The organism is Muriventricola aceti, assembly GCF_025567565.1.
Classification (GTDB): Bacteria; Bacillota; Clostridia; order Oscillospirales; family Oscillospiraceae; genus Lawsonibacter; species Lawsonibacter aceti.
The window spans coordinates 69406-127076 of the sequence record NZ_JAOQKF010000009.1; the positions used below are offsets into that span (position 1 = coordinate 69406).

The following is a 57671-nucleotide window of genomic DNA, read 5'->3' on the forward strand; positions in this document are numbered from 1 at the left end:
GCTAGTTTCTACAAAGAACACAACATTGAGCCACCTTTTAGTTTAATGTCACGAAAACCCGGTATTGGTAGAGGCTACTATGACAGCAATTTAGACAGTTTGTATGACTACGATTATATAAACGTGTCTACCAGACAAGGAGGTGTAAAGTTCAGGCCGCCCCGTTATTTCAACCGTCTGTTAGAGACAGACAATCCCGAATTATCAGAGAAGCTCCGTGAAGCCCGTAAGAACCTAGCGAAAGAGATATCCCGTTGTAAGCTCTCTCAGACCGACAAGCGTTATATGAACATGTTGGATACTGAGGAGGAAGTAAAACAAGAGGCTGTAAAGACTTTAAGGAGGTCTAAGTTATGAGAAAGAAACAGCCCAGAGCGAAGGACAAGAAATATTTTCGTAGAACCGCATCCCAAGCCAAAGCTATCAACATTGACCCCAAAATCTATCGAGGAGGAATTAGACTATGATGTTCAACATTTATGCCGTCCGTGACGTGAAGGTAGGTTTCCAGTCTATCACCATCCAGCCTAATGACCCCGTAGCCGCTCGCTCCTTTGAGAGCACTGTTATCAATTCCGATTCGGTCCTGTTTACCCATGCCGAGGACTTCTCTTTGTACCGTCTAGGCACTTGGGACAGTGATACTGGCCATATCATCCCCGAGGAAATGCCTGTCCTGATTCTGGAAGCTAGGTCCTGTTTGCAAGGAGGTAAGAAGCATGTTTAGTTATTCCGTCTGCATGGCCAGTCTTGGCCGTATCCATACCTTTGGCCCTTATCGTACAATGCGTAAGGCCCATGAAGTATTCGATATTGTCACTAAGGTTGCTCCGTCTGATGCCACTGTCAATATTATCTGCGAGGAGGATAAAAATGCCTAAGTTTGCCAATCAGTTTGAGCCACACGCCCGGATTCACACCAATCCGGGCACTCCTGAAAAAGTCCTCTATGGTCCTGTGTTCGATGAGAATGGTACTCTAGATCTAGAGCCTAAAGGCAAGGAGAATCTGTATGACTATATCCAGTCCCACAAGGATTCTTGTGATATCAAGCTCATTGTAGACCGCTGTGCCCGTGGAGATTTATCTGCCCTTTCTAAAGCCCAGGGTATGTACGGCGACTTCACCACCCTGCCCCGGACCTACGCAGAAGCCCTTCAAGCCCTTGCAGATGCCGAACATTTCTTTATGCGCCTCCCAGTCGAGACCCGTGCAAAGTTCGACCACGACCCCCATAAATTCATAGTCAGCATGGATAAACCCGGCTTCCTTGAGAAGCTTGGAGTACCAGTCCCCAATAGCGGAGCTGAACAACAGCCCCCGACGCTAACGACCAGCGCCGCTACTGCACCCGCTGGCGAAGTTTCAACCGATTAGGTTGTAAACAATCATCCACTTTAAAAACTAAATAAAAAATCTAATTCTAAATAGGAGCTATAATATGAATAGGAATACTAACAGTCATTTTGCGTTAAATCCTACTAGAATAGATATGTCAAGAAGTACGTTTGACAGAAACAGTTCTGTAAAAACAAGCTTCAACGTTGGTGACATTGTCCCATTCTATGTAGATGAGGTGTTGCCCGGTGACACATTTGATATCGATACCTCTAAAGTTATTCGCATGCCTTCCTTACTTACTCCAATTATGGATAATCTGTATCTTGATACCTATTATTTCTTTGTTCCCAATCGAATTGTTTGGCAACATTGGAAAGAGCTTATGGGAGAGAATAACGAAAGTGCTTGGATACCCACCACAGAGTACGAAGTCCCGCAGATTACGGCTCCTTCTGGTGGTTGGAGTATCGGTACTATTGCTGATTATATGGGTGTACCTACTGGTGTTAGTGGTCTCTCTGTCAACGCTCTTCCTTTTAGAGCATACGCTTTGATTTGTAATGAGTGGTTCAGAGATGAAAACCTCTGTGACCCGTTGAATATCCCCTTGACCGACGCAACCGTCGCTGGTGTGAACACTGGCACATTTGTGACAGATGTCGCAAAAGGCGGCCTCCCCTACAAGGCCGCTAAGTACCGGGACTACTTCACAAGCTGTCTCCCAGCCCCTCAGAAATCTGAGGATGTGACCATCCCTGTTTCCGGTGGTGCTAATTATCCTGTTGTTCCTATGGCTGATTTAATTGCACCTGTTACCGCTACTGCTCATGGTTTACAGTGGTACGGCAATCCTACTGCCGGTAATTCGTCTGTTCCGGTTAGTAATCCTAAAAAATTTTTGCATACTGCCGTATCTTCTTCTAGTGAGATTAGCGGAGATAATATGGGTATTTATCAAGATGTTCCTTCTGGTACTAGAGAGGTTTTTCCCGCTAACCTTTATGCCATTAATAGTGGTGATGTTTCTTCCGCTACCATTAACCAGCTCCGTCTAGCTTTTCAAGTCCAGAAGCTCTATGAACGTGACGCAAGAGGCGGTACACGCTATATTGAGGTTTTGAAGTCTCACTTTGGTGTGACCTCCCCGGATGCCCGTTTGCAACGCCCGGAATATCTTGGTGGCAACCGTATTCCCATTGTCATCAGTGAGATTAACCAGACTAGCGGCACTTCCGCTAATAGCACCCCGCAAGGTAACCCTTCCGGCCAGTCCCGGACTACCGATGTTCACAGTGATTTCAAGAAGTCCTTTGTAGAGCATGGCTTTATCATTGGCGTTATGGTTGCCCGTTATGACCATACCTACCAGCAGGGTCTAGAGCGTTTCTGGTCCCGTAAAGGCCGCCTTGATTATTACTGGCCTGTATTCGCCAATATTGGCGAACAGGCGGTGTTAAATAAGGAGATCTATGCACAGGGCAATGGTACTGATGATGAGGTATTTGGCTATCAGGAAGCATGGGCTGACTATCGTTATAAGCCCAATCGTGTAACAGGTGAGATGCGTTCTCAAGCTCCCCAGTCTCTTGACGTTTGGCACCTTGGCGACGATTACAGCAAGCTTCCTTCTCTGTCTGATTCTTGGATTCAGGAAGATTCCGCTGTTGTCAACCGTGTTATTGCGGTCAGTGAGGAGAACAGTAATCAGCTTTGGGCAGATATTTTTATCAAGAATAAGTGTACCCGTGCTATGCCCATGTACAGCATTCCCGGTCTGATTGACCATCATTAAGGAGGTTGCATTATGGCCGTATCGTATGGTAAGAATGGTGCCGGTTGGAGCCCTTTCCCCGGTGGTCCTGTCTATGATAGTGGTGCTAGTAGTGCGGTTACGGCGAATAGAGGGGCCAGTAGTGGCCCCTCTTCTGCCAGTGGCGCTATTAACGGTATCGCTAACAATATATCTAAGATTTCAGGCATCACCAGTGCTAACAATGCTTGGAGTGCTCAACAGGCCGAGGAGTTGAGGAAATGGCAAGAAGCCCAAACAGACAAGGCTATGAAATACAATTCGCAGGAAGCGGAGAAAAACAGGTCGTGGCAGGAATACATGTCCAGCACGGCCCATCAGAGGGAAATAGCCGATTTGAAAGCTGCTGGTTTGAATCCGGTATTAAGTGCGATGGGTGGCAACGGCGCGAGTGTTACCAGTGGTGCGACTGCGTCTACCTCCGCACCAAGTGGGGCGATGGGAAGCACGGACACTTCCGGGAGCTCTGCTCTTGTCAATTTGCTAGGCGCAATGCTTACAAGTACCACCGAACTCTCGAAGATGTCAACATCGGCCTTGACAAATCTAGCGGTTGCTGATAAGTATAATAGTGTAAACAAGTATCTTGGTGAGCTTAGTTCTGCCACTCAGTTGAAAGGCTATCAGATAAGCGCACAGACGGCCCTTAGTACCGCTAATATCTCCGCCGCCGCCCAAAGGTATGTTAGCGATAATAATCTGAAAGGCAGTCTTGCAAATGCCGCCGCAACTAAGATTGCCGCCACTATCCATGCAGAGGCTAGTAAGTATGCCGCCGATAAAGGCTATCTTTCTAGTGAGAATGTCGCTAATATCAATGCTTCTGTTAATAAGCAGTTGAAAGAGATGGGAATTAAGTCTGACTTTAGTATGGCTTATTATTTTCCGGATAATCCTTTTCAGTTTAGTGGTAGTGCTTTGGATAAGACTATTGGTAATGTTTTTAGTAAAGATTTGACAATTGGTTTAGATGATATTTTCAGTGAGTTAGGTATGTCTCGCAATTCCGCCCGTGGGGGCGGTTTCAGTAAGTAAGCGTCAGCACTCGTGCCCATTCCTCTCGATATAATGGGCACGAGTGACAGCAAAGGAGGTAAATACATGAAGTGGACAGAGAGATTGGCGAAGTTAATTTTCTTCGTAATTGTGCTTCAAATAGCTTTGTTGTTGCTGAATATGTGTGTTGGAGGGTTTCGTTAAATGCCATGTTATCAACCCCTCTGGGCTATCCCAGATATCAACCCCCGCACAGGTAAGCCCTACCTGACAAAGAACGGTAAGACCAAGTATCATATCTTCGGCTCCGAGAAACCGCTCCTTGACGACCCCCACTTGATTACAATTCCCTGTGGGAAGTGTATTGGATGCCGACTGGAGTATTCACGTCAGTGGGCAAATCGTTGTTTGCTTGAGATGAAAGAGCATGATTCAGCTTACTTTGTGACCCTGACTTATAATGACTGGCATGTTCCTATTTCCCACTATATCGACCAAACGACAGGGGAGTTTTGCGATGTTCAAACTCTGCGGAAGCGTGATTACCAGTTATTCATGAAAAGGTTGCGATTTGCCTTCCCAGACCAGCAAATTCGCTTCTATGCGGCCGGAGAATATGGTCCAAAAACGTATAGACCTCATTACCATGCTATCCTGTTTGGCCTAAAATTGGACGATTTAGAGCCTTATGGAATGTCCGACCAGAACTATCCTTACTATTGGTCAAAAAGTTTGCAAAAAGTATGGGACGAAGGAGAAAACTTGCAAAACCTTTACGAAAAGGTTGAGAAAAAGCCTTTACAAGTCTACCAAAATGTGTTACAATATATACAAGGATGCAAGGAAAGTATAACGCCCCTTGCAAAGCAAAAAAGGTGAGGAAAACCCACTAAGAGTAAATAAAAAAGGGCGCTTTTTCAAAGAAAAAGTGCCCTTGGTAGACATCTGGTAGACACCCAGAAAATGGAAAAGCGGGAAAGCCACGTTTCCCAGCGCTTTCCCGCTTTTTTTGGTAGACATTTGGTAGACCAATGAGAAAAAAGTGTGCGTCGGCGGCAAAAGAGCATTTTAGGCCTTTTCGGTCAGGTATCACAGTTGTCCCCACAATCAGCCTACGATTTCGATCAAAAAGGTGCTATCTTTTTTGGAGCGCATATGTTAAGATGATATACGGATAATTTTGACGATTTGGAAAAGGAGCAGAAGACGACATGATCACTGTCACCGATTTAAGCCTGAATTACAGCGGCACCCCGCTGTTTTCTCACGTGGACTTGCAATTCCTCCGGGGCAACTGTTATGGCATCATCGGGGCCAACGGCGCTGGCAAATCTACCTTTCTCAAGATTCTGTCCGGTGAACTGGACTCCACATCCGGAGAAGTAAATATCCTGCCCAATATCCGTATGTCTGTCCTCAAGCAGGACCAGAATGCTTATGACGCCTACAACGTAATGGACACCGTAATCATGGGCAACCAGCGACTGTACGACATCGGCAAGGAGAAGGAGGCCCTCTACGCCAAAGAGGAGATGACCGACGAGGACGGTATGCTGGCCTGCCAGTTGGAGGAGGAGTACGCCGAGCTGGGGGGCTGGGAGGCGGAATCAGACGCCAGCCGCATCCTCCAGGGGCTGGGTATCGGTACGGAGCTGCACTACAACGACATGGCCACTCTGGACCCCCGGCTGAAGGTGAAGGTGCTGCTGGCCCAGGCCCTGTTTGGTAATCCCGATCTGCTGATGATGGACGAGCCCACCAACAACCTGGACATTGACGCGGTCAACTGGTTGGAAGACTTCCTGCTGGACTTTGAAGGCACGGTTATTGTGGTATCCCATGACCGCCATTTCCTGAACACTGTATGTACCCACATCGTGGACATCGACTATAACAAGATTAAGATGTATGTGGGCAACTACGACTTCTGGTATGAGTCCTCCCAGCTGGTGCAGCAGCTGATTAAGAATCAAAACAAGCGCAACGAGGAGAAGATCAAGGAGCTGCAGGACTTCATCTCCCGCTTCTCCGCCAACAAGTCCAAAAGCAAGCAGGCCACCGCACGACGGAAGCTGCTGGATAAGCTGACGGTGGAGGAGATGCCTGCCTCTTCCCGCCGTTATCCCTGGGTGGCCTTCTCTCCCGACCGAGAGGTGGGCAAGGACATCCTCTTTGTCACCGACGTATCCAAGACCATTGACGGGGTAAAGGTGCTGGACAAGGTGTCCTTCATCGTAGGCCACGGGGACAAGATCGCCTTTGTGGGCGACAACGAGAACGCCCACACCGCCCTGTTCAAGATCCTGGCCGGAGAAATGGAGCCAGACGAGGGCACTGTGAAGTGGGGACAGACCGCCACTTTCTCCTACTTCCCCAAGGATAACACCCCCTACTTCCAGGACAACGACGACAACCTGGTCCAGTGGCTACGCCAGTTCTCCCCCGATCCCCAGGAGCAGTACCTCCGGGGCTTCCTGGGCCGGATGCTCTTCTCCGGGGACGAGGTATACAAGCCGGTGAAGGTCCTCTCCGGCGGTGAGAAGGTGCGCTGTATGCTGTCCCGGATGATGCTCTCTGGGGCCAACGTCCTCCTGCTGGACCAGCCCACCAACCACCTGGACCTGGAGTCCATCGCCGCCCTGAACAAGGGACTGGAGGCCGTGAAATGCAACGTGCTCGTAGCCTCCCACGACCACCAGCTCATCCAAACGGTATGTAACCGAGTCTTTGACTTCACTGCCGATGGAAAGCTCATCGACCGGAAGACCACCTATGACGAGTATCTGGAGAGCCAGAAGGCCGAGTAAGATTTTTCGCAACAGCCAGAGAGAAGAACCGCTCATGGGAGTCCATGAGCGGCTCTTTTTTACAGGGACAACGTCAGAATCTCTCTCACCTGGTTCAAGTCCTGGATGTGGTAGTGGACCGTGAGTCCCTGGGGCAGAGGGCGGTCCTCTGGGTCGTACCAGCAGCACAGAATACCGGCGTTATTGCCCCCCTGAATATCGCTGGTCAGAGAATCCCCCACGATCAGGACCTCCTCTGGGGCGATGGGGCCGACATGGTTAAATACCGCCCGGAAAAAATCTGGGCTGGGCTTTTCGGCCCCTACCTGCTCAGAGATGAACACCCCGTCAAACAGCCGGATGAGCCCTGACTTGTCCAGCTTCCGCTGCTGGGCGACGGCAGTGCCATTGGTAACGGCATACTGCCTGACCTGGCCCTTCAGGTCCCTGACCAGCTCATAGCCGTGATCCCGAAAGACCACGGTTTCTCCCAGCTGAATCTGATAGGCGTGGTTAAACCCCTCGATATCGGAGAACTCGATGCCCTCTGACTGGAAAAACTCCTGGAAGCGGCCGGACAGTACCTGGGGCTTGGTCAACTCTCCCCGCTCCAGGGCATTCCAATATTTCTGGTTGATAGACGAGTATCGGGCCAGCATATCGTCAGGGCATTCCCCCAGGCCGAAGCGGATAAAGCAGGCCCGGATCGCCGCCTTCTCTGCCAAGCCGAAATCCAGCAGTGTGCCGTCGATATCCCATAAAATGACTTGGATCATCCTGAGATCCCCCTCCATTTGGATATATGGTATGGATACCATGATATCGGTCCCGCAAAAAAAGTCAAGAAAATTCTTGCCTATGGCATACTCAAAAAGGATGCGTCTCTTTTTCGTAAAGAAATGTTAAACCTGTGTTAAATCTGTTGACGGTTGACACGGGGGATTTTATAATAAATACTGCCAAAAATTGAAAGACTAAGAGGAAATCGTCATGATGCAGCCAGCCGACTGGTACCAGATCAGCGGAGGAAGAGGATATGAGGCATGACCTGCTCCTGAACATTCAGGCGCGGGCTGTGTCTTTTTTCTTGCCGGGAAGGGCTGCGAGAGAAAGGGAAGAAAGAGATGGGCATTTCAGAAATATTGGGGCTGCTGGGCGGCCTGGCATTGTTTTTGCATGGGATGCAGATGATGAGTTCCGGCCTGGAGGCTGCCGCCGGCGCACGGATGAAGAGTATTCTGGAGCGGCTTACCGCCAACCGCTTTTTGGGCGTGCTGGTGGGTGCGGCCATCACCGCTGTCATCCAGTCCTCCTCCGCTACCACAGTGATGGTGGTAGGCTTTGTAAACGCCGGGATGATGACTCTGGGCCAGGCGGTCTGGATCATCATGGGCGCCAACATTGGTACCACGGTTACCGGCCTGCTCATTGCCCTGGATGTGGGTGAGCTGGCCCCTATGTTTGCCTTTGTGGGCGTGGTGCTGATGGTCTTTGTCAAGGAGCCGAAGCTCCAGCACATCGGCCAGATCCTGGCCGGGTTGGGCGTGTTGTTTATCGGAATGGGCATGATGAGCTCCTCCATGTCTCCATTGCGGGATTCCGAACCCTTTATCCGTATCATGTCCACCTTCTCTAATCCTCTGTTGGGAATCCTGGCCGGTGCGGCCTTTACTGCCGTCATCCAGTCCTCCTCCGCCTCGGTGGGTATCCTCCAGGCTCTGGCCAGCAGCGGCGTGATCAGCTATGCCAGCTCAGTTTTTGTCCTGTTCGGTCAGAACATCGGCACCTGTATCACCGCCGTGCTGGCAGCCATCGGTACCAACCGGAATGCCAAGCGGGCTACTCTTATCCACTTGATGTTCAACCTGATTGGCACCGCGATCTTTACCACTCTGTTTGTTCTCTTTCCTATCGCTGCCGTGGTAGAAGGCACCTTAGTTCTTCCGGGTGAGGTGGGCAGGACCTTGTCCCATCTGATCCCCACTGACCCCATGGCTCAGATCGCCATGACCCATACTGTCTTTAACATCACGACTACCCTGGTCCTGCTTCCTCTGGGCAATTATCTGGCCAAGCTGGCTATCCGCATCCTACCCGACCAGGCTGTGGAGACCGAAGGCCAGGAGAGCATGACCCTGGCCTATCTCACCCCCATCCAAGCCGGAGGCAAAGAGGGCGGCCTGGGTGTATCTGCCATTGTCATCGATCAACTGCGCAACGAGCTCAACCGGATGCTGTCCATGGCACGGGACAACGTGGCGGACAGCTTCCGGGCCGTACTGGCCCGGGATCAGGAGCAGCTGGTCCAGGTGGAGCAGCGGGAGGAGTATATCGACTTTTTGAACCGGGAGATCTCCCGCTATGTGTCTCACCTGATTTCTATTGAAACCAACGAGCAAGGCTCCGCTGTGGTCAGCAGCTTCTTCACCATCTCTGGCAACATCGAGCGTATTGGCGACCACGCGGACAATCTGGCTGGCTATACCCGGATGCTGGTGGGCAAAAATATCTCCTTCTCCGAAACAGCCCAGAGTGAGATCAGTGCTATGCGTGACATCTCTCTGGAGGCCATCTCCGCCCTGCTCCACTACCAGGCCGGTCAGCCCCAGTGGCTGTCCGAGGTGGCCCAGATGGAGCAGAAGATCGATGATATGACCGACAGCTTCCGCCGCGGTCAGCTGCAGCGAATGAAGGAGGGCACCTGCAACCAGGAGGCATGCATCCTCTACTCCGAGCTGCTCACCGACTTTGAACGCATTGGCGACCATGTGCTCAACATCGCAGAGGAGCTGACCAAGGCCCAGACCGGCCTGTAATTACGGACCCCTTCCACTTTTTCTTGACGAATGACCGGGAGAACGGTATGATTGGGAGAGAAAAGTGAGGAGGGGTTTTTTATGACCTATCAAGAGATACTGGAGGCAGCCCGCACCTGCAGCGGCCCATACTGTAAAGCCTGCCCCGTATGCAATGGCCGGGCCTGTAAGAATACCATGCCGGGCCCCGGAGCAAAGGGCAGCGGCACTGTGGCCATCCGAAACTACGAGGCATGGCAGGACATCTGTCTGAATATGGATACCATCACAGTCAACCAGCCGGTAGACACTAGCTATACCTTTTTCGGCCAGAGGTATGAGCTGCCTGTCTTTGCCGGCCCAGTGGGCGCGGTCAAGCTCCACTATGGGGACAAGCTCACCGACTTGGCCTACAACGACATCCTGGTCCCCGGCTGTGCCCAGGCGGGGATCGCCGCCTTTACCGGAGATGGGGCAGACCCGGAGGTCTTTGCCGGGGCCGCCAAGGCCATTGGACAGAACGGCGGGAAAGGGATCCCCACTGTCAAGCCCTGGGACCGGGATACCATTTTTGCCAAGCTGGATGACGCCAAGGCCTCCGGCGCCAAAGTATTTGCCATGGACATCGACGCTGCGGGACTGCCCTTCCTGAAGGGGTTGACCCCGCCGGCGGGCTCCAAGACGGTGGCAGAGCTTCGAGAGATCATCGACTATGCGGGCGTGCCCTTTCTCATCAAGGGTGTCATGACCGTCAAGGGAGCCAGAAAAGCCCTGGAGGCGGGCGCCGCTGGTATTGTGGTGTCCAACCATGGAGGACGTGTGCTGGATGGAGTTCCCGCCACCGCGGCCGTCCTGCCTGCCATTGCGGATGCGGTAAAAGGCCAGATGACAGTCCTGGTGGACGGCGGCATCCGCACTGGCGTGGATGTGTGCAAGGCGCTGGCCCTGGGGGCTGACGCGGTCATTCTGGCCCGGCCCTATGTCACCGCGGTCTACGGCGGTGGGATTGAGGGCGTCAAGGCGCTGACGCGGAAGCTGAAGGGAGAGCTGGAGGACACCATGGCCATGTGCGGTGTCCACTCCCTGGCTGAGATCAGCCGGGATATTATCTTTTAAAAACAGTGTGGGAGCCGCCCGATGGGCGGCTCTTTTTTCAAATATTTTTACCGCCGTGCAGCAAAATGCCCTGTTAAAACGTCTAAATTTACGAAAGGAGGTGGCCCTATGCCCCATATATCCAACCGGCCGGTGGATTGGGAAGCCCTAGTCACAGACAACGAAAACCGCCTGTATCGGGCAGCGCTGGCCATTCTGGGTGATTCTCAGGAGGCGGAGGACGCGGTGCAGGATGCCTTTCTGGTATTTTTGGAAAAAGCCCCGGCGGACCTGGATCGTCCGGACGCCTGGCTGATGCGGGTGCTGGTCAACGGCTGTAAGAGCCGCCTTAGACTCGCTTGGCGGCGGGTGGGCCCCCTGCCGGACACGCTGCCCGCCCCCGCCCTGGAGGAGAGGGCAGAGCTGGAGGAGCTGTTTTCTCTCCCCCCGGAGGACCGAACGGTCATCCATCTTTTCTACTATGCGGGATACTCCACTCGGGAGATTGCCCATATGACCGGACAGCGGCCGGGCACAGTCCGCTCCCGTCTGACCAGAGCCAGACAAAGGCTGAAGAAGCTGCTGGAGTCAGAAGAGGACTGCAAGGGCGGACAACGAAAAGGAGAATTTAAATGAAATATTACAAATCGTATCTTGAACGGCAGGAAATTTCCCAGGAAACCCATAAACGACTCCTGGCCCTGGGGGAAAATAGTCTGTCAACAGGCCGGGCAGTCACCAGTCGGACAAGGTGGGGACACAGGTGGGGGGCGTTGGCGGCCTGCTGTGCCTTGGCCCTGGGACTGGGCGTGTGGCATTTGGCCCAACCAGCCCCGCCAGGGGGACAGACGGCTGCCGACGCCATCTATCCAGGGATCAAAGACACCTACGGCCCTGGGGAGGAACCCCCGTCTGGGTTCACTGTGGCAGAGGGGCCTGACGGAGAAAAAATGATGCTGCCATGTATTCCCTATGTGAACTACCAGAGGGTGGACGGAGAATTGGCGGCGGACGCCGCCCCGGCCCGGTATCTGATAGAGGGTTCTTTCTCCCAGGAACTGACAAAAGAGCAGATCCAAAGGACCTTTTGGGGGCCAGAGGGCAAGCCGGAGGTAGAAAACCCAAAAAACGATTCAGGAAATCTGCCCTGGATGCTGTTTTGGCAGGGCTACACACTCACTGGCTCGGCCCTGTACGACAGGAGCGGGAGCCTGCTGTGGCTGAATATTTGGGGGGAAAATGAGGAGGCGGACAGTTCTTTTACCTTGACCTTGCGGCCGGGGGAGCTGCCCTTCCAGTGCGGTCTTTACTCCGATGTAGAGAGTACCGATGTGATGGGGACCCCAGTCACCGGCTGGAGCCGAGAAGAAGGCGGCCTTTATACCTGCTGCAGCGAGTTCATGGCCGGAGAGGTGGGCGTCCGGTTTGAAAATTCAGGTGGAATTTTTGGTTCGGAATATGGAGAGAGTGCCTCGCTGGTCCAGGGAGGCGCACAGATGTTCAATGCCCTGCTGGTGCGGCAGGCCCTGTCCCAGGACGGCGGCCTGTACCTGGACCACCTGCTGAAGGCGGAGGAGGTGCCGGAGTGGCGGGCGGCGGAATTTTCCTCCCTGGAGGATGCCCGGCAGGAGGTGGATTTCGTCTCCTATCTTCCTGCGGAAGATCTCTCCGGCTATGACGAGTTCTACAGCAGGATGACCTACCAGGAGGGCAGCGAGCACACACTGTACCTGCGTTGGAGCTGGGGATATGACGATGTGACTATCCGGGTGGAGCTGCCCGAGGGAGATGCGGAGTGGGGAAATCTGGTGGATACGGCCCGGCCAGAAACCTACGATGTGCGCCTGTACTCCATCCCCTGGGCGGACAGTGTGCCGGAAGAATACTACGACACCTTCCATTCCCCAGTGTTCCGGGCAGTGGACATGAGCCGGGAGATAGTAGAAGCCAGGGCCTATACCCTGGCTGACCAGGGGGATTCCGACGGCCCCCGTGTGAGCTTTTCCGTCCTCCATGATGACGGAGCCCTGGTGACCTACTCCTGCAAGGGGCTTTCCATAGACCAGGTATGGGCGCTGGTGGAGGAAACATTGGTGTGAACTCCGGGTCGATTCAGTAGGCGGATGCCTGCCTGTATGCCCCGACCGCGCTCTGTCAAAGTTTTGGGGCGGGGCTGGAAAAATTTAATTTTTTATGAATACACCTCTTTCCCCCTTGTCGAAGGCAGACGAAACCGCTATACTGAAAGGGTATTCGCACGGGAAGGGGGAGGATCGCCCTGGAAGAAAAATATGTCAGCGTATCCCGCCAGGGTGGTGCTCGCCGGACAGCACCCAGGCGGGAGCCGGCCCGTCCCCAGCGCCGGGGAGGGCCGCCCAGGAAAGGCAGCGGGCACAAATCCTTATTCTGGGGATTTTATAAATTCCTGGTTTTTCTCTCCGCTGTAATCGTAGCCGTCTATGTGGGCTGGACAATGACCATCAAGCCGCCCCCAATCCAGACCCCTGATCCGACCCCCGTGATCAACGGGGGGCAGGAGGATGGGAGCGGAGATACCGATATTAGCACGCCTCAGGGGCCCCAGCGCCGGGAGCTGGTGTATAATTTCGTCCTACTGGGCAAAGACGTGGACAGTGGCAACACGGACAGCATCATCGTGGTCAGCTTTGACATTCCAAATCGGAAAGTGGGAATGATCTCCATCCCGCGGGACACGGCGGTGGAGCGGACCTGGCGCAAAAATCCCAAAATTAACGGGGCTTTCTACGGGGCAGGGCCGGACGTATTGAAGGAAGAGATCGAGCACACCTTTGGCATCCCCATTGACTACTACGTTCTGGTGGACTTGGAGGGCTTTATAGCCCTGGTGGATGAGCTGGGCGGCGTAGAACTGGATATCCCCTTAGATATGAACTACGATGACCCATACCAGAATCTGCATATTCATTTTACCAAGGGGGTCCACAAGGTGGACGGGCAGGGCGCCATGGAGGCGGTCCGCTACCGCCACGACAATGAGGACAGTCCCAATTATAGGGCTAACCAGTGGTACAGTGATGTACAGCGGGGGGAGATGCAGCGGCAGCTGCTGACCCAACTGGCCAAGAAGGTGGTGTCCTGGAACTCAGTCACAAGGGTAACAGAATTTATCAAGATTTTCCAGACCTATGTTAAAACGGACCTGGAGCTGGAGGAAATGATCTACTTTGCTACCCAGGCCCTCCAGGTAGATCTCTCCACTGGGATCCGCCAGGACACGCTAAAGGGGGACGGCACCAAGACCTATAAGGGCTTTTCATACTGCTTCCTCTACCAGGCGGAGGATATCCTGCCAACGCTCAATGAGCTGGTCAATCCCTACGACACCCCTCTGACCGAGGCGGATCTCCACCTGCCCCAGTCATAAGAGATAAAAAGAGAGCGGATACTTCTGTATCCGCTCTCTTTTTACGGCTCAGTCCCCAGGGTCTGAATCAGCAGATTGCGTAGGGAGATGGCGCTCTGCCGGTTCATTACGATGGAGGCCACATAGTCAGCGGCGGGCGTGGAGATATTCTCCATCCCTTTTGGTGTGACGGTCATGGCGGTTTCCATATATTTATAGGCGATATCCAGGGTGACCTCCAGGACCTCTCCGTCCTTGTCCGACACCTTGCGGATACCAAAGGTATTGGCGTATTCAGGCTTCATGCTCAACCCTCCTTTCTGTCGTGGAAACGGGGGCTCGTGCAGGGCACGCACCCTCATTTTGAGTAGCTAAGGTCCCCACCCATAGGCCCTCCCTTCAGATGCCGGCCATTCAGAACGGCCTCCACCAGCTTGTCCCCCACATAGCTCAACTTCAGGGAAAAGAAGGGGGCGTCCTGGTCTAAAAGGTCGAGAAAGATGTGGTCCCCATCCCAGAGGGGGAGCTCCTTTAGCCTGGCTTTGGGGACCCACTCTAGATCCCCCTCGTCGCACTCCTTCAGCTCACCTGTCCAGCTGTGGACAGTAAACAGGTGCATATACTCAGTGGGCCAGCGGTCGGAGAGGAATGTGACGAGTCCGCGGTAGCGGTAGCCTGTCGCGGTAAGGCCGGTCTCCTCCCGTATCTCCCGCAAGGCACAGTCCTCCGGGCTCTCCTTGTCCTCGAACTTGCCCCCTACACCGATCCACTTGTCCTGATTCAGATCGTTTTCCTTTTTGACCCGGTGGAGCATGAGGTATTCCTCGCCCCGCTGGAGATAGCACAGGGTGGTATTGATCATACGATCCCTCTTTTCTCTCAAAGTATACCATGATGTCCGGTCTAGGGCAACCAAAAACTAAGAACATGAGAAGGCCGGCCCTCACCAGGGAGGTATTCTCCCGTGTAAGCGCCGGCTGGACAACCCCGCTGAAGGGTCATCTGTTGTCTTCCTGCGGGTCTACCAGAGCCACATCTACTGTGTAGCTCTGTCCATCCCGGAGATAGGTCAGGGATACCGTATCGCCCAGCCCCAGGGACTGCTTCAGCCGGGTCAGATCCTGGGTGCTGGTGATGGTCTGGCCGTTGGCGGCCAATAGGATATCGCCGGGGCGGATGCCCTTGGCGTAGGCGTCGCTGGATGGGGTCACATCCATGATCTCCAGGCCCCCGCCCTCTGCGGGAAAGGTGTACACAGTAAAGCCGAAGACTCCGGTGTGGATGACCTGTCCGTCGATTAGCCGGTCCACCACATATTTCACCCGCGTGGTGGGGATAGCGAAGCCCAGTGCCTCGGCAGAGCCGTCCTCCGTGACGATCTTAATGGTGGTCACCCCCACCACCTGGCCATATTGGTTGATAAGGGCGCCGCCGGAGTTGCCAAAGTTGATAGCCGCGCTGGTCTGGATCAACACCATGGTTGTGCCGTCTACCTCTACCTCCCGGTCCAGGGCGGAGATGATGCCGTCCGTAATGGTGGAGCGGTAGCCCAGCGGGTCCCCGATGGCGGCGACCGGATCGCCGATGCGCAGCGCGGCGGAGTCCCCAAACTCCGCCGGAGTCAGTCCGGAGGCATCCACCTTCAACACCGCTAAGTCCTCATCCGCGTCGAATCCTACCAGGCTGGCCTGTAAAACGCTGTTGTTCGACAGGGCGACCCGGACCTCGTCAGCGCCAGCTACTACATGGGCATTGGTGATGATATAGCCGTCTTCCGTCATGATGATGCCTGTACCTGTGCCATATTCCGACTGGCTCTGGGACTCGATGGACACGATGGAGGGGGCGTTCTTCTCATAGATCTGGGTATAGGTCAGCGCCGGTCCGGCAGCTGCCTGGAGCGGAAGGGTCACCCCGGTCCCCGTGGGCGCCTGCCGGATGTTCGGCGGATCGGTGCTGTATTCCTCCTGCTGGGCCCACCAGTCCTCCCCTGGGTTTGCGGGCAGATAACCCGGCCCGCTCAAAGAGAAGGACAGGTGGCGCCCCAGCACAACAGTAAGCAGACACAGGGCAAGGACCAAAATGGCCAGCCCGGTGATCCAAGGCCACTTTCTCCTCCTCTTTCTGGGGCGCAGGACGGGAATCCCCGCTGCTGGGACAGGGATGTAGGGCAGGTTGGGCACCGGCTGGCTGGGCTGTTCCCAGGGGCCACCCTGCCAGAGACCGTCATGTTTGTTGTCCATAAACTCCCTCCAAACCGGGATGTCCAAATGTCAGGCCAACGTCAGGGTAAAGGTAAACTGAGTGACGCCGTCCTCGCTGGTCGCTGTGATAGTCTCCTTTAGGTTGCCCAAAATCGTCTTGACGATATACAACCCCAGCCCCACACCCTCCCGGTCCATGGAGCGGGAGTAGTCTGCCTTGTGGAATCGCTCAAAAAGGAGGGGCAGTTCATCCTTGGGGATCGTAGAGCCCAGATTCCGGATGGTGGTGTAAGCCTTCCCATCCTTCTTTGTGATCTGGACAGTGATAGCAGTACCGGCGGCGGCAAACTTCGCCGCGTTGTCCAAAAGATTATAGCAGACCTGGGTGATGGAATCCGGGTCCCCCCAGACCATTAGCTTCTCGTCGGGCATCTGGACGTCTACATCCAAATTCCGGCCGGTGATCTTGCTCTCCAGGCTAATGATAACCTGGGACACCACCTCAGTAAGATCGAACTGCTCCTGGGCGGTGACGGTGTTCTCTGTCAGGGCGTTGAGCCGAGCCAGATCCAGCATCCGCCGGACTAACCGGGACAATCGCCTGGTTTCAGATACCACGATTTGTAGAGATTCCTTCTCCCGTTCGGGCGGGATGGTCCCGTCCAGGATTCCCTCGGCAAAGCCGGAGATGGTGGTCATGGGGGTCTTCAGTTCGTGGGATACATTGGCAATAAATTCTGATCGCTGGCTCTCTACCTTGGCCAGGGAGTTGGCCATGGTATTGAACGCCTCAGCCAGGGTGCTGATCTCATCACACCGCCCCTCATAGCTGGTGACCCGGACATCAAACTCTCCACGGCCAAATTTTCGGGCTGCCTCGGCCATCTCGTTTAGAGGCCGGGCCTGGTGGGCGGAAAAGAGGGAGCTGGCGACGAAGGCAATCAGCAGCACCACCACAGCGGTAAAAAAGAAAATGGTGGCGGTGGCCGACCACATCTCCGCCAGGCTGGAGGCGTCGGCAGACACCAGCACCAGCCCCTGGGTGACTGACAGGTTATTCAAGCTGACGGTAATAGGCAGGCTGGCCAGATAGCGCCGCTCCGGGAAGATTCCGCCCAGACTGGTCATACCGGCATAAGAGCCCCGTTCCAGCACCTGGGACACCACTGACTCAGGGACTTTGCTGTTTTCATACGCATAAAAATTGACGCCGTCCGTAGCATAGATGATCTCGCCATCCGGGGCGGCTACAATCACATAAGAATCTGAGATCAGGGCGATGGAGGCGACATAGTTCTGGAACGGCTCACTGCGAAGCTGCTGATAAAAGGAGGAGGCAAACATAGCGATATAGCCGGCATTGCGTTCCATCGCGTCCCGTTTCTCTGAAATGATATAGCGGTAAGAGAGCATCATAAAGGCGGTGGACAGAAGAGTAAAGGACAGCGCGACGATCCCCACCATCATAGCTAGCTGACGTTTATATAACGAACGCAAAGGCTTCACCTCCTTAGGCAGTTTGTCATATCCATCCGATGTCAGCGGGTTCAGGCATTTCCGCCCACCTCAAATTTATAACCCACACCCCAAACAGTCTTCAGCCGCCACTGGTCACTGACATTCTCCAGCTTTTCCCGAAGCCGCTTGATATGGACGTCCACAGTCCGGCTGTCACCGAAATAATCGAAGCCCCATACCTCGTCCAGAAGCTGGTTTCGGGTAAATACCCGGTTGGGAGCAGAGGCCAGATGGAACAACAGCTCCAATTCCTTGGGGGGCGTATCCACCCGCTGGCCGTCTACCAACAGCTCATAGGAGTCCAGGTTGATGACCAGCTTATCGAAGGTCAGCTTTTTGCTGGTCTGCTCCTCCTCCCCCATGGTACGGCGCAGAACGGCATGAATACGGGCCAGCACCTCTTTCATCTCGAAGGGTTTGACAATGTAGTCATCGGCGCCCTGCTCCAGACCTGTGACCTTGTCCTCCGTTTCGCCCTTTGCGGTGAGCATAATAACAGGGGTCTTATCCCCCTCCCGAATCTTCTTCAGCACAGACCAGCCGTCCATAATGGGGAGCATAATATCCAGAAGCACTAAATCGGGCTGAAAGGAGCGAAACAGCTCTACACCCTTACCGCCATCCTGGGCTACCTGGGTTTCGAACCCCTCTTTCTCCAGATAGAGGTGGAGCAGCTCGGCGATGTTGCCATCATCCTCCACGATCAAAACCTTCTTTGGCATAGCCGTACCCTCTTTTCTCAATGTAATTTGTGTATGGGATACCTTTATTATAGCGCGAAACCCCAGTGTTAGGTGAATAATTTGTAAATTGCTCCCACATTTCCCCTACCCCTGGTCACCGGAGGCCACATAAGAGTGGTCCACCTGGATGACGGGGAAGTAATGGCCGGACAGCCCCTTAATTCCCTCGGTGAGCTGTTCCCGCACCTGGGTATCCTTCAGCCGGAACCCATATGGCACCATGACGTCAAAAATTAGGTTAGTGTGAATTGGGCCAGGGGTAATGCGGAAATCATGGATGGTGAGCGCGGGGTCGATCTCCCGGGCGATGGCGGCCACCTGCTCTCGAAGAGCGGAGGTGCTGTCGTCACATACGACCGGGTCCATATGGATGGAGGTGTCAATGTGGTGCTTCTCCTTCAGTTCCCGCTCGATATGGTCGATAATGTCATGGAGCTCCAAAAAATCTCCGTCCGCTGGGACCTCGGCGTGGAAGGACATCATGGCTCGACCGGGGCCATAATCGTGGTAGACCAGGTCGTGGATGCCCAGAATGTGGTCGTGGCCCAGCACGATGCGGTCGATGTCCGCGGCGAGCTCCGGGTCCATGGGCCGCCCCAGCAAAGGGTCCAGGGTGTCCCTGGCGGCCTCCCACCCTGTCTTGAGAATAAAGGCGGCCACCAGCAGGCCGGCCAATCCGTCCACCTGAAGCCCCCAGAAATGGTCGGCAAGGGTGGAGAGAAGGACTACGCCGGTGGACAGGCAGTCGGACAGGGAGTCCGCGGCGGTGGCCTCCATGGCGGCGGAGTCAATGGCCCGGCCCAGGCCGCGGTTGAACCAGTACATCCAAAATTTTACCAGGATAGCCGCCGCTAGAATGACCAGAGCCACTGGCGAAAATTGAGTTTCAGACTGGCCGAACAGGGACTCCAGGGCGGACCGGCCCACCTCCACCCCCATGAGCAGAATAGCCATCGCCACGATCAGTCCGGCAATATATTCCACGCGCCCGTGGCCGAAGGGGTGGTCCTCGTCCGCCTCCTGGCCAGCGAGCCGAAAGCCGATGAGGGTGACCACCGAGGTCGCGGCGTCAGATAAGTTATTTACCGCGTCAGCCACCATGGCCACAGAGGAAGTGAGCGTGCCGGCGATCACCTTACCCAGAAACAGCAGCACATTGAGAAAGATGCCTGCGGCGCCGGAGATGGTGCCGCAGCGAAGTCTGGTGGCAGGAGCCTGGGGCGCGCCGCCCCCCAGACAGGCACGGATCAAAAAGTTCATAGCGGACAGATGCCTCCCGAACCGGCCAAGGATGACCGGATTGATCTGTATCATTTTATTATCCCACGGCAACTGGCCTCCGTCAAGAAAAAGGCGGGGCCGGGCAGGTAAATTTTTCCGGCCGCTTAGAAGGCCGGAGAGAAGTATTTACAAACTGTTCATACCAGGGTCATTGTTTTGCCTTAATTCTATTCTATGATAAAATCGTTCCAAGGGAACAAAATGCATCTTCCATTTCTCCCTCTCCTTTACAACACACAGATGGAGACCTCCGGCATGCCGGAGGTCTTCGTCGTTTATAGGGCTGACAGTGTTTACAAAAAATTCATGGGGAGGACACAGTATTGCCTTAATTCTATTTTATGATAAATCCGTACTCAAGATATCTTCCTTTTTCTCCTCCCTTTTACAACACACAGACAAAGGCCCCTGACCTTCCTGGTCAGGGGCCTTTGTCGTTCAGGATTCCGATGTCGTGGCCCCATCTCTGGAACCCTCCCAGCGGTCCCGGCCCACAGCGCCGCTGCTGGCCTCCATCCGGTTCATTTTCCGCTTCCGTGCGGAGGAGCGGGCCAGCTTCTCGCTCAACCCCTCCAAGTCCCCGGACTGGATAGCCTGACGGTACTGTCGGATGTTCTCCTCCAACTGCTCCAGGGCTCGGCCCAAGGCCTCAGCGTTCATGGAGAAGAGCTGGGTCCACAGGGGCACATCCAGAGCGGCCACCCGGGTGCAGCCCCGGAAAGAGTCCCCCTCAAAGCCCTGATAGTCGAATAGGCTAGGGTCGTCGCACACGGAAACGGCGATAACGTGCATCATCTGGCTGGTGTAGGCGATGATGGCGTCGTGCCGCTCCGCCGTGGTCTGGACCACATCCGCGCAGCCGATGTACCGAGCCAGCCGATCCATAAGAGCCAGATGCTCCGGGCTGGATTGGTTATTCGGGGTTAGGATATAGTGGGCCCCGTGGAACATATTGGCCAGGGCGTGCTGAATGCCGGAGAACTCCGTCCCCGCCATGGGGTGCCCTCCCACAAAGGAAACAGTGTCAGGCAGTACCCCGGCCCCCTTCAAAATGGCCCCCTTTACCCCGCACACATCGGTCACCATGGAGCCAGGCCTGAAATGGTTCCGGTGCTCGGTCATAAATTCTACGATGCCCTGGGGATGGAGGCATAAAAATACCAGGTCGCCCTCCGCCAGCGCCCGGACTGGGTCCGCCTCGGCCCGGTCCACGATATCTTGTTCCATGGCGTAGCGAAGGGTGGGCTGGCTCACGTCCACGCCGATGATCTCATAGTCCTCAAAGCCCCGGAGGGCCTTGGCAAGGGAACCGCCGATCAGGCCCAGCCCCACAATGACCAGACGCTTTTTCATGATATAACCTCGTTTCCACACCGTGTCCGGCGAATAACGGAACTGTATCACATTTGCCCGCCGAAATCAAGATGGTATCCAAGGCAGAAGGGCACTGTAATTTCCAAAAAATTTAGGAAACCGTCCCATTTCGGGGCGGTTTTTTGTGTTGGATAGAGAGGGCTTGGGCAGCAGTCCAAAGCCTCCCCCTGTGGGGAGGGTGCCGAGCTGTGTGCCCCGATACCGAACCCCTCAGTCCTCTTGCAGGGGCGGCCACATGGGGCCGCCGTGTGGAGGGGCAAAACCCGCCCCAGTCGCCTCCTCAGTCAGCCTATGGCTGACAGCTCTCCCCTCCGGAGGAGCCAAAACAACAACTCTAATAATTAAAGAGCCCCCTTTGGCTTGGGCCAAAGGGGGCGTTGGTATTTGCTGTTTCAGCGGGTGAGATTATTCCACGGTGAAAGCGCCGTAGACGTCATCAGTACCGCCGATGATAGAGAAGGCGTAGGTGCCCTTGGCAGCTTCCTCACCAGGATTGGCATTTCCGGCATCCTCGCTGACCCAGGTGCCGCTCTTACCGTCAGCGGCAGCGTTATGGCCGGTCAGGCTGACATAGAAGCGGAAGGTGCCGCCCTTGCTCATCTCGCCGGTCTCTTCCTTGTAAACCACATCACCATCGGAGTCGGTGATGGTCAGGGTGATCTCGTCGCCCTTGGAAGCCTCGAAGGCCAGGAAGACGTGGCCACCCTCGGCCATGTCGGAGGGAGCGCCAGTGATTCCATCAATGTCATCCTTGTCGCCCACCAGCACGTCGCCGGCTTCCATCTCGTTCATGTTATCAATATCATCGGGAGTCAGGGTGGAGCCGGTGATACCATCGCTGGAGCCCTTGACTACCACATACAGAGTGCCCAGCTCGTCGTTGTCATCCTCGGTGGTGACAGCGTAGAAGGTGCCGGAAACGGCATAGCCCTTCAGGGAGCTCTCCAGGCCGCGGGCGGAAACAGAGTAGACCTCGAAATCAGCGGCGCTGTCGGTCATCACATCGCCGGCGCCCTTCATGAGGACCAGGTTGATCTGGGCGTCCTCAGCAACGGTGAAGTCGGTGGTGCCCACGCGCAGAGCGCCGGAGCTGTACTCTACAGTAGCGTTGACTAGAGCGACCTTTCGGTACTCACCGCCAGCAGCAGTGGTGAACACCTTGCTGTCATCCGTGACGCGCTCATCACTGTCGGTCTTGATCTTGTAGTACATCTCGCCCACAGTCAGAGTGTCGGTGGACTCCACGGTGGTCTTCTCGCCGTTCAGCACCACATCATAGACGTTCACGGTGTCGTTGGCGTCCTTGTAGGTCTTGTTCAGCTTCAGCACGAACATCAGGTCGCTGGAAGCGGTGCTGTCGTCAATAGTGGCATCGGAGGCGTCCACAAAGACCAGGGATGCGTAGCTCTTGCTGGCCTTGTCGTCCACCTTCAGGTAGGACACGATGACATCTTTACCACTCTTTGCAGTAACAGTGGGGGCGCTGTTCACGCCGGTGTAGACGGTGATATCGCTGCCGTCGTCCACGATAAACACGGTGTCGCTGTTGCCCCGGATGCTGGTGTCAGCAGTCAGGAAGCGGACGGATTCGCCCACCACATCGCTCTTAACGGTCTTGCCGGTGGAAGTGACAGTCAGGGTGTAGCGGTCGCTGGAGTCCACAGTATAGGAATACCAGTTCTTGTGTGCGGTATTGAAGGGGGCAGAAGCACCCTTACCAGTGAGATACTCGTAAATCTCAGTGGCATCGGTAATCTCGTCCACACCGGAACCACCCACATTATCGCCCTTGATCTTCTTAACGGTGATCTCGTCATAAGTGCCGTCGGCGGTGTAGGCGCCGGCCACGGCGTTCTTGCCCAGCATGGTGGTGTCGGCGGCATCCACATAGATGTAGTTGCCCACGGACAGGCTGGCGTCGTCCACCCAGATCAGCTTGCCATAGGCGTCCAGCACGATGCTGGCGTTCTCACCGGCGGTGAAAGCGGTCAGGCCGTCCTCGCCGCCAGCGGCAGTATCATCGGAGCGGACCTTGGCGTAGCTGTAGCTGGTGCCGTCGATGGTGACGGAGTTCTTGGTGGAGGACTCAACCTCGCCCTGGACCAGGGTGGCCTTGGCGATGGTCTGCACCTCATTGTTGGCGTAGGTATACAGGATATAGTCATCCTCGCCGTAAGCGGCCAGGGTGTCAAAGTCCTCCAGATCCAGGGAGTTCTCCTTGGCGGGGCCGGACAGGACATCCACGTTCAGAGTCTCCTTGGACTCGTTGTAGTCGCCAGTGGCCTGCATCACATAGGTGTTGATCACGCAGATCTCAATGGTGTAGGCGCTGTTGTCCACATAGACCTCAGTCTGTACGCCGTTTCCAGTCAGGTTCTTGCCATCACCCTGGATGTGGGCGGAGCTGTTGGAGTCAAACAGATCGCCCTTGCTGACAGTGACGGGGGTGCCGTCCACAGACACGGTGACACCGTACTTCTGATTGTTAACGTCAGCAGTACCGATGGTGGAGTTGATGTTGTTGACAACAGTCTTGCCCACGTCAGAGTACAGGGTGCCCTTGGTCACCTTGCCCACATAGGTGTAGTCGGGGGCCTCGGAGTAGGTGCCGACCTCGGTGCTCTGATACTTCCAGGAGTTGGCGGGACGGCCAAAGTCGTCGCTGCCGGGACGCTTGGTCAGATCGCCGTCGTACAGGTCCTCGCCAAGTTGCACAATGTACTTGCCATTGTTGTTGGCGCTCTCGTCGTTGATTTTGCCGTACTTCTTGTCGGTGCTGGTGCGGTCATCATAGGTGGCCTTGCCAGTGGTGATCTCATAACCGTCGCCCTTGATGGTGGTGCCGCCGTTGCCGCTGTACTGGACCATTGTGGCCTCCAGAGCGTTCAGGACCATCTGGGCCACATCGTTGCGGGTCAGAGCCTGGGTGGCGCCGGTGTCCACGTCGTCGAACAGGCCAGCCAAGGAGCCTTGCTTGGTGGTCTCCACCAGCCAGTCATCGCCGAAATCGGACTGATACTGGAAGTAGCCCAGGGCCTTCAGCAGCATCAGAGCGGCCTGGCCAGTAGTGACGGAGTCATTGCCGCCGAAGGTCTTGGCGTCGTAGCCGGCGATGATGCCGTTGGTGTAACAGGCGGCCACATAGGGCTCGGCCCAGGAGGGCACGTCGCTGAAGGGCGCAGTGCCCTTGTAGCTGGACACGGTGTAGTCCAGCAGGTTGGACATGACCACGGCCATCTCATTACGGGTGACGTTGGCGTCGGGGTTGAAGTTGCCGTTCTCGTCGCCGGTCATAACACCGACGGCCTGGAGAACTTCGATGGCTTCCTGATTCTGCTCGGAAGACACATCGACGTAGCTCGCGCCGGTGCCGACTACCATCAGGCCCATGACCATGACGGAAGCCAGAGCCAGGCTAAGAGCCCGCTTCAGGTTTCTCATTCGGGATTCCTCCTTAAATTTTTTTGGGACTTTTCTGACAAAATCCCTATTTTTTCGAGGCTTTGAGGACTTTTTAGGGCATTAGCCCTGTATAACGCCCCTTGCAAAGCAAAAAAGGTAAGGAAAACCCGCTAAGAGCAAATAAAAAAGGGCACTTTTTCAAAGAAAAAGTGCCCTTGGTAGACATCTGGTAGACACCCAGAAAATGGAAAAGCGGGAAAGCCCTGTTTCCCAGCACTTTCCCGCTTTTTTTGGTAGACATTTGGTAGACATAGCGCGCCTACCAGAAAAAAACGCCGGTCCATAGGACCGGCGGACAAAGGGATTCTGTATGACATTTTACTTGACCTTAGCCATCCAGGCGGGCCGCAACGTCTTCCAAATAATTCCGTTCGACCTGTTCAATCTTTCCAGCGTCAAAGGCGGCGGCAAGGCTGGGATCAATAGGCAACTGGGCCAGCACAGGAATCTCCAGTTCCATCGCCACTTTTTCCAAATGGCTGTCCCCGAAAATCGCGTGCTTCTTGCCGCAATCAGGACACTGAAAATAGCTGTAATTCTCTACCAGCCCAAGGACGGGAATATCCATCATCTTGGCCATATTTACAGCCTTTGTCACGATCATGGATACCAGATCCTGAGGAGAAGTGACGACAATAATACCGTCCACGGGAAGGGACTGGAAAACAGTTAGAGGCACGTCGCCAGTGCCGGGGGGCATATCCACGAACATATAGTCCACATCGCCCCAGACCACTTCCTGCCAGAACTGTGTGACTACGCCGGCAATGACGGGTCCACGCCATACCACGGGGTCCGTTTCATTTGCGGTGAGCAGGTTCAGGGACATGAGCTTGATGCCGCCGGCCGTGACGGCGGGGTCGATGCCGGCATCGCTTCCTGTGGCCTTCTCATGGATGCCAAAAGCGGTTGGGATAGAGGGGCCGGTGATATCGGCATCTAAGATGGCTACCTTACGGCCCTTTCTGGCCATAGCGACGGCCAGACTAGCGGTGACGGTGCTCTTGCCGACGCCGCCTTTCCCGCTGACAACGGCGATGACCCGCTTTACACTGGACATGGCGTTGGCAGGGACACGCATATCCCGGGAGGAGCAATCGGCGCTGCAGCTGGAGCAGTCATGAGTACATTCAGACACTTGGAACATCTCCTTACAATCATACGGGCCGGGCCCGAGTATAGTCGTTCTCTCAAAGTGTACCCCTTTTCTCTCCGCCCGTCAAGACAGAGGCAAAAAAGGACCGGAAACTACCGGATTAAAGTATTTTCCATGGGGATCTCATCCATGCTGCCCTTGGTTGAGAAGTAATAGGAGAGAATATCGGCTGCCATGGCGCCCAGTTCTGAGCCGCTTCCGCCGTGTTCCACCACCATGGCCAAGGCGATCTCCGGGTCATCATAGGGGGCGAAGCAGACGAAAACGGCATTGGACTCCGTCTGGGCGCTGACCTGGGCGGAGCCAGTTTTGGCGCCCACCTGGACAGGCAGGTCCTGAAAGTAGCGGCGTACCGAGCCGTCAGTGGTCAGGGCCAGCATACCGGCCTTGACAGCCTCTAGATTTTTGTCCTGTATCTCAATGGTGCTGAGGACCTCCGGCTCATAGGTTTCCACGATTTGGGAGTAATCGCTGGATTTGATTTCCTTCAGCAGGTGGGTGGACTTTCGGGTGCCTCCATTGACCAGTGTGGAGATATAGCTGGCAAGCTGGATAGGGGTAAATTGGCTGCTCTCCTGGCCGATGGCCACAGATAGGACCGAGCCCTCGTACCAGGTCCCGCCCATGCTCTCAGTATATTCGGGGCCAGCCATGACGCCCGAGGACTCCTCCAGCTCAATGCCCGTCTTTTGGCCAAGGCCAAAGCGGGTGGCGTAGTCTACCAACAGGTCGATGCCAAGCCGCCGTCCCACGTCGTAGAAAAAGTAGTTGCATGATACCTCGATAGCCTCGCTGACGTTGATGAGCCCGTGATACTTGCCGTACTGGCGGTAGTACCAGCACTGGGGAGGAGTGCCGGGGTAGTAGGTGTAGCGGCCCAGGTCCCGTATTTGGGAGTCGGGAGTGATAATGCCCTCCTCCAGTGCTCCGATAGCGGTGACCATCTTAAAGGTGGAGCCGGGGGCGTAGGTGCCTGTAAGTGCCCGGTTGACCAGGGGAGTGAGGGGATCTGTAGAATTTTTCTCCCAGTCACGGGAGTAGTTGGCCAGGTCGAAGGTAGGATAGGAGGCGGAAGCCAATACATCAAAGCTGTTTACATCCAGCACCACGCAGGCCGCGCCCTCCACCTCCTCACTGACCAGATTGGGCAGGGAGGAGGCCAGAGTGTCCTCCACCTTTTTCTGCAGGTCAATATCGATGGTGAGCACAATATTGTCCCCTGGCTTTGGCTCGGTGATCCAACTCTCTGACAAGATCTTTCCGCTGGTGTTCCGATCCACGGCCCGGATTCCTGGGGTACCCCGCAGGAAGGACTCGAAGGCCTTTTCTACCCCCTCCTTACCTACGGTATCGTCCATCTCGTAGTCGGGCTTACCGTCCCCGTCCTCGTCCAGCGAGGTATAGTATTCCACCTCTGAACGGTTCATCAGTCCTACCCGCCCTAAGATGTGGGCGGCATACTGGGTGTGGTACTGACGGACGGTAGTGGGCTCGATGACCACTCCAGGCAGAGAGAGCTCTTTGACACGGGAGATGAAATCGATATCCACGCCCTCGGCAAAGACATAGGGAGTCCAGGTGACCTCACGGGAACGCAAGTACAGCTCATACAGCAGTCCGGCGATGGCCCGGGCATCTGCCGGGTCCATGTCTCCGATATTCAGGTCGGGCACCGCCTGCCCGGATGCCTCCGCAGACTTCTTGTCCACAGCGCCCTCGCCTGCGATTTCAAAGCTGGCGCACATTTTACCAAGCAGCTGCCGGGCGGTAGGAAGTGAGCTATCCTTCTCCTGCACTGGTGTCTGGACCTCTTTCTGGGGCGTCTTGCCAGTAAAAAATCCGGTGATCCTGTCCCAAAGCCCAGGCTCCTCCTGCTGTACAGGGGCTGTTTCTACTGGCTCGGGCTCTTTGGTGGGGTCGGTGATCCATTTCATTTTGACAGCCAACTGGCCCAGGCGGGTCAAAGTCTTAGAAGGGGTCCCGTCCTCATTTTGTGAGAGGGTAAAGTAGGGGGACTGCTCAGTGAACACAAAGGGCTCATCGGCGGAGATGGGCAGGGTGTCGCTCCATTCTACCCCAGAGGCCCGAGCCGCGTGGATGAGGGACAGAAGGGTCGCGTTGCGCTCCTCCGGCTCCTTTCCCATGTGATCCAGGTCCAGCGTCACCTGGTAGACCACCCGATTAGACACCAACACACGGCCATTTCGGTCCAGAATGTCTCCCCGGTCTGCTTCGACTATCTGGGTTTCTGCAATCTTGTTCTGAGATCGCTCATACAGCGCCTCACCCTGATTGATCTGGAGGTCGTACAGTGTGGCCCCCATGGCGGTAAGACACAGGGAAAGGAGCAAGGCGATGCACAGGACCCGGCGATGAAATTGTTTTACATCCATGGAATACCTCCATCCTGGAGAAGAAAAGGGCGAATCAGGCCAGCTTGGTCCCGCCCACCCGGCGAAATATGGCCCGGAACAGGAGATAGACTACCGGAGTCCAGGCCAAGGAATAGAGAAATTCGGGCACGGCCACCTGGAGCAGCGCCGGGAGGGAGGCCGCGTGGGTGATGAGCCCCCGCAGCACCCGCAGCAGGTCCAGCAGAGCAAGGATAGCGGCGGAACAGAGCAGGCAGCCGGGAAAGGACTGGCTCAGGGCATACTGGGCGAGGGCCCCAATGGCCATGCCGGCCAGGGCCATCCCAAGCACCAGGCCGCCAAAGCCTCCGGGGTAGGCCAGCTCCCACAGCAGGCCGACCGCCATTCCAAAGCCCGCTCCGGCATAGGCCCCCTCCAGCACCGCCACAGCGGCTGCCGCCACAGGCAGCAGCATGGGTGTTACGCCAAAGAGGGGGTACCGAGGCAGGATATAGTCGTCCAGCAGCCACAAGGGCAGCAGGCCCAGGGCATAGACAAGCCACTTGTGGATCAGGTCACGTCGGGTCAAATGAAACGCTCCTTACTGGGTAGGGCGGCCACAGGCCGCGCCTACTCCTGGATATCAAAGTCTTTGATGACGAATACCTCAACTAAGGAGGACAGGTCGGCGTCAGGGACCACCACGGCATAGCGGGTCATCCCAGAAGGGTCGGTAAAGATGCCCTCCACCTGACCCACCACCAGCCCGGAAGGATACACGTCCCCCTTGCCGGAGGTGAGCACCTCGTCCCCAGACACCAACTGAGCGCTGTGGGGGAGGTAACTCAGCTTCAGACGGCCCTGGCCCATCAGGGCAAAGTCTCCCTCCAGCACCCCGGCGCTGTACGTTCGGGTGACGATGCCCCCAATCTCAATGTCTGTGTTGATAATTGTGGAGACGGTGGACCAGTTCAGCCCCACCTTGGACACAACTCCCACCAGCACGCCGGTGGAGGTCACGACGCAGTCGCCCGCCTCCACGCCGGCGGAGGTGCCTTTGCTGATGGTCAGTGTGGATGCCCAGTTGTCAGTGGAGCGCCCAGTAACCCGCGCGGACTCAAAGACGAAGTCCTCACGTTTGGCCTGGAGGTCCAGCAGCTCCCGCAGGCGCTCGTTTTGCTTGGCGGCCTCCTGCCCCTCTCGAACCTGGTCCTCCAGCTCGGCCACCTGGGCCCGCAGGCTGTCCAGCTCCTCCTGGATCTGGCCATAGCGGAATACATAGTTATATACTCCCTCCGCCCAGTCAGCGGCGGCAGCAATGCCATTTCGTATGGGGCTGGTGACCGTGTTCACCACGTTGGACAGGGGGTCGGCATTGCCGCCCATAAAGGCGGTGCCCACCCCAATCAGAATGGTCAGCAGCAAGGCGATGATGACCAGCAGGATCCCGTTCTGGCGGAGAAAATCTTTCACGTTCCTTGCTCCTTTTTCGCGGCCATGGACAATGTGTCCACTCCAAACCGGGCCAGCATCCGGCCCAGCCGGCAGACCGGCAGGCCCATCACATTATAGTAGTCCCCGGAGATGCCCTCTACAAGCACACTGCCGTACCCTTGGATGCCGTAAGCCCCAGCCTTGTCCATGGGCTCTCCAGTGGCCAGGTAGTGGTCGATATCCCCTTGGGACAGGGGGCGGAAGCGGACAGAGGTGGCCTCGTGCTCCGTGGCGGTCCGGCCACCGGAAAAGAGGGTGACGCCGGTGTATACCATATGCTCCCGACCGGACAGAGCGGAGAGCATCCGGACCGCCTCCTCACGGCTGTGGGGCTTGCCCAGCACCAGCCCGCCCACAGATACCACCGTATCAGCGGCGATGACCAGGCCGTCCGGGTGGGCGGCGGCGACTTCCGCGCACTTCTGGCGGGACAGCTCCTCCACCAGCCGGTCTGGAGACAGCGAGGGGTCCATGACCTCCTCCCCTTGCGCGGGAATGATGTCAAATTCAGCGACCCCCATCCGCTCCAGCAGCTCCCGCCGCCGGGGGGATTGAGAGGCGAGGATGATACGCATAACAAAACTCCTTGGTGAGAAAATAGGTGGGAGGACTCATCCCTCCATCTGGGCCTCCTCCGGCCCATTTGTCAGAGAGCCGGTGACGTGGATGGAGTGCCCCCAGAACAGGTCCCCGTCGTTGAACCAAAATTCGAAGGCTCCGTCCTCATAGATCTGAATGGCGTCCAGTTCCATGCGCTCCATGAACTGCTCCTGGGTGATCTCCGCCGCCTCCCGGTCCTCCTCCGCCTCCTGGGCCCAGTCGTTGGCCAGGTCAAGCAGCTTTTCCGCGGCCAAGGCCCGCACCCTCTGGTCCCACTCCTCCTGACGCTCCATCAGGGTGTGAAAATGCGTCAGACAGTCCGCCCGGTTTTCGTCCCGGTCGAAGTCCAGGCGGGCGGGCTGGCCCAGCCACTCCGCCTCAGTCTCAAACCAGCCCACCGAGCGGTTTAAGGTAAAGGTGCCCAAGCCGTCCTCCCAGAAGGATACAGGCTTTTTCTGCTCCTCCAGGATGGCTTTTAGGTCCGAATCAAAGCCCGGCTCCGGCAGGTCCAGTAAGAGGAGCCTCCGGCCATCCTCTGACACCCGCGCCGTGAACTTGATGATAAAGTCAGGCCGGACCCGCTGGCGGAGATAGTTCCGCAGGGTGTCGTCGGCCAGAGAGACTAGGCTGGCCTCTCCCTGGTGGATGTCAGGGCTGTCCTCCTCCATCCAGGCGGTCAGGCCGATGCCCACCCGCCAGAGCTCTTGCTCCGGTTCTTTGACAGAGCCGAAGCCGCTGGCGTCCGTGACAGCCACAATAGACAACTCATCCGGCAAGAAGGGGGCGGCGAACTCCTTCCACTCGTCCCTCTGTTGGGAGGGAGGCTCCTTGGGCGCTTCTTTCTTTTTGAACAGTCCAAACATACTGCTTCCTCCATGCTCATCACACTGGGCCTGGTTAAAGGGGCCCGTGTTTGTCGCTTATTTTCCGGTAGAGCCGAAGCCGCCGGCGCCCCGCTGGGTGTCGTCCAGCTCATCCACGATCTTCAGCTCGGCCTGGACTACCGGGGTGACCATCAGCTGGGCGATGCGCTCGCCGGGCTGAATGGTAAAGTCCGTGTCCCCGGAATTTTGCAGGCCCACCAGGATCTCTCCCCGGTAGTCGCTGTCGATGACGCCCACACAGTTGGCGGGGGCGATGCCATGTTTGATGCCCAGCCCGCTCCGGGCAAAGACCAGCGCCACATAGTCCGGCGAGGGCAGGGCGATGGCGATGCCAGTTGGGATGACCTTCCGGCCGCCGGCAGGAATGACCACCGCCTCCTCCATACAGGCGTGCAGGTCCATGGCCGCCGATCCGGGGGTGGCGTAGAAGGGCAGGGGGATGTCGCTCCCAATTTTAGGGGAAACTGCTTTGATCTTCAACTCCATAATTGTAAACTCCTAATCCTTTTTCTATTCGATATCCACGATGCGCACATACCGGCGCAGGGGGTGCTCCCCGTCATGTCCCGCCCCTTGAAATGGGGCGGACATAGTGCCGGCGGCGGTGATTCGGGTCAGTCCCGCCCGGACCAGAAGGGCGGTCAGCTCCTCCCGCTCCTCCGGGGGGCAGAGCAGTCCGGCGGTCTGAAGCCTTCCCTTCTGCCGCCGAAGGACAGAAAAAAGCTGGGAACGGGGCAGCCGTTTTACCAGTATGTTTCCATGGAGAGGCGACAGCTCCAACTCCTGGTCGGGACAAAGGGTGACCGAGCAGCCCCGCCCCAGAAAGACCTGGGCCCCAGTGTTTCTCACCGTCTGCTCCAAAAAATGCTCATACCCGTGGAGGGTGGCCTGGGCCGCCTGTCCGGGGGTCGGGTGACAGGCGGCGGCCGCGCGCTCCAGGATAGGCAGGAAGCTATGGCAGAACGCCCTGCCATCATCCAGGCTGTCGGTGTCCAGATAAATCACCTGGCAGGAGGAGCACAGCAGCCCCCCGGTGGACAGGATATGGCGGGCCAGGGCATACCATTCCTCCTCCGGCGGACGGCCAGATACATAGGCGAAACTGAGCCGGTGGCTCCACTCAATCAGCTTGCAGCCGGCGGGAGCCATGCTCCGGGCGGCCCGGACAGCCTCATCCCCGCCCCAGGTGACGATGCCGTCCGCCAGGCTGGCCAGGACCTCCAGGGAGGTCCGGTCGGCAGAGGGGATGGAAAAGACATAGAGGTAGGGGGCCAGATCGGGCTTGGTGTCTGTCAGCAGCTTGAGCAGAGCCAGGGACAAGCCCGTATCTCCAGAAGGCAGCTTCAGCAGGTTGACGTTTCCGGTCAACAGGCCCTCCAGGGCGCTGAAGGCGGGAAGGCCCTCCATGTTGCCGGCGGCAATGTGGAGCAGGGTGCCCAGGGGCAGGACCACAGAGCGGCCAAAGGGCCGGGGGCGCTCCCCTGTCCAGAGACCGTCCAGCTCTACGGCCAGTTTATAGCGCAGGCTCTCCGGCTGGAGCGTGTGGCGGTACCTCCCCAGAGTATCCAGAAGCTGTGGGGTGGCAAACCGGGACAGGAGATGGTCCAGCTCTCCCTGATCCAGCCGGTCCAGTAGCGTAGCGCAGGCGTCCACAACGGCCTCCGTTTCCAGAGGGGAGGCGCTTCGGGTGTGGTTAATCTCCGCCTCCAGACCGGAGAGCACCTTTGGCAGGTCGCTGTCCGGGAGAAGGGCTCCATTGGCAAGAATCACGGCATCTCCCCCTTCCCAAGCAGTTCCGCGGCTCCGGCGGCGCAGGTCTGGATCTCCGCCAGCCCCACCCGGCCCAGGATGGTCAGATAGGGGGAGCGGAGGCCGCAGCCACATTCCTCCCCCGGCGTGAGATAGCCCAGATCATCCGTCATGACGCTGGTAGCCGGGGTAGCCCGGAGGAGGGGAGAGATCAGGTTGATCAGCCCCACCTTCCCCATGGGCAGGGGCTCCAATGTATTTACATCCCGAATGATGACACGGGAGTAGACGGGGATGTGGAAGTGGTGCTCTTTGCAGGCGTTGAAAAAGATGGGGTGCTCTACCGCCCCGAAAAACTCATTGATATTCGCCTCTTGGATGCCCAGTATCCGACCGGCCAGGCCATAGAGGACAGGCTTTTCCACCTGCTGGGCGTAGTGCTGTTTCCAGCCTCCGGCCAGGAGGATGCGGGAGCCCTTCGGCAGCTGCGCCCGCAGGCCCAGCTCCTCCATCCGCTTCAGACCGAACCAGAGGTAGGAGGGAAAACCGATGATCCGGGTGGGAAACCGGGAACTGCCCAGCTTTTCCAGGGCCTTCGCCACATGGTCCAGGTCGGGGACATAGCCGCCGTCCCCATAGCGCAGGGCGTAGGTCCGGCTGATGGGAGGGGCAAACCAGGTCAGGCCGAACATGGTGCGGGTGACACCTGTTTTATTCTGGCGGTGGGGCTGATAGCCCAGGATCACATTGTGAGCGGGCCTGGGAGAGATCAGGCCGTGCCGCCAGCCCAGGCGAAGGACCATGGGCACCTCCGCCAGGAGACAGCCCCAGTCAAAGCCCACCTGGCTGAACCTGCCGCTGGTGCCGGAGGAGGTGACCCGCATGGCCATTCGCCACCGGGGCATGGAAAAGACGGCGTGCCGCTTGTAAAACAGGGTAGGCAGGACGGGGAGCCGGGCCAGGTCAACTATGGTCTGTATCTGCTCTGGAGAGAAGCCGATGTGGTCCGCAATGGCCCGGTACTCCGGGCAGCGGGCCATATGGAAGGCGCAGTTATCCCGCACCGCCCGAAGAAAGTCCGGGTCGGAGCCCTCCAGGTCATAGGGCTGGTGGAGCCAAAACAGGCGCTGTCGGCTGAACACGGCGTTTCCCCCTAGTCTCTGTTACTCCACGTCTCGGTAGTAGAGTCCCCGAGTATACTCATTTGGCTGGTATGACCCCTGTCCCAGATAGCGTTCCAATACCTGGGCGCACTCCATGGCGTTTTCCGTGGTAAACATCAGCCGGGCCGCCCACAGGCCCAGGCGGCCATAGTCCTGGGTCCGGTCAGCCAAAAACAGCTTTTTGGAGTTCAAGATCTCGTTGCGGCAGCCATAGGCTTGGACCACCGGGAACCGCTCCCCCTTCCGGTCGGTGAGCAGGTTCATGTTGGAGCAGGTGTGCTGGCCGGAATGGTTGTGGATAATGCAGTTTTCTGTAATCATCAAAGGTAGGCGGCCATAGGCGATGAGCTCCGTGGGAATAGCCTTAGACAGGTCCCGAATCTGGGCCAGCTTCAGCTCGAAGGAGGCGGTAGCGGAGATGAGTCCCAGCCGCTTCAGCTCTTTCATGGTCTGGCTGTTATATACCCCAAGGCCGTAGTCTCCCCGGACCGAAAAGCCCAGATGGGCAGCCCGGCGGACAGCGCCCAGTGTGCCGGCCAGGACCTGGTCTACTCCAATGCGGCGCAGGGCAGCCAAATCTTCCTCCAGGGCCAAAGTTTCCCGGTCGCTGTACACACGGGGCATAAGGGCTGCCACGGGGACGCCGGCCTCTTGGCACCGCTTCACCACCTCCGGGTGGGCAGCGCCCTGGTCGGCGGGTAAGTAGATCAGAGCAGGGGCCAGCCGCAGCAGCTCTCCACTGATCTGAGCCGCCTCCCGGACAGAAATTGTGTATACAGGCGTCCCCCTGGGATTCTCATACCGCACACCCGGCCGGAAGGGCTCCACCCTCCTCTGGGGCAGGGCCTGCCGCTGGACGGACAGATCCTCCAGGGCCCGGCGGCGCAGGTCATTCAGGGCGGACAGGGGAAGGGATAGGCCCTCCTCTACTTTGGCGGTCACCTTCTGACAGGAGTAGGGGGTGCCTCCAGTGCGGGACAGCTGGCCCTCCACCTTTTCCCGTGTCAGGGGCACGTTTCGAGCCGCCTCGGGCACCGGCCCCTCCCCATGGACCATCCGGCCCTCCTTGTCCTCCACGGCGATCCGGGCTGGCTGGCCGGCCTGGATCATGGCGTATATTTTCACCGGCTCCTTCCGGTTCTCGCCGTTTTCATAGGTGGCCCGGGCCTGGGCATAGAGCTCCTTGGGCTCCTTTCCCTCCTGGCGCGTACCAAACATTTCGGGGCCCTTTTGACCCATGAAGTAGCTGTCCGTAAAGCCCTGGCGGGAAAAGACCTGCTCCAGGGCATCCAGCTCCGCCTGGGTGGGGGAGCGGCCCTCCTTCAGAGCTCTGGCGTACACACCGGTGACCACGGCCACATACTCCGGCCGCTTCATCCGGCCCTCCAACTTCAGGCAGGCCACCCCCATGTCCTGAAGCTCCTTCAGGTGGCTCGCCAGGGACATATCCTTTAGAGAGAGAGGGTACTCGTCCGCCCGGCCGTTCCAGCCATACTTCAGCCGGCAGGGCTGGGCGCACAGACCACGGTTGCCGCTCCGCCCCCCAATGACCGAGGAGAAATAACACTGGCCGGAGTAACACATACACAGCGCCCCGTGACCAAACACCTCGATCTCGATAGGGGAGTTCTGGCAGATATAGGCGATCTGGTCCCGGTTCAGCTCCCGGGACAGCACCACCCGGCTGATGCCCAGGTCAGCGCACTGCTTTACCCCGTCCAAAGAGTGGACGGTCATCTGGGTGGAGCCATGGAGGGGCAGGTCCGGGACGGTCTGCCTTAGCATACGCAGCACCCCCAGGTCCTGTACAATGACCGCGTCCACGCCGATGCGACTGGCGTGAGCGGCAACCTCCGCCGCCCCCGGCAACTCCCGGTCAGTAAGCAGGGTGTTCAGAGTTAGATGTACCTTGCAGCCCCGGAGATGGCAATAAGAAACCGCCGCCGCGGCCTCTTCCTCAGAAAAATTCTTGGCGTTGCGGCGGGCGTTGAAATCTCCATATCCAAAATAGACGGCGTCGGCGCCGTTCTGGACAGCGGCCGTTACCGCCTCCATAGAGCCGGCCGGCGCGAGCAGTTCCAACATGGGATACCTCCTGGAAAATCAAAGGCACGGGACGGACACGCGGCAAAAGTCGTGTCCGCCTCCGGCGGTTATTTGCGGGTCTGAAGCTTGAAGATCTCCCGCTTGGCCTCAGACAGCTCCATCTTCAGCCGGCTGGCCTCCTCCAGATTCTCCTTGATCTGGCGGCGGAGATTCTCGGCGGCATCCTGTTCCTTGAAGTACAGGTCGGCCATATTCATGGCGGCCAGCACGGCGGCCGTCTCCTTGGGCAGCTTGTTGCTCATGATATCACGCAGCTGGCTGTCCACATAGTCAGCGCACTTGCGGACATAGGCCTCGTCCTCTACCGCCACCATGGTATACTCCTGTCCCGCGATGGTCACTACCACTTTGTTCTTCATCGGAGCTCCTCCCCTTCTTCTATCTTTTGTATGCCAAATGGGCATACGAATCCAACTTACTCATCATTATACCACAGAAGGGAACATTTGAAAAACAAATAATCCATGAATTTTTCCAAGAAGCGCCGACCCGCGGCGAACAGCGGGGATGGACCGGAGCGAGGGCGCGAAACCGAAGCCGCATAAGCGGCTGTTTCCAGCCCGAGACGGAGGGAAGCCACGCGTCGTGAGCCGGGGAGGCGTGACAACCAGAAGCGCCGACCCATAGCGAACAGCGGGGATGGACCGGAGGCCTCCGCAATTTCCTGTTTACGCCGGGCGGTTTTTGCGGTAAAATGAAGAAACACAGCCACGGTCCCTCCGCCCTGCCTCGGGTCGGGAGCGGGACCGTTTTTAGAAAGGAGGGCGGTAGTATGGCCCAAACATTGCTGCCCGGAAGCGTCCTGGCCATGACAGACCAGGCGGCCGACCGGCTGTTGAGACTGGACAGCGGCGATGCCGCCCTGCTCTATCTCCATTTTCTGCGCCACGGGGATCTGTCCCATCTGACCTGGTCCCAGCAGCGTCTGGACACAGCTCTGGACCAGTTAAAAAAGCTGGGTATGGCACCGGAGCAGCCCCCCGTCTCCGCCCCCCCTGTCCCGGAAGCTCCTCCCCCGGAGTATTCCTTAGAGGATATTACCGCCGCCCTGAAAGAAAATACATCCACCTTTCCCGCCCTGTGCGACGAGGTGGAGCGGCGGCTGGGCAAAAAGCTGTCCGCCAACGACCTGCGGTCTTTGTACACACTCTATGACCATCTGGCTCTGCCTGCCGAGGTTGTTTTGATGCTGGTGGGCTGGTGTACCGAGGAGATGGAACGAAAATACGGGCCGGGACGGCGGCCCTTCCTGTCCCAGATCAAAAAGGAGGGCTTTGTCTGGGCCCGCCAGGGCATCGACACGATGGAGCGGGCCGAGGCCCATCTCCAGCGCCTGACCCACCTCCGGGGCCGGGAGGCCCAGGTGCTCCGGCTGCTGGACATCCCGCCGCACCCCTTGGTGTCCCAGGAGCGGACTTATATCGCCGCCTGGGACGATATGGGCTTTGACGACGAGGCCCTGCGGATGGCGTATGAAAAGACGGTGCTGAAGAAGCAGTCTATGGATTGGGGCTATATGAACGGTATTCTCCGCCGCTGGCACCAGAAAGGCCTCCACACCGCCGCCGCCATCCAGGCGGGCGACCGGGACCCCAGGCCCCTGCGGGCTGGCCAGCCGCCTCAGGGGGCTCCGGCGGACCAGGAGAAGCGGACACGGGAAAACATGGAGCGGATGCGCCGTATGCTGGACCAGATGAAGAAGGAAGGGTGAACCTATGGCATATGATCCCAATGTGCTTCGCCGGGCTGTGGACCGGCTGGAAGGGGAGCGGCACCGAAGAAGGGTGGAGCTGGACCGGCTGCGGGACAGAGCCTACGGCCGGGAACCTCGCCTGGCCCAGTTGGACCGGCAGCTTCAGGGGACCATGGCCCAGTTGGTCGCCGCCACCCTGCGCCAGGGAGGGAACCCCGCCCAGGCGGTACGGACGGTAAAGGAAAAAAATCTGGACCTGCAGCAGGAGCGGGCTGTCCTGCTGGGCGCTATGGGACTGCCCGCCGATGCCCTGGAGGACAAGCCTGCCTGTCCTCTGTGCGGAGACACCGGCTGGAGGGGAGCTCAGATGTGCGATTGCCTGAAGCGGTTGTGTGCCCAGGAGCAGATCCGGGAGCTGTCCAAGCTGCTGGACCTAGGGGAGCAGTCCTTCGACTCCTTCCGCATCGACTATTACAGTCAGACTCCCTGGCCGAACCGGGGGATCTCCCCCCGGGAAAACATGGAGCTGATCTACGAGGTCTGTCTGAACTATGCGCAGAAGTTCGGCAGGTTCCACTACAAAAATCTGTTCCTCTCCGGCGCTCCGGGGCTGGGCAAGACCTTTTTGTCCGCCTGTATCGCCCGTACGGTGTCAGAGGGGGGACGCTCTGTGGTCTACGATACCGCGGGAAATATCTTTGCCCAGTTCGAAGCCAAGAAGTTCCTCCGGGACAGCCAGGACGGCCAGGAGGCCAGGGATGAGACCCGCCGCTATCTCAACTGCGACCTGCTGATCTTAGACGATCTGGGCAGCGAATTGACTACCCAGTTTACCCAGTCTGCTCTCTATGAGCTCATCAACTCCCGGCTGGTGGCGGGGCTGCACACAGTTATCTCCTCCAACCTGACCATGGAGGAGGCGGCCCGGCGATACTCACCCCAGATCGCCTCCCGCCTGGATGGGGAGTATCACCTGCTGGAGTTTTTCGGTGACGACATCCGCCTGTTGAAGAAAGGTAGACTGTAATACCCTGAATTTCGAAACGGTTTCCATAGAGAAAAAGTGATGGAAGATAGGCGGTTATCATGCGTTTCAGAAGGTCGCTGCTGCTGGTTATGGCGCTGATCGTGGGCGGCGGACTGGGCGCTGTGCTGCCGCCCAAGTTTGAACCGGTCAAGATTATTTTGTTTTTTGCCATATGCTCTGTGCTGGGTGAGGTATTTTACCGAATCGACCAGAGAATATCCAAAAAGTGATCTCTGTCCGTAGGAATGAGGGCGGCCGATTTGTCATTCGGGAGATAAATAGGATTCAGGAGACAGAATAAAAAACCGCCTTTCCGGACAAACTGGTGCAAGACCAATTTTTACCGGAAAGGCGGTTTTTACATGGAAGTAAGAGAACTGATGAATCCCAGCGTGGTCACCATCGAGCCAACCTCCTCGGCCTCCCTGGCCGCCCGGCTCATCAGCCGGCACAATGTAGGCTCACTTCCGGTCTGCTCCAGCGACGGCCGGCTGCGCGGAATGGTGACGGACCGGGATATCGTCCTGCGCTGCATCGCCGCGGAGGAGGACCCGGCCCAGACCATGGTCCGGGATATTATGACCCGGAACTGTGCCACAGTAGCTCCGGGAGATGACTGCCGGGAGGCCACCCGGCTCATGTCCACCCAGCAGGTCCGTCGGCTTCCTGTTGTTGAAAAAGGCAAGCTGGTAGGCGTCATCTCCCTGGCGGATCTGGCCCGCAGCCACCGCTTCGACATGGAGGCGTCCCAGGCTCTGTGTGAGATATCGGAGAATATAGTGGTGCGGTAAAAGCGGTAAAAAATGTGCGTCCATGTTCAGCATGGACGCACATTTTTTAAACGTTCTTTGGATATAAATGTATCTCCTCTAGGGAGCGGAAATCGTCCGGATTTGAAGCGAATATAGGACTGTTGGAAATCAGACCAGATCCGCGGCAATCTGGCGGATCAGTTCCTCGCTGGGGGCCTTCTGATCCCGCTTAGATACTTCTACGATCAGTTGATACAGAGGCACGCCCATTTCATCGGCAATGTTCTGAAAACGCTTGGTAAAGCTGGAGTGGCAGCCCGCCAGACCCAGGATCAGGTCAAAGGGCTTAACTGCCACGTGGTAGTTGTATTCCTCCATGGCAGGGATTAACTCACCGTCCAGGAAGGCCAGCAGCTTGTAGAGGTCAATGTCCTTAAAATAACCCAGCCGTTGGAAAGTGGCTACCAGAAGTTCAGTGGCGCAGTTGCCGGCGCTGCGGGCCATGCCCAGCAGGCCGCAGTCAAAGACGGTGGCCCCGGCCTCAGCGGCGGCGATGGCGTTGGCTACGGACAGTCCCAGATTATTGTGGCCGTGGAATGCTACAGGGATATCCACAGCAGCGACCAGCTCTTTGGTATAGGCCTCTGTCTCATGGGGCATCATGGTACCGGCAGAGTCCATGATAGTGATCTCATCCAGTCCGCAGTCAGCTAGCATCTTGGCTTCCTCTGCCAACTCCTTGGGGGACAGGACATAGGCCTTCATCAAAGAGTAACGGCACTTCATGCCGGCAGCCTTTACCCGCCGGATTCCCTCGCAGGCTCCTGCTCCGTCGCCGGCGTTAGCGCCGATGCGGAGAAATTTCAACCCATATCTGGCAGCCAGATTCACATTGGGCTGGGTGGCGTTCTTATAGCCCAGAAACATACCGATTTCAGCCTGGGACAGATAAGGCTGTATCAGCTGGAGATACTCCTCGTCTGTGCAGGGGGCAATAGAACCATTGGCCTCATATGCGCCCAGACCCAAACAGTTTCCCATTTCGATGGTGGTGATACCCGCGGCGATCATTCCCTCGATCATCATTTTGGTCAGCCGGGCATCGAAGCCCTTGCCTACCACATTGGCCCCATCTCGCAGGGTGCAATCCATTACTAACATAGCGCTGCTCCTTTATTGTTTGTACATTTTTTGTAGACAAATCATAGATCAGGACATAGGATTTCTGGACAAGACCTCACCATCCTTTGAATGGACCCCAGTGCCATGCGGATCAAAGCTTCTTGACCGCTGGTCACTGCATGGGACGCCATACTCACATTTTCTATCAGAAGTGGGACGATGTCAAGAGGGGGCGGTACACAGGGCCTGAAAGGGAAAAAGATTCCGGGAGATACACCTGACAGGGCAAAACGATTCTATCCCTTGGTGGGCAGCACCGAGGAGATAGCCCCGGCAAAGGCGCTGATGGGCATGGTTTGGAGCGTGATGTGCCCCGGACCGGTGACAACGGTGTTGAACAACCCCTCACCGCCAAAGATCATATTTTTGACTCCTTTTACGGATTGGATGTCAATGGAACAACTGGTGTCCATAACAGCGAGATTTCCTGTATCTACAATCAGTTGCTGTCCGGCCGCCAGATCGTATTCCACACCATAGCCGTCGATCTCCAAAAAGACGGTTCCGCGGCCAGAAAGTTTCTGCATAATAAAGCCTTCGCCGCCGAAAAAGCCGGCCCCTAACTTCTTTTGAAAAAAGACGGAGAGCTCCACCCCATCGGTGGCCGCCAAAAAGGCAGATTTCTGGACCACGATGGGCCGATCCGGAGTAATCTCCACAGCCCGGATAGCGCCTGGAAAGCTAGACGCAAAAGCAATCGTCCCCGGACCGCCCTGGGCTGTATAGATGTTCTGAAAGATGGATTCTCCTGAGAACATCCGACCAAAGGCTTTTCCCAGGCCTCCTGCCGAGGTCTGCATCTCCATATTAGGGCTCATCCAAACCATAGAGCCTTTTTCGGTGATCATACTTTCCCCCGCGCTCAGTTCACAGATAACTACCGGGGTGGGCTCACCCTTGATCTCGTATTTCATAGTATCCCGCCTTTCTTTTTATTGGTGGTACCTCCAGTATATCAGAAGCGGGAAGCTGATACAACCAGGATATAAAAAAGCGGCCTGCCAGAGAGCTCCGGCAGGCTGCTTATTATTTGGTGGCCCAGTTACCTGTGGCCTCCGCCGTGAGATAGGCATTGATAAAGCCATCCAGATCGCCGTCCATTACGGCGTTGATGTTGCTGGTCTCATAGGCGGTGCGGTTGTCCTTCACCATCTGGTAGGGCATGAAGACGTAGGAGCGGATCTGACTGCCCCACTCTATCTTCAGCTGGACGCCTTTTAGATCGGAAATCTTCTCCGCCTTCTCCTGCATCTGCAGTTCCACCAGCTTGGCCCGGAGCATCTTCATACAGTTGTCCTTGTTCTGGAATTGGGAGCGTTCCTGCTGGGAAGCTACCACCACGCCAGTTGGCTTGTGAATGAGACGGACTGCGGAGGAGGTCTTGTTGACGTGCTGGCCGCCGGCGCCGCTGGCCCGGTAGACCTGCATCTCAATGTCCTCAGGGCGGATTTCAATCTCCACATCCTCGGGCAGGTCGGGCATGACCTCCACGGAGGCAAAGGAGGTCTGCCGCCGGGCATTAGCGTCAAAGGGGGACACCCGCACCAACCGGTGAACGCCGTGTTCTCCTCTGAGGTAGCCATAGGCGTTGCTCCCCTCAATCATGATAGTGGCCGATTTGATGCCGGCCTCGTCCCCTTCCTGGTAATCCATGATCTGATAGGTGAAGCCGTGGCGCTCGGTCCAGCGGGTGTACATCCGGTAAAGCATCTGTGCCCAGTCCTGGGCCTCAGTCCCGCCGGCGCCGGGATGAATGGTCAGGATCACGTTGGAGCGGTCGTACTCGCCGGTGAGCAGCGTCTCCAAACGGGCCGTCTCCATATCGGCCTCCAGATGGGCGAAGCCATCCTCGAGCTCCGGGATAAGGGATTCGTCCTCAAATTCGTTGCCCATCTCGCACAGGGCCATCAGGTCGTCCCACTGACTCTGGCGCTTTTTCTGGCTGTCCACCTTGTCCTGCAGGTTCTTGATCCGCTGCTGGACCTTCTGGGCCTTGGCCAGGTTGTCCCAAAAGCCGTCGGCGGCAGACTCAGCCTGGAGCATATCCAGCTCGCGCTCGGCCCCATCCAGATCAAGGGCCTGAGCCAGCTCCTTCAGGGCGGGGAGCAGGTTATTCAGCTTGACTTTATATTCATCAAATTGGAGCATGCGGTCCTCAACTCTCTCTCGTAAACTCCCGGAATAGCCGGGGACAAGTTGGTTTTAGGCCCAATTATTATATATGAGCTGGAAACAAAAGTAAAGGAAAACCTGCCCTCGCCCAGAAAGGAATCAATGAGGGCCGTTCCAGACGTGAACGGCCCCCTAACGATCACTGGCCAGCCAGCCCTCTCCGCGGAAGATTAGATCATCCAAATCGTCCTTGGGGGCGGAACGCTCAGGCAGCTCTAAAATAGGGGTCTTGTGTTCATCCATAATTGGTTCCTCCAGTTATGTCTCTCCCCAGTTCATCAGCAGATGGCGGGGAGAAGGGATATACATATCAGTATATGCGGGCCCTGTGGGGATATGTGTCCGTTTTTGTACATCCAGCCGAGGGGAACTATGGGGAAAAGAAAAGATATTTTTTGACTTGACATAGTCCATTTCATATGGTAAACTATTCTAGCCTTCAAAAGAAGATCGGAAGCCACCCATGCCGGAGTGGCGGAATTGGCAGACGCCCGGGACTTAAAATCCCGTGGGAGCGATCCCGTGCCGGTTCGATCCCGGTCTCCGGCACCATATCGCGGGATAGAGCAGTTGGTAGCTCGTCGGGCTCATAACCCGGAGGTCGGAGGTTCAAGTCCTCCTCCCGCAACCAGAAATCCGCTGGAATCACCTGATTCCAGCGGATTATTTTTGTTTTTGGCAACTTTTTTGAGGGGTTTATTTCGGACTTTCAAATCTGACCCAGATTCTGACCCATACGGGGATTTTTCTGGACTGGACAGGGCTATAAACTGCCGGAGAGGATGCTTTCCATGGCCTCCGCCGCCTGCCGCTGCGCCGCCGTGGTCACGTGGGCATAGGTATCCAGGGTAAATCCGGCACTGTAGTGCCCCAGCATGCCAGAGACGGTTTTTATGTCCACCCCGTTCTGCAGGGCCAGAGTAGCGAAGGTGTGCCTCAGATCATGGAATCTAACTCTTGGAAGTCCCGCCCGCTTCAGCACCCGGTGGAGCATGTGGAGCACGCTGTCTGGAGACATGGGGCCGCCCGTGGGGCCGGGAAACACCCAAGGGCTTGACCCGACTTTCTTTTTCTGTTGATTCAGAACGTCTACCGTATCCCTTGCCAAGGGCAGGGTGCGGTAGGCGTTTTTTGTTTTCAGAGGTGCCTCCACTACCTCGCCATTGATTCGTGCTATTTGCCGTTTAACCCGGAGACCGCCCCGTTCCAGATCAAGGTCCTCCCACTTCAGGCCGAGCAATTCACCTCTCCGCAATCCGGTGGCCAGCTCTACGTAGTAGAGCTCGAATACACCGCTTTCCTTCGCCTCCCGCAGGAAGGACGCCAGCTGCTCCACCGGGAGAGTTTTCATCTCTTTGTGCTCGACCTTGGGCAGGGCGCAGCCCTCTGTGGGATCTGCAGCGATGAGCCTCTGCTCCCTGGCCAGCTTCATCGCCGAGGCGATGATCTGGTGGAGATTCCGTACGGTCTTAGGGCTCAGGCCCTTACTCTGTTTCTTGCTCTCAATTCGGTCCACTCGGCCGCTGCTCAGCAGCTTTTTGTAGAACTTCTGTAACTCCAGAGAGGTGAGCTTGCACAGTGGGATTTTTCCGATGCTGGGCTTAATGTGGTTGTCGATGTAACCCCGGTAGGTCTGGTGGGAGGAGGGACGAACCTTCACCTTGGCGTAATTTTCGAACCATACGTCCATCCACTCTCCCACGGTGTACTGCTTTGCCTTTACCGGGTCGACCTGCTTGGCTTCCTCAATGGCCTGCTTCAGCTTGGCTCTGGCCTCCGCCTGGGTCCGGCCCAGGACGTTCCGATAGATGGCCTTTCCCGTCTCCGGGTCGTGTCCGGCGGTGTACCGGCCCTCCCAGCGGCCGTCCTTGCGCTTGCGGAGGTTGCCCTCCCCGTTGGCTCTGCGCTTTGCCATGTTGTATCGCCTCCTTTGCAACGACACAACATACCACAGAAAACAGAAATAGCCAGGGGCACGGCGCAGAGTTATCAAACAATTCACATTTCTTGGTTTCTGTCCTTTTTTTGTTGAGCATCGCATTTTCCGGCTCCAGGGAGAGCCTCTATCTTTGTTTCATGCGGTGCAATTTTTGAGGGGGCGTCCAGTCTGAAAAGGGTGTCTCTCGTAGCGGAGAAGACTCGTGTGACCCCTGTTTTTTCGTTGCGACAGTAGCCTCTTGGGAATCGTGACCGCAAACGTAATCCCCGCCTGCTGTTTTTGACCCCACTTTTGATACACCGGAAACTCCCCGTAACTGCCCGCACTGCGGGCAGATGTGACTGGCCGGAGGCGCCAACGGCGACCCCGGCCTTTATCCTGCTATATTTTTCGTCCTCCGAAAAGGGGCCGGGAGGGAGAAAACCCCCGGTCCAAAACGGCCGGGAACAACGGCCCACGTTGGCCTGGGCTTGTCTGGGAGGGGTAGGGACTCTGCCCCTCCCGTAATCGAGGCACACAACGGTGCACACGGCCAAACAGGGGCTGTTCTCGTATTTGTTCTCACTCCATTTGACGCAAGGTGATTTCTCTTTGTCAACAGCATCGCAATCCCGGTGATCGACAGAGCCGCTTTTCTTCTCTCTGTCTTCGGCCCCTGGCCGCAAAGTGGGTCCGGGCTTCTGCCCGGAAACCGCGTTGGCTGCCGCTCGCGGCAAGCCAGACGCTCTGCTTGCCCCACCCAAAGGTGGGTAAAATCGTCCCACCGCTTGGTACGGACAACGGTCGTAGGTGATATTCTGCATGGATGTGAGCTGGCCATTGATTTGTTTTTGTTCCAGAATTAAACGCCCCATTCTCAACGAAATGTCCGAGGTCGGATGGATGTTCATGAGGGTGAAAATTCACTCCCAGAGAAATATGTAGAACTCTATAAGGGCCATTCATTGATTCTGCAGGCAGCTATTTTGCAGGAGGAAAATCTTTACATCATGAGATACTGCCTCATATTGCATCAAGTGCGGTCCTGCGGTATTGCTGCTCTAAGGTCGCTAGCTTTAGGCAGGTACAGAATGCTTTCGCCGCCAAACGTACTTCTTCCAAGGGGGGATAAGAGGGGGCAATCCGAATGTGACGGTCATTCGGGTCATGGCCATAGGGGTATGTAGCGCCTGCATCCGTTAAGATAAGACCAATTTCCCGACACAGCTCTACGGTACGCTTTGCACAGCCCGGTTTTGTGTATAGACCGATGAAATATCCACCCTTCGGCCGAGTCCAGGAGGCAAGATCATGCGGGGCAAGCTGCTGTTCAAACTCCTCTAGAAATGCTTCAAATTTGGGACGAAGGATCTCGCCGTGCTGCCGCATCAGGGACAGAGTATGGTCCCGATCCTGTAAAAAGTGGACTTGACGCAGTTGATTGACCTTGTCATAGCTGATCATCTGGGGTTCCATCAGCTGAGTAAAATAATGGATGTTGTTCTCGCTGGCGGCCATAACTGCCATTCCCGCTCCAGGTAGTGTAATCTTAGAGGTAGAAGCAAATTCAACGACCAGGTCCGGATTCCCCTTCTGGGCACACAGATGTAAAATTTCCGGAATTGGCTGGGCATCTCCTTGGAGAGCAAGGATCAGGTATGCGTTGTCCCACATCACCACAAAATCAGGGGCAGCTGGCCGAAGGGATGCGATCTCCTCGATGACCTGATTGGAATATATGATGCCATCTGGGTTAGAGTATTTTGGGACACACCATATACCCTTGACCGTTGGATCGGATGCCCACTGCCGCACAGCGTTCATATCAGGTCCCTCGTCTGTCATGGGAATGGGGACCAACTTCATGCCAAAGGCTTGTGTGATTCGGAAGTGCCGGTCATATCCCGGCGCGGGACACAGGAACTTGACCGCTTCTAGCTGTCCCCATGGCTTTTCGCTGTGAAGTAATCCATGGCTCCATGCCTTGGCAATCAGGTCGTACATCATGGTCAGGCTGGAGCTTCCCCCAACAAAACACTGAGAGGGATCCACCTCCAGCAACTCCGCCCAATAGCGTCTGGCACTGGGCATCCCCTGGATTTCTCCATAGTTGCGGGCGTCTATGCCGTCTTCTATACATTGGTCAAAATCCAGAATAGAAAATGACCCACGTGATAATTCCAGTTGTTCCTTTGATGGTTTTCCTCGTGCTATATTCAGAGACAGGCCTTTTTTCTTCCAGCATAAAAATTCTTCCATTGTTTGGTGGTACGATTCTCCCAACTCTTCAGGAGACAGCTGTACAGTATTCATGGGATCCCTCCATTTTATTCGATTATTTATGGATATTGAGATTCCTTATAGCATGTTTGGAAGCTCCTGGCCAAGCTCCTGGACCAGCTCAATCAATTTTTGTGTGCCATAGGACATATATTTTTGTGTCAAATAGCTGACGTAGATCTGATCGCTGTAGTCCAGAGGGAAGAGCAACAGTTCTCCCTTCTGCAGTATCTGAGTCTGCAGGTAGGGGTATAGAAACACCTTGGGACACACCAAGATGCCCATTCCCTTCATACACAGGCCTAAGACAATATTGATGTTGCGGGACTCTACGATCACGTTGGGGATCATGTGGACCCGGGCGCAACAATGTTGGAAGATGGAACCCACATACAGGTCCCTTTGAATGGACAGGAAGGGGCAGGGCTCCAGATCTTTTAGGGTTACCCGCTCCGGGGCCTGAACAAGCTGACCCCAGCGCTGGGGTAGGTAATCCTTTAAAATCGTCTTAGGGGCCAGGATTACATATTCCTCCTTCCAGGCCTTTTGAGCCGTAATCTGGAGCGGGTCCTTGGGCGCGAACCCGATGATCAAATCCGCTTTTCCTTCATGAAGGGCCTGCTCCAGCTGTGCGGAGCTCGCCTCCAGCAGATGAATCTTTAAATTTGGGTATTCCGCCTGAAAGCGGGGCAGCAAAATGGGAAGATAGATCGCGCCGCGCCCCTGAGTGATTCCAAGTGTGAGCTCACTGCTCTTGCAGTCCTTGATGTCCTGCAGCTCACGCTTCAGGTCGTCCAGAGAGATCTGAAACTGCTTGGCATAGCGCAGCAGGCACAGGCCCGCAGGGGTCAGTGTCATGGGAGGTGTGCGGTCAAACAGCTCTACCCCCAGACTGTCCTCCAGACGTGCAATGTGATTGCTGAGAGACTGCTGGGCGATATACAGCCTCTTCGCGGCACGTGTAAAATTCATCTCCTCTGCCGCCACCAAAAAATACTCTAAATTCAAAAGATTCATCCATCCCACCCGCCTGCTTTCTAAGGATGAAAGAATTATATGACCCTCGCTCCATCCTTGTCAATCGGCGGAAAATTTGTGCCAAGTTCCCCACAAAAATCGTGAAACAATAGCTGCTCGATTTCCTCGGGTGCCTGAGTCTGAGCCAGGATCCACATGAGCTTTGTGAGCAGTGCCTCCTTGGAAATGACAGAGGAGCACAGGGCACCGTGCTCCAGGGCGGCCTGCCCTGCCTCATATACCGTCATGTCACACCGCCCGCGGCTACACTGGGTGGTCACTACCACCAGGATCCCCCGCCGGTGCAGCTGGGTGATGCGCTCCAGCAGGCCGTTCTCTCCCGACGGAATCCCACCCAGTCCAAAGCCTTCCAGCACCACGATGGGATAGTGTCCAAGGGTGGCCAGCTCTAAGAGCGCGCCGTCCATTCCTGGCGTGATTTTCAAAAACAGCACCCTGCTGTCCAGACTACGCCGCCAGGTCAGGCTGGTTCGGACATCACGGCGGGGCGGCGCGGTGATTTGCAGCGCCCCATGGCGGATACGCCCCACCGGGGTGCCGCCGCAGCTCTCAAAGGCGTGAAGTTCGCTGGTGCTCACCTTGCTGACACAGCATCCGTTGAATACCGTGCCGTCAAATGTCAGAAGCACTCCGCCAAGATCGCATCGGCAGGCGGTGCAGATGGCGTCGGCTAGGTTGCGCGGGGCGTCGCTCTCCGGCTGCCCCACCGGGTGCTGTGATCCGGTAAATACTACGGGGATCCCGATCCCAAGCGTCATAAAGCTGACCGCAGAGGCGGAGTAGGCCATAGTGTCGGTCCCGTGGAGGACCACGATCCCGTCATATTTCAGCCAATGATCAAAGATCGCGTCAGCGATGGAGAGCCAATCTCGCGGCTCCATATTGGTGCTGTCCTTGTTTAAAAGGGGCTGCACCCTCAGACGCGCATACTCGCGCACCTGAGGCACATACTCCAGCAACGCCTCGCCGCTGAGCGTGGGGGTGTAGCCGTTTGCTCCCTCAGTGCAGGCGATCGTCCCCCCTGTGGTCAGCAATAGGATGTTCTTCACAGCGCTTCCTCCTTTCCCTGCTGCCTGAGCGATCCCCTCCCAGGTGAGATATGCGGTATTGGTCCGGCCTTTACAGGATCTCGGCCATATCCACATCGAACTCCGGTCCATCCATCTCTGCGTGCTCCCCCAGCAGATAGCGATAGGCCTCCACCATCAGATCGATGCGGGGGGTGGGTACCCCATACTTTTTTCCTAAGCGGCTCACAGCCAAATAGCCATAGGGCACGTCCTCCGTTAAGAAGCGGTGATAGGGGGTCTTGGGGAGCTTGACCGATTTCAAACTGGGATTATTGAGGCCCAGGTCCTTGATGTTGTCATAGTTCACGTTCCAGGCCGCGTTCATCAGCTCCAAAATTGTTTTGGGCTCACCGCCGATGGCCTTGGTAACAGCGCAGCGCTCTGCATCCGCCGCCATAGTGAAGTCCAGCAGAATCGGCGGGAGGCACTCCCCGTAGAACTGGGCGTCCTCGCCGTTGGCCATCCGGGTAATATTGAACAGGCAGAAGGGGACATGTACAGGCGGATTCGTGTTGTTCATGGAGGTGTCCAACACATTCTTTACAGGATAAAATTCCGGGAAGGCCTGCTTCAGCTCCTCCACCACCGCAGGAGCCGCCGTGCCTGGGATAGTGGCAAAGCTCATGCTCTTCTTCGAGGGCTTCATCATTGTGGTGGCGGGGTAGGTCAGGGTGGGAGAGGCGGCCATGTTTCCGCTGGTCTCCCCGATGATTACATGCTTGGCCTTCACCTCATCCCGTAGCACGCTGTAGAACTCATAGGCACCCCAATTTCCAGTAAAGATCACGATCCGCTGGCCCTCCTGCAGGTGGCCCCTCAGCAGCTGGGCCATGGGCTTGTGCCCCTTCGAGGTGGTGGTCACCACCAGAAATTTGGCCCCGTCCACCGCCTGTGCGATGTCCGTTGTGGCCTGCACCTTAAAGTTTCCTTCCAGCGCGCCGGACACGGTAATGCCGTGTTCGTTCGCAGCGCGTGCTTTTTCCGCATCTCTGGTAAAGCCGGTGACCTCATACCCTCGCTGGGTCAGCAGAGCGGCTGTGTTGTGTCCAATTTTTCCAAGACCAAGAACTGCAATTTTCATAGCGCATACCTCTTTTCATAATCAACAACGTTGAAATATCATTCCCCCATCCACCCATGAGGATGGATGGGGGAAGGGGAGTTTAGCGGACCAGCCGTTCCTCCGGAGAGCAGGTCAAAATTTCAATTCCATCCTTTCGAACAACCACAGTGTCCGAGTGACGGGTGGAGCCCCAGCCGGCAAATACCAGGCCGGGCTCTACAGTGACCACCATTCCCTCCTCTAGGACCAGGCTGCTGTCCTTGGAAAGGGAGGGGAACTCGTGAAGGCTCAGACCCAGGCCGTGGCCGATACGCCCGGGCAGATAGTCACCGAAACCCGCCTCGATATATGGTGCAACACCGGCAGCATACACGTCGGATACCGCCACACCGGCCTTCATCATCTGGAACACATTCTGGCGTCCGGCAAGCATCGCGTCATACGCCCTCTCGTACCGCTCCGGGATCTTGCCGATCATAACAGTGCGCTCATTTTCAGAGTGATAGCCGTCAATCGCGGCCCAGCAAACAGGCAAACACACCTCACCCTCCTGAGGGACACGATTGCTTGGGCACTCGCAGCCATAGGGCACCCGGTAGCCGGAGTTGGAATAGCACCACAGGGCAGTGACGATGCCTCCCTCGGTATTGCCGAAACTGCTGATTTCAAACTCGCTGAGCTCCTTTGCCCAGGTCTCCCGCATAGCGATCTCGGCGGCAATGCTCGCCTCGGCCTCGCTCTTGCGAATATTGGCAAGGGCCGCCTCCATGCCCACGTTGGTCAGATAGGAGGACAGACGTAGCAGGTTGATCTCGTACTCGTCTTTGATATTGCGGGAGCGTTTGAGGAAATCAGAGACATCCACCATCTTGGTCGCCTGGGTGATATCCTGCAGCTTCTGATACTGGGACAGGGAGATAAAGTCGCCCTCATAGCCCAGAACCTTCCCCTTCATTCTCAAGTCAGAAACGATGATATCAATGGCGGAGTAGGCGTCGTTGGCTATTGGCTTCTGATTGGCCCACATGCCAAACAGTCTAATATCCTCAATGGCAGCCTCATCTGCGGAGTGGCGGGCGCGAAGGCTATGAACTAGAAGGACCGCATTACCCTCCTGGGGAATGACAACCACAACAGGGTGGCTGTACAAAATGGGGTTAAAGCCAGACAGGAAGAAGGTATTCTGGGGCTTGAAGCAGATGATGCCATCGATTCCCTGCTCAGCCATGGCCTTCTGCATTTTGATGACCTTTTCCCGGTAGAGCTGCTTGCGGTCGTACTGTTTGAGCTGTTCCTTGATTTCATTGATCGTCATAGTGAAAACCTCCTTAATGATATACAATGATAGCGTTTATAGCATAAAGCTGACACCCGGCCCCAGGGGAATCTGGAACACGAACCAGATAATGAACTGAATCATATAGCAGGCCAGGAAAGTCAGGGAATAGGGGAGCATGTTGGAAATCAGGGTCCCAAATCCAAAATCCTTGTCATACTTTTTACACAGGGAAAGCAGCATGGCAAAATAAGCGTAGGCCGGGGTGATGGGGTCACTGGCCGCATCACCTACCCGGAAGCACATCTGGGTCACCGCAGGGTGATAACCCAGCAGCATGAACATGGGGACAAATACTGAGGACATCAGGCCCCACTTGGCAGAGGCACTGCCCACAAACAAGTTCAAGAACGCACACAGGAGAATGAATAGCAACATTATGGCCAGCGGCGGTAAACCAGAGGACTCCAGCAGTTCCGCACCCTTGATGGCCAGAATGGTAGCTAGATTAGACCACTCAAAGTAGGCCAAAAATTGGGCGATCACAAAGCATAGGGCCACGAAAGGACCCATGTCCACCATGGCATTGCCCATAGCATCCACCAAATCATTGCTGGTTTTAAAGTGGCCACTTCTGAATCCGTAGGCCACACCGGGGATAAAGAACAGCAGTGCAATAAAGAAGGGGAGACCTTGCATCAGGGGAGCAGCGGCAATTACCAGGCCACCGGTCTCTGGGTCCCGTAGCCATCCGTTACTGGGAATGCACATAACTAGGATGATGGCCAGATACACCAGAACAGCAATCAACGCGGCTCGCAGTCCCCGGTTCTCCTCTGGTGTGAGTTCTGCAATCTGCCGTTCCGTTACCACTGCGTTTGGCCGGTTCCGCAGTCTTGGCTCCACTATACGAGTGGTCACAAACAGAGAGGCAGCGGTCAAAATAAAGACCGAGGTCGCCGAGAAAAAATATGTCATAGCCGGGGATGCAGTGAAGTCGGGGTCTAGAGTTTGGGCGGCGGCTACTGTAAAGCTGGCGTTGACTACGTCCATATTGGTCAGCAGCAAATTAGCACAGAAGGCACCAGAGACTGTGGCGTATCCGCACAGGGCGCCGGCCACCGCTGGCTTACCCATAGAGGCGAATAGAGCAGATCCAAGAATGGGCATCACTACATAGCCAGTCCCGCCGGCGGCATCAGCTAACACAGCAACAAAGGTAAAAACCAGCAGCACCCGCAAATCAGAGCCTTTGGAGCTTTCTACCACCTTCTGCAGTACCACACGGAATAGACCGGACCGCTCACAGATCCCCACGCCGAACATGCATACCAGTACGGGCCCCAGAACAGAGAGGGTCTGGAAGTTACTGACCATGCTGGTCAGCATCCGGACAATCCCTTCTCTGGATAGTAAGTTGTAGGGTACTACTACCTCGCCAGTCGCGGGATTAACCGCTGTCACTCCGGCGGCAGTACAGACCCAAGAGAGAACGATGACAAGAATTGCAAACCAGACAAAAAATACCATAGGGTTGGGGATTTTATTTCCAATTTTTTCTACTCTCTCATAAAACCCTAGCGTGCTTTTTTTCTTCACATGAAACAACCTCCCGTTTCACTATCTGTTGATTTTGCAGCGCTTCCCTCTTTTTTCTTTCATAATCATGGGCCCGATGGAATTATTATCATACAAGGGCCCCAATCTGTCCAACACCACTTTTTCTTTGTATCAACAGGTCTAGTCCTGTGATTTATTAAAATATAGACGGGTTTTTGCAATCGAATTTGTCAAAATAGACAATTTCTGTGGAGGCGGCATAGCTCTTGTGCGGGGGAAAATCGTTTCTCCTAAATGGATCCTCCCACCACTCGGTATGCAGTGTTTAAAGCATATCGTCTCTTATTGCGAACAAATCGACCTGGCGGTGGAGCAGTTCGGAGCCAGCTATTCCATCTTTGCGGTCGATTCTGTCTACCGCAACACTGTCGCATTGTGGCCCACTGTTATGGTACAGTAAATCACACTATTATTGGAAATGTGGTGGAGTATGACATTCCTCCGCTAAAGGCTTATTGTGTCAGAAGGAATCTCAGTGAATGACCCAAGATCTGACCCAGAACCGGAAAAACTGGGTCGGAACAGAGAAAATATAACCTCCGGGTTTGGGCCCATTTTAGGCCCAAAAACGCCCGGAAAGCGTTGAACCGCAGCAGATGGACAAACCAACAGCAGCTCATAACCCGGAGGTCGGAGGTTCAAGTCCTCCTCCCGCAACCAGAAATCCGCTGGAATCATCTGATTCCAGCGGATTATTTTTGCTTTCTGCGACTTTTTTGTGAGCTTTATTTTTGGCTTTCAAATCTGACCTAGGTTCCGGCCCATACGGAAATTTGGAGTGTTCAGGGTGGACCCGGCAGAGAGGTGCCCCAGCATCCCGGACACCGTTTTCATATCTACCCCGTTTTGCGGGGCCAGGGTAGCGAAGATATACCGGAGATCATGGAACCTGACTTCTGGGTAGTCCTGCCCGTTTCAGCACCCGGTGGAGCATTTGCAGGACGCTGTCTGGAGAGATGGACCGTCTGTGGTACTAGGGAACACCCAGGGGCCTTCCCCGACTTTCTTTTTCTGCTGATTCAGAATGTCTACCATATCCTTTTCCAGAGGCAGGGTGCGGTAGGCGTTTTTTGTTTTGAGTGGGGCCTGCACCACCTCTCCATTAATATGGGCAATTTGCCGCCGTATCCGGAGGTCGCCCTGTTCCAAGTCAAGGTCCTCCCACCTTCAGACCTAGAAGTTCACCTCTCCGTACTCCGGTGGCCAACTCCATGAGTAGAGTTCGAACACACCGATGTCCCTTGCCTTCCGCAGAAAGTAGCCCAGCTGCTCCACCGGGGGGGTGTCATCTCCCTGTACTTCCCCTTGGGCATGGCGCAACTCTAGGCTGGGCCAGCGAAAGTTGATTCCAACTCTTTTGTCAGCTTCATAGCTGAGGTAATAATCTGGTGGAGGTTTCTGACCGTCTTGGCATGGCTGGCTTTTGCTCTTGCCCCGATTCACTCGGCCGCTGTTTAGCAGCCTCTTGCGGAACTTCTGTAGCTCTAAAGAGGCGAGCTTGCCCAAGCGAGATCTTCCTAATGTTTATCTTGATGTAGTTGTCAATATAGCCCCGGTCTCCAGGGGTCGGCTGGCGGTGTACTGTCCCTCCAAACGGCCATCCTTCCGTTTCTGGAGATTGCCCTTCCTGTCGGCTCCGTGTTTTCCCATGTTGTTCCATCTCCTTTGTAACGACACACAATACCAAGGAAACGGGAAATAGACGGGAAATGGCGCAGAGTCATCAAACGATTCACATTTTTGGGTTTTCGCACATTCTCTTTGTTAAACGTCGCTCTTTTGATCCCAGGGAGAACTTTTATCTTTGATTAGGCGGCGCAATTTTGGGGATGAGGTGTCCAGTCCGAAAAAGGTATCTCTTATAGAAAAGGACAGACAGATTCCCCTGCTTTTTCTTTGTGACAGTAGGTGTCCGGGGGATGACAATCGCAGAAGTGATATCACAGGCCAAATTTTGCCCCCGCTTTTGATACACTGTGAAAGCTCTCGTAACTGTCTGCACTGCGAGCAGAAGTAGTTCCTGCGGTGGCCGTCTGAGAACCTGCCTTTATACTGCACTTTTTTCAACCCCACGGTTCGTCCTGCCGTTTGTCAAATTGGCAAGGCCGCCGGATACTGTGCGCCGGCTATGTTCTTTTTGACACAGTTACATTTGAGACGCAAAGGGAAAAGTGCAGTTTGTCGTTCTAAAATGTCTTTTTCTACCCCACCACTCAGTTTCTGCTCTTACGGGGCAGAAATCGCAAAGGCTCATACGGTCCACAAAACGGAAAAACGAACTGAGCATAAAATACGGTTAAAGTGTATGCTGCTTTCGGATCAGATCTATAAAACCCTTCATAAAGGATGCCACCCACTTTCCGCGGTGGTAGATGATTTGGCTGAAATAAATTTGCGGTGCAACGCTGACGTTCAACTTGACCAGAGTGTTGCTCTCTATATCACGCCTGACCGAATATTCGGGAAGGAAAGTCAACCCCTCACTGTTTTTTAATATTTCGGCAATCGCCTTTGTATTGTCCACCACCAGTGAATTCTTAGGCAGCATCCCGCAAGAATATGCAAGGCGTTGCAGTTTTCGGTAAACGATGCCGGATCGCTCTGTCACGACCAGGGGGTACGAGAAAAAATCTTCCAAGGCTATCTGCTCACGACCGGCCAATTCGTGGTTGGGACTGGATACAAAAGCCAGTGTCTCCTTATGCTGGTAAGCACAGAAAAAATCCGGATCAGAATTTAAGTCGTCAGACAGGTAAACCATATCTAATTGGTTTAGCCTGAGCCACTCTTGGAGGTCCTTTGTCCGACCCATTTTAATTTGAATCTCAATATTGGGCCATTGGCTGGCATAATGCGGCAATATGTTGACCAATGTGCTGAATAACAGCGATTCCAAAACGCCCACACGAATGACACCGTGTATTTCTTTGTCCGATTTTCCTAACATGACAGATCGATGTATATTTTCTAAAATCGAATCAGCATAGGAACGGAATTCCTGACCGAGGGAGGTCAGGTAAATTTTTTTATCAATTCGGTCAAATAACGGAAATCCCAGCTCGCATTCTAACTGCTTGATTTGATTGCTGATGGTAGATTGCACATAGCCGAGCTCGGTTGCAGCCTTTGTGAAACTCTTTAGATCCGCTACTTTTGTAAATGCACGAAGTGTACGCTCATCCATAAGCTATCCTCTATTTAATCGAAAAATCGAATGAACTTCATCTAAACTATTCGTTTTACAAATTAATATTAGCACTATATTATTGAATTTGCAACAAAATAATGATGCCATTTTAAAAAAATTGTAACTTATGAAAGGATGAGGCAAGATATGAGTAAGATGGAGTATTTGCAGGATATGCCAATTGCGGTACTGGGCGGGGGCGCCGTGGGTAAGACCTGCGCAGCTGACATGAAACTGGCTGGTAAGGAGGTACGCCTCTATGACGCTATGCCCTTCGCCGCCACTTCCCTGAAAGACGTGGAAAAGACCGGCATCCTTCTGGACGGTGTTCAGCGCAACAAGTACTGCTTTGAGCGCTCTGGGCGGGCCTTCTTCGACTTGGTGACCAGCGACATCGCCGCCGCCGTAAAGGGTGTGGGCCATATTGTTATTGCTATGGGCTCTTGGGGGCATGAAGCAACCTTCCGGGCCTTAATTCCCCATCTAGAGGATGGTCAGGTAATCAATATCTTCGCCGACAACTTTGGTTGCCTACTTCTACGCCGCCTGATGCAGGAAATGGGCTGCGCTAAGAAGGTTATCGTGGGTGGTTGGTCCTCCGCCCCCTACGGCACCCGGATTGAGTCCATCGGTAAGTTTCAGTTCCCCCATGTAAGTGCCAAATACCGCGCCATCACGTTGCGGGGTGCTGCTCTGCCTATGAAGGACACCGATGATTTCTTGGAGGCCTCCAAGTATCTGCCCTGCATGGATGCCGTAACTCGAGGCGACGGCCCCTCCAAAGCCAACACCATTCTGGACGTTGACTTTGCAAACGTCAACCCTGTCATTCATGTCCCCGCCACTGTGCTGGGCGTGTCCACCATGGAGAACTGGGGCGTTATCTTCTGCGGCAACGATAAGACCACCTACTCTATGTACTCCCACGGCTTGTGCCCCTCTATCTGCGAGGTGCAGTATCAGTTTTATAACGAAGAAATTGCCTTGGCCAAGGCAATCGGCGTGGGTTGCCCTGAGTACAAGTATGAGATGTTCTTCTCCCGCCGCAGCGTACTGACTCAGGAGTACATGGGCCTAGACGAGAACGGCAACGACAACGT

Annotated in this window: 50 protein-coding genes and 2 tRNA genes (1 of these 52 running past the window's edge); 20 read left to right on the plus strand and 32 right to left on the minus strand. The window is 55.9% G+C overall.

All coding sequences use genetic code 11. The features are described from left to right. The 8 genes from OCV64_RS10805 to OCV64_RS10840 all read left to right on the plus strand — a co-directional run. Nucleotides 1-357, plus strand: a 357-nt coding sequence (locus tag OCV64_RS10805; protein WP_262669989.1) for a hypothetical protein, incomplete at its 5' end; no start/stop codon positions are given. Between the two features lie 106 nt (nucleotides 358-463). Continuing rightward, entirely contained in the window at nucleotides 464-727 is a 264-nt protein-coding gene (locus tag OCV64_RS10810) for a phage ORF5 protein (protein ID WP_262669990.1), read from the plus strand. Further along, entirely contained in the window at nucleotides 720-881 is a 162-nt protein-coding gene (locus OCV64_RS10815) for a hypothetical protein (protein ID WP_262669991.1), read from the plus strand. The genes OCV64_RS10810 and OCV64_RS10815 overlap by 8 nt, the downstream gene beginning before the upstream one ends. After that, nucleotides 874-1377, plus strand: coding sequence for a hypothetical protein (locus OCV64_RS10820; RefSeq protein WP_262669992.1), 504 nt, complete (start codon nucleotides 874-876; stop codon nucleotides 1375-1377). The genes OCV64_RS10815 and OCV64_RS10820 overlap by 8 nt, the downstream gene beginning before the upstream one ends. Nucleotides 1378-1441: 64 nt before the next feature. Next, nucleotides 1442-3133 carry a major capsid protein gene (locus OCV64_RS10825; protein WP_262669993.1) on the plus strand — a complete coding sequence of 564 codons (1692 nt, stop codon included), beginning with the start codon at nucleotides 1442-1444 and terminating at the stop codon, nucleotides 3131-3133. A gap of 12 nt (nucleotides 3134-3145) precedes the next feature. Next, complete coding sequence (locus tag OCV64_RS10830; protein ID WP_262669994.1) at nucleotides 3146-4186, plus strand: hypothetical protein; 1041 nt, start codon at nucleotides 3146-3148, stop codon at nucleotides 4184-4186. Nucleotides 4187-4351: 165 nt separating this feature from the next. After that, nucleotides 4352-5026, plus strand: a complete 675-nt coding sequence (locus OCV64_RS10835) for a rolling circle replication-associated protein (RefSeq protein WP_262669995.1) — start codon at nucleotides 4352-4354, stop codon at nucleotides 5024-5026. A gap of 332 nt (nucleotides 5027-5358) precedes the next feature. Further along, on the plus strand, nucleotides 5359-6954 hold the full coding sequence (locus OCV64_RS10840; RefSeq protein ID WP_147572376.1) for an ABC-F family ATP-binding cassette domain-containing protein: 1596 nt from the start codon (nucleotides 5359-5361) through the stop codon (nucleotides 6952-6954). Between the two features lie 59 nt (nucleotides 6955-7013). Here OCV64_RS10840 and OCV64_RS10845 read toward each other — a convergent pair whose 3' ends face one another. Beyond that, nucleotides 7014-7709: a YjjG family noncanonical pyrimidine nucleotidase gene (locus OCV64_RS10845; RefSeq protein ID WP_147572377.1), complete on the minus strand. Its 696-nt coding sequence runs from the start codon at nucleotides 7707-7709 to the stop codon at nucleotides 7014-7016. 348 nt (nucleotides 7710-8057) lie between these two features. Between OCV64_RS10845 and OCV64_RS10850 the strand changes: the two genes are divergently transcribed. The 5 genes from OCV64_RS10850 (at nucleotide 8058) to OCV64_RS10870 (ending at nucleotide 14229) form a co-directional block, all read left to right on the plus strand. After that, a complete protein-coding gene (locus OCV64_RS10850; protein ID WP_262669996.1) occupies nucleotides 8058-9749 on the plus strand; it encodes a Na/Pi cotransporter family protein in 1692 nt (563 codons plus the stop codon). An 81-nt stretch (nucleotides 9750-9830) separates the two neighbouring features. Then, complete coding sequence (locus OCV64_RS10855) at nucleotides 9831-10844, plus strand: alpha-hydroxy-acid oxidizing protein (RefSeq protein ID WP_147572379.1); 1014 nt, start codon at nucleotides 9831-9833, stop codon at nucleotides 10842-10844. Nucleotides 10845-10952: 108 nt separating this feature from the next. Beyond that, on the plus strand, nucleotides 10953-11459 hold the full coding sequence (locus tag OCV64_RS10860) for an RNA polymerase sigma factor (protein ID WP_147572380.1): 507 nt from the start codon (nucleotides 10953-10955) through the stop codon (nucleotides 11457-11459). Then, on the plus strand, nucleotides 11456-12922 hold the full coding sequence (locus OCV64_RS10865) for a hypothetical protein (RefSeq protein WP_262669997.1): 1467 nt from the start codon (nucleotides 11456-11458) through the stop codon (nucleotides 12920-12922). The genes OCV64_RS10860 and OCV64_RS10865 overlap by 4 nt, the downstream gene beginning before the upstream one ends. Nucleotides 12923-13296: 374 nt before the next feature. Further along, nucleotides 13297-14229, plus strand: coding sequence for an LCP family protein (locus OCV64_RS10870; protein WP_240286472.1), 933 nt, complete (start codon nucleotides 13297-13299; stop codon nucleotides 14227-14229). A gap of 41 nt (nucleotides 14230-14270) precedes the next feature. On the opposite strand, the gene OCV64_RS10875 is transcribed toward OCV64_RS10870, so the two are convergent. The 19 genes from OCV64_RS10875 to OCV64_RS10965 form a co-directional block, all read right to left on the minus strand. After that, nucleotides 14271-14513 (minus strand): hypothetical protein, encoded by a 243-nt coding sequence (locus OCV64_RS10875; protein ID WP_186852880.1) that lies wholly within the window; start codon nucleotides 14511-14513, stop codon nucleotides 14271-14273. 53 nt (nucleotides 14514-14566) lie between these two features. Further along, on the minus strand, nucleotides 14567-15070 hold the full coding sequence (locus tag OCV64_RS10880; protein ID WP_262669998.1) for an NUDIX hydrolase: 504 nt from the start codon (nucleotides 15068-15070) through the stop codon (nucleotides 14567-14569). Between the two features lie 136 nt (nucleotides 15071-15206). Next, on the minus strand, nucleotides 15207-16451 hold the full coding sequence (locus OCV64_RS10885; RefSeq protein WP_262669999.1) for a S1C family serine protease: 1245 nt from the start codon (nucleotides 16449-16451) through the stop codon (nucleotides 15207-15209). Between the two features lie 30 nt (nucleotides 16452-16481). Next, on the minus strand, nucleotides 16482-17909 hold the full coding sequence (locus tag OCV64_RS10890; protein ID WP_147572386.1) for a sensor histidine kinase: 1428 nt from the start codon (nucleotides 17907-17909) through the stop codon (nucleotides 16482-16484). A 50-nt stretch (nucleotides 17910-17959) separates the two neighbouring features. Next, complete coding sequence (locus OCV64_RS10895; protein WP_147572387.1) at nucleotides 17960-18652, minus strand: response regulator transcription factor; 693 nt, start codon at nucleotides 18650-18652, stop codon at nucleotides 17960-17962. Between the two features lie 105 nt (nucleotides 18653-18757). Further along, a complete protein-coding gene (locus OCV64_RS10900) occupies nucleotides 18758-19933 on the minus strand; it encodes a cation diffusion facilitator family transporter (RefSeq protein ID WP_262670000.1) in 1176 nt (391 codons plus the stop codon). Nucleotides 19934-20392: 459 nt separating this feature from the next. Then, the gene (locus OCV64_RS10905) at nucleotides 20393-21307 is read right to left on the minus strand and encodes a prephenate dehydrogenase (protein WP_262670001.1); all 915 of its coding nucleotides are present in this window, start codon (nucleotides 21305-21307) and stop codon (nucleotides 20393-20395) included. A 426-nt stretch (nucleotides 21308-21733) separates the two neighbouring features. Continuing rightward, nucleotides 21734-24769 (minus strand): S-layer homology domain-containing protein, encoded by a 3036-nt coding sequence (locus OCV64_RS10910; protein WP_262670002.1) that lies wholly within the window; start codon nucleotides 24767-24769, stop codon nucleotides 21734-21736. Between the two features lie 349 nt (nucleotides 24770-25118). After that, nucleotides 25119-25928, minus strand: a complete 810-nt coding sequence (locus OCV64_RS10915; protein WP_240286571.1) for an Mrp/NBP35 family ATP-binding protein — start codon at nucleotides 25926-25928, stop codon at nucleotides 25119-25121. A gap of 110 nt (nucleotides 25929-26038) precedes the next feature. Continuing rightward, nucleotides 26039-28339, minus strand: coding sequence for a penicillin-binding transpeptidase domain-containing protein (locus tag OCV64_RS10920; RefSeq protein WP_262670003.1), 2301 nt, complete (start codon nucleotides 28337-28339; stop codon nucleotides 26039-26041). Between the two features lie 34 nt (nucleotides 28340-28373). Next, a complete protein-coding gene (locus OCV64_RS10925) occupies nucleotides 28374-28886 on the minus strand; it encodes a rod shape-determining protein MreD (protein ID WP_147573473.1) in 513 nt (170 codons plus the stop codon). Between the two features lie 41 nt (nucleotides 28887-28927). Further along, nucleotides 28928-29770 carry a rod shape-determining protein MreC gene (gene mreC, locus OCV64_RS10930; RefSeq protein ID WP_262670004.1) on the minus strand — a complete coding sequence of 281 codons (843 nt, stop codon included), beginning with the start codon at nucleotides 29768-29770 and terminating at the stop codon, nucleotides 28928-28930. Continuing rightward, complete coding sequence (locus OCV64_RS10935) at nucleotides 29767-30366, minus strand: Maf family protein (RefSeq protein WP_262670005.1); 600 nt, start codon at nucleotides 30364-30366, stop codon at nucleotides 29767-29769. Before OCV64_RS10935 ends, mreC begins: the two co-directional genes overlap by 4 nt. 36 nt (nucleotides 30367-30402) lie before the next feature. Beyond that, entirely contained in the window at nucleotides 30403-31254 is an 852-nt protein-coding gene (locus OCV64_RS10940; protein ID WP_262670006.1) for a DUF2262 domain-containing protein, read from the minus strand. A gap of 57 nt (nucleotides 31255-31311) precedes the next feature. After that, nucleotides 31312-31761 carry a dUTP diphosphatase gene (gene dut / locus OCV64_RS10945; RefSeq protein WP_186853376.1) on the minus strand — a complete coding sequence of 150 codons (450 nt, stop codon included), beginning with the start codon at nucleotides 31759-31761 and terminating at the stop codon, nucleotides 31312-31314. Nucleotides 31762-31785: 24 nt separating this feature from the next. After that, nucleotides 31786-33045, minus strand: coding sequence for an acyl-CoA reductase (locus tag OCV64_RS10950; protein ID WP_262670007.1), 1260 nt, complete (start codon nucleotides 33043-33045; stop codon nucleotides 31786-31788). Further along, entirely contained in the window at nucleotides 33042-34166 is a 1125-nt protein-coding gene (locus OCV64_RS10955; RefSeq protein ID WP_262670008.1) for a LuxE/PaaK family acyltransferase, read from the minus strand. Before OCV64_RS10955 ends, OCV64_RS10950 begins: the two co-directional genes overlap by 4 nt. A gap of 21 nt (nucleotides 34167-34187) precedes the next feature. After that, nucleotides 34188-36272, minus strand: coding sequence for a U32 family peptidase (locus OCV64_RS10960; RefSeq protein ID WP_262670009.1), 2085 nt, complete (start codon nucleotides 36270-36272; stop codon nucleotides 34188-34190). 68 nt (nucleotides 36273-36340) lie between these two features. Continuing rightward, nucleotides 36341-36652, minus strand: a complete 312-nt coding sequence (locus OCV64_RS10965) for a cell division protein ZapA (protein ID WP_147573465.1) — start codon at nucleotides 36650-36652, stop codon at nucleotides 36341-36343. A gap of 413 nt (nucleotides 36653-37065) precedes the next feature. Here OCV64_RS10965 and OCV64_RS10970 point away from each other — a divergent pair, with 413 nt between their 5' ends. The 4 genes from OCV64_RS10970 (at nucleotide 37066) to OCV64_RS10985 (ending at nucleotide 39804) form a co-directional block, all read left to right on the plus strand. Continuing rightward, nucleotides 37066-38004 (plus strand): DnaD domain protein, encoded by a 939-nt coding sequence (locus OCV64_RS10970; protein WP_147573464.1) that lies wholly within the window; start codon nucleotides 37066-37068, stop codon nucleotides 38002-38004. Nucleotides 38005-38008: 4 nt separating this feature from the next. After that, the gene (locus tag OCV64_RS10975; RefSeq protein WP_262670010.1) at nucleotides 38009-39013 is read left to right on the plus strand and encodes an ATP-binding protein; all 1005 of its coding nucleotides are present in this window, start codon (nucleotides 38009-38011) and stop codon (nucleotides 39011-39013) included. Between the two features lie 59 nt (nucleotides 39014-39072). Further along, nucleotides 39073-39243: a hypothetical protein gene (locus OCV64_RS10980; protein ID WP_262670011.1), complete on the plus strand. Its 171-nt coding sequence runs from the start codon at nucleotides 39073-39075 to the stop codon at nucleotides 39241-39243. 132 nt (nucleotides 39244-39375) lie between these two features. After that, entirely contained in the window at nucleotides 39376-39804 is a 429-nt protein-coding gene (locus OCV64_RS10985) for a CBS domain-containing protein (protein ID WP_147573462.1), read from the plus strand. A gap of 129 nt (nucleotides 39805-39933) precedes the next feature. Here OCV64_RS10985 and OCV64_RS10990 read toward each other — a convergent pair whose 3' ends face one another. The 3 genes from OCV64_RS10990 to prfB all read right to left on the minus strand — a co-directional run bounded on the left by OCV64_RS10990 (nucleotide 39934) and on the right by prfB (nucleotide 43095). Then, a complete protein-coding gene (locus OCV64_RS10990; RefSeq protein WP_240286582.1) occupies nucleotides 39934-40926 on the minus strand; it encodes a 4-hydroxy-2-oxovalerate aldolase in 993 nt (330 codons plus the stop codon). A 257-nt stretch (nucleotides 40927-41183) separates the two neighbouring features. Beyond that, complete coding sequence (locus OCV64_RS10995; protein ID WP_240286584.1) at nucleotides 41184-41861, minus strand: TIGR00266 family protein; 678 nt, start codon at nucleotides 41859-41861, stop codon at nucleotides 41184-41186. A 112-nt stretch (nucleotides 41862-41973) separates the two neighbouring features. Further along, nucleotides 41974-43095: a peptide chain release factor 2 gene (gene prfB, locus OCV64_RS11000; RefSeq protein ID WP_186853368.1), complete on the minus strand. Its 1122-nt coding sequence runs from the start codon at nucleotides 43093-43095 to the stop codon at nucleotides 41974-41976. A gap of 489 nt (nucleotides 43096-43584) precedes the next feature. On the opposite strand from prfB, the gene OCV64_RS11005 reads away from it, so the two are divergent. Continuing rightward, nucleotides 43585-43671, plus strand: a tRNA-Leu gene (locus tag OCV64_RS11005). Nucleotides 43672-43674: 3 nt separating this feature from the next. Continuing rightward, nucleotides 43675-43750: transfer RNA gene (locus OCV64_RS11010), tRNA-Met, on the plus strand. A gap of 132 nt (nucleotides 43751-43882) precedes the next feature. Here the strand turns inward: OCV64_RS11010 and OCV64_RS11015 are convergent. From OCV64_RS11015 to OCV64_RS11055, 9 genes are all read right to left on the minus strand, one after another. Then, complete coding sequence (locus OCV64_RS11015; RefSeq protein ID WP_262670012.1) at nucleotides 43883-45034, minus strand: tyrosine-type recombinase/integrase; 1152 nt, start codon at nucleotides 45032-45034, stop codon at nucleotides 43883-43885. Nucleotides 45035-46060: 1026 nt separating this feature from the next. Beyond that, complete coding sequence (locus OCV64_RS11020; protein WP_262670013.1) at nucleotides 46061-47350, minus strand: aminotransferase class I/II-fold pyridoxal phosphate-dependent enzyme; 1290 nt, start codon at nucleotides 47348-47350, stop codon at nucleotides 46061-46063. A gap of 45 nt (nucleotides 47351-47395) precedes the next feature. Next, the gene (locus tag OCV64_RS11025; protein ID WP_262670014.1) at nucleotides 47396-48334 is read right to left on the minus strand and encodes a LysR family transcriptional regulator; all 939 of its coding nucleotides are present in this window, start codon (nucleotides 48332-48334) and stop codon (nucleotides 47396-47398) included. Nucleotides 48335-48369: 35 nt separating this feature from the next. Beyond that, complete coding sequence (locus OCV64_RS11030; RefSeq protein WP_262670015.1) at nucleotides 48370-49404, minus strand: asparaginase; 1035 nt, start codon at nucleotides 49402-49404, stop codon at nucleotides 48370-48372. Between the two features lie 70 nt (nucleotides 49405-49474). Further along, nucleotides 49475-50506, minus strand: coding sequence for an NAD/NADP-dependent octopine/nopaline dehydrogenase family protein (locus OCV64_RS11035; protein WP_262670016.1), 1032 nt, complete (start codon nucleotides 50504-50506; stop codon nucleotides 49475-49477). An 82-nt stretch (nucleotides 50507-50588) separates the two neighbouring features. Then, entirely contained in the window at nucleotides 50589-51803 is a 1215-nt protein-coding gene (locus OCV64_RS11040) for a M24 family metallopeptidase (protein WP_262670017.1), read from the minus strand. A gap of 36 nt (nucleotides 51804-51839) precedes the next feature. After that, entirely contained in the window at nucleotides 51840-53363 is a 1524-nt protein-coding gene (locus tag OCV64_RS11045) for an AbgT family transporter (protein ID WP_262670018.1), read from the minus strand. 936 nt (nucleotides 53364-54299) lie between these two features. Further along, complete coding sequence (locus tag OCV64_RS11050) at nucleotides 54300-54533, minus strand: site-specific integrase (RefSeq protein ID WP_262670019.1); 234 nt, start codon at nucleotides 54531-54533, stop codon at nucleotides 54300-54302. Nucleotides 54534-55680: 1147 nt separating this feature from the next. Beyond that, entirely contained in the window at nucleotides 55681-56568 is an 888-nt protein-coding gene (locus OCV64_RS11055) for a LysR family transcriptional regulator (RefSeq protein WP_262670020.1), read from the minus strand. A 150-nt stretch (nucleotides 56569-56718) separates the two neighbouring features. Between OCV64_RS11055 and OCV64_RS11060 the strand changes: the two genes are divergently transcribed. Further along, nucleotides 56719-57671 carry the 5' portion of an NAD/NADP octopine/nopaline dehydrogenase family protein gene (locus tag OCV64_RS11060; protein WP_186853365.1) on the plus strand. It continues 289 nt past the right edge of the window, so the window shows 953 of its 1242 coding nt (coding positions 1-953); it begins with the start codon at nucleotides 56719-56721; the stop codon falls past the right edge of the window.

Coding starts and splice junctions, on each gene's coding strand:
- OCV64_RS10810 (WP_262669990.1), top strand. CDS start 464: ATGATGTTCAACATTTATGCCGTCCGTGACGTGAAGGTAGGTTTCCAG.
- OCV64_RS10815 (WP_262669991.1), top strand. CDS start 720: ATGTTTAGTTATTCCGTCTGCATGGCCAGTCTTGGCCGTATCCATACC.
- OCV64_RS10820 (WP_262669992.1), top strand. CDS start 874: ATGCCTAAGTTTGCCAATCAGTTTGAGCCACACGCCCGGATTCACACC.
- OCV64_RS10825 (WP_262669993.1), top strand. CDS start 1,442: ATGAATAGGAATACTAACAGTCATTTTGCGTTAAATCCTACTAGAATA.
- OCV64_RS10830 (WP_262669994.1), top strand. CDS start 3,146: ATGGCCGTATCGTATGGTAAGAATGGTGCCGGTTGGAGCCCTTTCCCC.
- OCV64_RS10835 (WP_262669995.1), top strand. CDS start 4,352: ATGCCATGTTATCAACCCCTCTGGGCTATCCCAGATATCAACCCCCGC.
- OCV64_RS10840 (WP_147572376.1), top strand. CDS start 5,359: ATGATCACTGTCACCGATTTAAGCCTGAATTACAGCGGCACCCCGCTG.
- OCV64_RS10845 (WP_147572377.1), bottom strand. CDS start 7,709: ATGATCCAAGTCATTTTATGGGATATCGACGGCACACTGCTGGATTTC.
- OCV64_RS10850 (WP_262669996.1), top strand. CDS start 8,058: ATGGGCATTTCAGAAATATTGGGGCTGCTGGGCGGCCTGGCATTGTTT.
- OCV64_RS10855 (WP_147572379.1), top strand. CDS start 9,831: ATGACCTATCAAGAGATACTGGAGGCAGCCCGCACCTGCAGCGGCCCA.
- OCV64_RS10860 (WP_147572380.1), top strand. CDS start 10,953: ATGCCCCATATATCCAACCGGCCGGTGGATTGGGAAGCCCTAGTCACA.
- OCV64_RS10865 (WP_262669997.1), top strand. CDS start 11,456: ATGAAATATTACAAATCGTATCTTGAACGGCAGGAAATTTCCCAGGAA.
- OCV64_RS10870 (WP_240286472.1), top strand. CDS start 13,297: ATGACCATCAAGCCGCCCCCAATCCAGACCCCTGATCCGACCCCCGTG.
- OCV64_RS10875 (WP_186852880.1), bottom strand. CDS start 14,513: ATGAAGCCTGAATACGCCAATACCTTTGGTATCCGCAAGGTGTCGGAC.
- OCV64_RS10880 (WP_262669998.1), bottom strand. CDS start 15,070: ATGATCAATACCACCCTGTGCTATCTCCAGCGGGGCGAGGAATACCTC.
- OCV64_RS10885 (WP_262669999.1), bottom strand. CDS start 16,451: ATGGACAACAAACATGACGGTCTCTGGCAGGGTGGCCCCTGGGAACAG.
- OCV64_RS10895 (WP_147572387.1), bottom strand. CDS start 18,652: ATGCCAAAGAAGGTTTTGATCGTGGAGGATGATGGCAACATCGCCGAG.
- OCV64_RS10900 (WP_262670000.1), bottom strand. CDS start 19,933: ATGAACTTTTTGATCCGTGCCTGTCTGGGGGGCGGCGCGCCCCAGGCT.
- OCV64_RS10905 (WP_262670001.1), bottom strand. CDS start 21,307: ATGAAAAAGCGTCTGGTCATTGTGGGGCTGGGCCTGATCGGCGGTTCC.
- OCV64_RS10910 (WP_262670002.1), bottom strand. CDS start 24,769: ATGAGAAACCTGAAGCGGGCTCTTAGCCTGGCTCTGGCTTCCGTCATG.
- OCV64_RS10920 (WP_262670003.1), bottom strand. CDS start 28,339: ATGGATGTAAAACAATTTCATCGCCGGGTCCTGTGCATCGCCTTGCTC.
- OCV64_RS10935 (WP_262670005.1), bottom strand. CDS start 30,366: ATGCGTATCATCCTCGCCTCTCAATCCCCCCGGCGGCGGGAGCTGCTG.
- OCV64_RS10940 (WP_262670006.1), bottom strand. CDS start 31,254: ATGTTTGGACTGTTCAAAAAGAAAGAAGCGCCCAAGGAGCCTCCCTCC.
- dut (WP_186853376.1), bottom strand. CDS start 31,761: ATGGAGTTGAAGATCAAAGCAGTTTCCCCTAAAATTGGGAGCGACATC.
- OCV64_RS10960 (WP_262670009.1), bottom strand. CDS start 36,272: ATGTTGGAACTGCTCGCGCCGGCCGGCTCTATGGAGGCGGTAACGGCC.
- OCV64_RS10965 (WP_147573465.1), bottom strand. CDS start 36,652: ATGAAGAACAAAGTGGTAGTGACCATCGCGGGACAGGAGTATACCATG.
- OCV64_RS10970 (WP_147573464.1), top strand. CDS start 37,066: ATGGCCCAAACATTGCTGCCCGGAAGCGTCCTGGCCATGACAGACCAG.
- OCV64_RS10975 (WP_262670010.1), top strand. CDS start 38,009: ATGGCATATGATCCCAATGTGCTTCGCCGGGCTGTGGACCGGCTGGAA.
- OCV64_RS10980 (WP_262670011.1), top strand. CDS start 39,073: ATGCGTTTCAGAAGGTCGCTGCTGCTGGTTATGGCGCTGATCGTGGGC.
- OCV64_RS10985 (WP_147573462.1), top strand. CDS start 39,376: ATGGAAGTAAGAGAACTGATGAATCCCAGCGTGGTCACCATCGAGCCA.
- OCV64_RS10990 (WP_240286582.1), bottom strand. CDS start 40,926: ATGTTAGTAATGGATTGCACCCTGCGAGATGGGGCCAATGTGGTAGGC.
- OCV64_RS10995 (WP_240286584.1), bottom strand. CDS start 41,861: ATGAAATACGAGATCAAGGGTGAGCCCACCCCGGTAGTTATCTGTGAA.
- prfB (WP_186853368.1), bottom strand. CDS start 43,095: ATGCTCCAATTTGATGAATATAAAGTCAAGCTGAATAACCTGCTCCCC.
- OCV64_RS11015 (WP_262670012.1), bottom strand. CDS start 45,034: ATGGCAAAGCGCAGAGCCAACGGGGAGGGCAACCTCCGCAAGCGCAAG.
- OCV64_RS11020 (WP_262670013.1), bottom strand. CDS start 47,350: ATGAATACTGTACAGCTGTCTCCTGAAGAGTTGGGAGAATCGTACCAC.
- OCV64_RS11025 (WP_262670014.1), bottom strand. CDS start 48,334: ATGAATCTTTTGAATTTAGAGTATTTTTTGGTGGCGGCAGAGGAGATG.
- OCV64_RS11035 (WP_262670016.1), bottom strand. CDS start 50,506: ATGAAAATTGCAGTTCTTGGTCTTGGAAAAATTGGACACAACACAGCC.
- OCV64_RS11040 (WP_262670017.1), bottom strand. CDS start 51,803: ATGACGATCAATGAAATCAAGGAACAGCTCAAACAGTACGACCGCAAG.
- OCV64_RS11055 (WP_262670020.1), bottom strand. CDS start 56,568: ATGGATGAGCGTACACTTCGTGCATTTACAAAAGTAGCGGATCTAAAG.